Here is a 40,930-nt window from a genome sequence, read left to right on the forward strand (position 1 = left end):
GGCTGCAGGCGCCCGCGCAGGTCACCCAGAACAGCGCCCGCATGGTCGACATGCTGGCCAAGGCCGGCGTCGACCTGACCGCCAACCTCACCAACCTCGCCTCCGGCGCCACCGCCACGGCCTCCACCACGGCCTCGGGCAGCACCACCGCGGGCGCGGTGGACGGCTTCCCGATCAACGAGCCGTTCTGGGGCGGCACGACCGCCGGGCAGGACTGGTACGAGCTGAACTTCGGCTCCGCCAAGACGGTCAACGAGGTGCGGCTCTACTTCAAGGACAGCCGCCCGGCCAGCGCCACCTACCGGGCGCCGGCGTCGTACGACATCCAGTACTACAACGGCAGCGCCTGGGTGAGCGTGCCCGGCCAGGCCAAGACACCGTCCGCGCCGCGGGCCAACTACAACGTGGTGCAGTTCTCCGCGGTCAGCACGCAGCGCCTGCGGGTGCTGGCCACGGCCGCCTCCGGGGCCAGGACGGGGCTCACCGAGATCAAGGTGTTCAACCGGGGCGGGACGCAGCAGCCGAATCCCACCAACCTGGCGTCGTCGGCCACGCCGTCGGCGTCGAACACCTCGTCGTGGGAGAGCGTGGCCGCGATCAACGACGGGATCGACCCGCCGTCGTCCAACGACACCGTCAACCCGCGCTGGGGCTGCTGGCCGGAGACCGGGCAGCAGTGGGTGGACCTGACCTGGGGCTCGGCCCAGAACCTGAACCGGGCCGAGGTGTACTTCTTCGACGACGACGAGGGGATCGACATGCCCGCGTCGTGGAAGCTGCAGTACTGGAACGGCAGCGCGTACGTGGACGTGCCGGGCGCCTCGGCGTACACGCTGACCAAGAACGCCTACAACAGCGTCACCTTCAACGCCACGAGCACGACCCGCCTGCGGGTCCTGCTCACCGGTAACGGCAGCAACTCCGTGGGCCTCCTGGAGGTCAAGGCCTACGGTCCGTGACGCCGCGTGGGGGCGCGCCTCGGCGCGCCCCCACCCCGTCCCGCCCCGTCAGCGCTGCCTGGCCGGGCGGATGATCATCTCGTTCACGTCCACCTCCACAGGCTGGCCGATCGCGTACGCGATGGCGTCGGCGATGGCCTCCGGCGGAATCGAAGCCGCCCGGTATACGCGCATCGCCTCTTGCGCTCCCGGCTCGGTGATCGTGTCGGCCAGCTCCGACTCCACGACGCCCGGGGAGACCGTGGTGACCCGGATGCTCGGGTCCAGCTCCTGGCGCAGCCCCTCGGTGATCGCCCAGGCGGCGTACTTGGTGGCGCAGTAGACCGCGGCCGTCGGCACCACCTGGTGCGCGCCGATCGAGGCCACGGTGACGAAGTGGCCGCCGCCCTGCCGCTGGAAGTGGGGCAGCGCCGCGGCGATGCCGTGCAGCAGGCCGCGCACGTTCACGTCGATCATCCGCTCCCACTCGTCCACCAGGAGCGAGTCCAGCCGGGACAGCGGCATCACCCCTGCGTTGTTGACGATCACGTCCATCCGGCCGTGCTGCTTCGCGGCCGTGTCGACGAACCTCGTGACGTCCGCGGGGTCCGTCACATCGAGGCGACGCACCTCCACGCTGCCGCCCTCGTTCCTGATGCTCTCGGCGACGGCGGCCAGCCGGTCCTCGCGGCGGGCGCCGATGACCAGGTGGTGGCCCTCGCGGGCGAGGCGCACCGCGGTGGCCTGACCGATGCCGCTGCTGGCGCCGGTGACCAGGACGATCTTCGTCATATCAGTCAGTTCCCTTGGTAGTCGGTGCTGAGCGTGACGTGGCGCCACGCCTCGAATTCGGTCCTGAGCGTGTCGAGCCGCGCGGAGGCGATCTCGTACGCGGCCCGGCCGAGCAGCAGGCGCAGCGGCGGCTCGGCCGCCCCGACCGCGGTGATGATCGCCTCGGCCGCGCGCACCGGATCGCCGGGCTGGTGGCCGTAGGTGGCCAGGGTGGAGGCGCGGCGCGTGCCCGCGCTCTCCGCGTAGTCGTCGATGCGGACGGGAGACTGCCGCATGGAGGGGCCGGACCAGTTCGTACGGAACGCCGCGGGCTCGACGATCGTGACCTTGATGCCCAGCGGCGCGACCTCCGCCGCCAGCGACTCCGACAGGCCTTCCACGGCGAACTTCGTCGCGTGGTAGTAACCGGTCGCCCCGAACGCGGCCAGCCCGCCGAGCGAGGAGACGTTGACGATGTGGCCGCTCCCGCGGGCGCGCATGCCCGGCAGGACGGCCTTGGTGACGTCGACCAGCCCGAACACGTTCGCGTCGAACAGCGCCCGGACCTCGTCGTCCCGGCCCTCCTCGACGGCGGCCAGGTAACCGTACCCGGCGTTGTTGACCAGGACGTCGATGCGGCCGAAGGCGGACTCCGCCCGCTCGACCGCCGCCGCGATCTGGGCCTTGTCGGTGACGTCGAGCGGCAGGGCCACGGCCCGGTCGCCGTGCTCGGCGACGAGGTCGGCCACCTGCAGGGGGTCGCGGGCGGTGACGGCCGCGCTCCCGCCGCTTTCCAGCACGGCGGTGGCCAGCGCGCGGCCCAGGCCGGTGGAACAGCCGGTGATGAACCAGACGGACATGGTGGTATATCTCCAGGTAGATAGGCATGGCGAAATGGCGCCCCGGCCGGGCGCGGTCGGTGAAGGGTTGTTCAGCCGGCGGTCAGGGAGCCCAGCAGGGACAGCGACTCTTCCGACGGGCTGCCCGGGTCGGCCTGATAGACGACGAGTTGTTGCCCGGGAGCGCTGTTCACGGTCAGCGACTCGTAGTGCAGGGTCAGTTCGCCCACCAAGGGGTGGCGGAAGCGCTTGGTCTCGTGGGTCTTCTGGCGGATGTCGTGGCGGGCCCACAGCCTGCGGAAGGCCTCGCTCTTGACCGACAGCTCGCCGACCACCTCGATCAGCAGCGGGTCGTCCTGGTCGGCGCCCACGCCGGCGCGGAGCCCGGCGACGGTGTTGACCGCCACCCGGTCCCAGTCGGGATAGAACTCCCGCGCGTCCGGGTCGAGGAACACCAGCCGGACCAGGTCCCCGCTGTAGGCGTGGCCGTCGAACAAGGCTCTGCCGAGCGCGTTGGCGGCCAGCACGTTCAGGCAGCGGCCCAGGACCACCGCGGGGGTGTGCGGCCAGCCCTCCATCATGCGCAGCAGGTTCGGGCTGACCCGCTCCCGCCTGGCCGACGCGCGCTTGCGCCGGACCGGTTGGGCCAGCCGGTGCAGGTGCGCGACCGCGTCCTCCTCCAGGGCCAGGGCGTGGGCGAGCGCGTCGACCACCTGTGCGGAGGGGTGGCGCTCGCGGCCCTGCTCCAGCCGTACGTAGTAGTCGGTGCTCACGCCCGCGAGCCGGGCGACCTCCTCGCGGCGCAGCCCCGCCACGCGGCGCCGGGTCGTGACCGGCACGCCGGCCTCCTCCGGCTGGAGCAGCTCGCGGCGGGCCCGCAGGAACTGGCCGAGTGGGTTCTCCCTGTCCATGTCTTCGAGACTAGGCGAGGCCCGGGGGGCCATGGGGGGCTGAAGGTGGCCGCGCCACTCCCACCTTCGGCCCCGTCGTAGGCGTTCTCGAAGGTGAGGTTGCGGGCGGTGAAGTCGGGGGCGCTGATCGTGCACGAGGCGCTGCCGGAGGTGCCGTACGGTCCCGAGCCGTCCGGCTTCTGCGCGGCCGCCGAGGCGTCGAACGTGAGCACCACCTCGCGCGGGTCCCGCGTGGCGCCGACCAGGGAGATGTGCGGTTTGTCGGCCGGGATCACCACCTGCTGCCGGTAGGTGCCCTTGCGGACCAGGATGGTGACCGGGCGGGTGTTGCCGGCGGGGACGGCGTCGACCGCGGCCTGCACGGTCGTGTGGTCGCCCGAACCGTCCGCCGCGACCACGATGGCGGCGGGCGCCGGGGCCGCTGTCACAGGAGGCAAGGCGAGGAGGGGGAGAAGTAACTTGACCACGGGAGCGCGCCGATCTACAGTCCGCCTGATATTTATCGGCGCTTCGCTGAAACTTTCATCGGGAGCATCGTGCGCACCCTTCGAGCCCTGGTGGCCGCCGCCCTGTTATGCCTCGTTCCCGCGCTCTCCGCGCACGCGGCGGCGGACCTCGCCTACGACTTCGAGAACGGCACCACCGAGGGATGGGGGCCACGGGGCGGTGGCGTCTCCGTCACGGTGACGCCGGACGCCGCCCACGGGGGCACGAGCAGCCTCCTGACCACCGGCCGGACCGCCACGTGGCACGGCGCGTCCATCTCCGCGCCGTTCGTCCGAGGTGTCGGCTACACCGTGACCGCGTACGCGCGGCAGGTGAGCGGCCGGCCCGCCGCCACGATCGCGCTGACCGTCCAGCGCACCCCGACCGGGGGCAGCACCACGTACGAGCGGGTCGCGGCGGCCACCGTGACCGACGGCGGGTGGACGCGGCTGTCGGGCAACTACCTGTTCACCGCCGAGTCCGCCGACGTGCAGCTCTACGCCGAGAGCTCCGACGCCACCGGCGAGTTCTACCTGGACGACATCGTCGTCACCCCGCTGGGCGACCCCACGCGCGAGCCCGTCAGCAGCGACTTCGAGGACGGCACCGCGCAGGACTGGGCGCCCAGGGCCGCCGCCACCCTCCAGCCGAGCGCGGAGGCCGCCCACGCGGGCAGCCGCTCGCTGGCCGTGGGCGGCCGCTCTGCCTCCTGGGACGGTCCCGCCCTCAACGTGTTCGGCCGGATGGCCAAGGGCGACAAATACGCCCTGTCGGTGTGGGTGCGGCTCGGACCGGAGGCCACGGCGGGCCGGCTCGGCCTGTCGATCGAGCGCAGGACCGGCGGCACCCCCAGCTACGAGCGCGTCGTCTCGCCGAAGGACGTGCCGGCGGGGGAGTGGGTGCAGCTGTCCGGCACGTACACGCTCGCGTACGACGTCGACTTCCTCAGCGTCTATGTCGAGTCCGACACCGGCACGTTCCCCTTCTACCTGGACGACTTCTCCATGAAGTACATCCAGCCCAAGCCGATCCAGACCGACATCCCCGCGCTCAAGGACAAGGTGCCGTTCGTCATGGGCTCGGCGCTCACCAGGCCCGACGCGCTCGGCGTACACGGCGAGCTGCTGGCCAGGCACTTCAGCGGCGTCACCCCCGGCAACGAGCTCAAATGGGACGCCACCGAGCCCCGTGAGGGCGAGTTCACCTTCGCCGACGGCGACTTCCTGGTGGACTTCGCCACCCGGCACGGCATGACGATCCGCGGCCACACGCTCGCCTGGCACAGCCAGACCCCCGACTGGGTTTTCCAGAACGCCGACAAGGAGCTGCTGCTCAAGCGCCTGGAGACGCACGTGCGCACGCTCGTGACCAGGTACAAGGGCAAGATCGCGGCCTGGGACGTGGTCAACGAGGTCGTGGACGAGAACCAGCCCGACGGCCTGCGCCGCTCCAAGTGGTACGAGATCGCCGGCCTCGACTTCATCCGCACCGCCTTCCGCGTCGCCCACGAGGCCGACCCGGACGCCAAGCTCTTCATCAACGACTACAACACCGAGTTCCCGCGCAAGCGCGAGGCCCTGTACGCGCTGGTCAAGCGGCTCAAGGCGGAAGGGGTGCCGATCGACGGCGTCGGCCACCAGCTCCACCTGAACATCGAGCACCCGCCCGCCTCCTCCGTCGAGGCCACGATCGAGCGCTTCGCCACGCTGGGGGTGGACCAGCAGATCACCGAGCTGGACGTCAGCGTCTACACGGACTTCGTGTCGTCGTACGACACGATCCCGCCCGAGCTGCTCGTCCAGCAGGGCCACCGCTACAAGGAGCTGTTCGACGTCTTCCGGCGGCAGGCCGCCAAGCTCAGCTCCGTGACCGTCTGGGGCGAGTCCGACGACGTGAGCTGGCTGCGGTCGTGGCCGATCCCGCGGCTGAACGCGCCGCTGCTGTTCGACGACGACCTGCAGGCCAAGCCCGCCTACTGGGGCGTCGTGGACCCGTCGCGGCTGGCCCCGCCAGTGCGCCGGCTGGAGGCACCGGCCGGGACACCCAAGGTGGACGGCAGGCGGGACCTCGAGTGGGACCTGCTGCCGGACTCGCCGATCGCGCGGGTGGGCGACGTGTCGGCCGGGTTCCAGGCGCGCTCGTCGGGCAAGGGGCTGTACGTGCTCGCCGAGGTCACGGATCCGACGGCGGGCAAGGACGATCGGGTGACGTTCACGGTCGACGGCACCTCGTACGTCGTCAAACGAACCGGCGGCCCCAAGGCGGCGGTGCGGCCGACGCCGACCGGCTACCGCGTCGAGGCCCTGATCGCGACCGGCACCAACACAGACGTGACCGTGAGCGACTCCGCCGGCGCGAGCACCTCCTGGACGGGGAAGGTGACCGCCGTGCCCGCCGTCAAGCTCACCTCCGCCGCCCACCGCACGCCCGTGCTCGACGGCGCCGTGGACCGGGCCTGGTCGGCCGCGCCGGAGATCCGCACCGCGACCTGGATCCAGGGCACGTCCGGCGCGACCGCCAAGGTGCGCTCGCTGTGGAGCGGATCCACGCTGTACGTGCTCGCCCAGGTCGCCGATCCGACGCTGAGCGAGGAGTCCCCGAACCCGTGGGAGCAGGACTCCGTCGAGATCTTCGTGGACCCGGGCAACGGCAAGACCAAGGGCTACGAGGACGACGACGGCCAGTACCGGATCAGCTTCTCGGGCCGGATCACGGTCGGCGGGACGTTCGACGCGGGCGGGGTGAAGGACCACGTGAAGGCGGTGACCAGGACGGTGTCCGGCGGGTACGTCGTCGAGGCGGCCATCGAGCTGCCCACGATCACACTCGCACCGGGGACGCTGCTGGGCTTCGACGCCCAGGTCAACGACGCCACGGGCACCGCCCGTACCAGCGCCGTGACCTGGAACGACAACACCGGCCGAAGCTACCTGGACACCAGCCACTGGGGCGTCCTCCGGCTCACCCAGGGGTAGGTGGGCCGGCTTCCACCCTCCCGTTGCCCGACTGGACGGTGGGCCTGCCGACACCCACCCCAGGCCAAAGGGCCTTGCTCCGCTCGGACTGCCCTTCCGCTCGGCCGACCCGGACTCAGCGGTCGCACATGGCGGCGACGAAGGCGTCGATCAGGTGCTGCCGCTTCTCGGGGACGCCCGTGACGTAGACGGTGGCCGCGCGCCCGGCCCGGTCGCGGCCGCTGAACACCGCGGCCCCCGGCATGTCGCCGGCGCCGAAGTAGGCATAGCCGCAGCCCGACTCCATCCGGGCCAACCCGTAGCCGTAGCGGGCGCCTTCGGGCCAGCCTTCCTGCTCTACCGGCACCGTGCTGGCCATCATTTTGCCCAGCGGGGCCTTGCGCCAGAACCGGTTGAGGTCCTCCGGGCTGGAGACCAGACCGCCGCTGGGCCCGAACTCGTACGTGGGCAGCCGGTCGGTCAGATCCACCTCGCCGTCCTGCGGGCGGCCGGGGTGCACCCCGTAGGTGTGGGCATGCGGGCCACGGATGCCGTAGTCGCCCTTGGCCGGCCAGTACGTGTCCCGCATCCCGTACGGCTTCAAGATCAGCTCTCGGCTCGCCTGCCGGAAGTCCTTGCCGGTCACCTCGGTCACGATCATGCCGAGGACCAGGTAGTTGGTGTTGGCGTAGGCGAACGAGCCGCGGGGCGTGGGCTTGAGCGCGAGTGCCACCTGCAGGAAGTCCGGGAACGGCTCCTTCCACTCGATCGCGTTGAGGAACTCGGGCAGGCCACTGGTCTGCTGCAGCAGCATCCGGACGGTGATCTTCCGTCCATCGATCGCCGCACCGTCGCCCCTGCCGCGCAGCACGCCGGGCAGATAATGCTCCACCGGCGCGTCCAGGTCGATCTTCTTCTGGTCGGCCAGTCGCAGCACGGTGGCGGCGATGATCGGCTTGCTCGCGCTGGCGATCCGGAACCGGCCCTCGGGGCCGATCATCGGCCGGCCGGTGCCCCGCTCCGCGGTGCCGGAATGCAGGGTCACGGTCATGCCGCCCGGGGTCCGCACCTGGCTCAACGCGCCCGCCAGGCCGTCCTCGGTGGTGAGCAGGTCAAGGCGGGACTGCGGCGAGGGCGTTGCGGCGGCAGCGAAGGCGGGAGCTACAGGGGCGATGACCAGACAGCCGGCGACAGCGGCGGCGAGCAATCTCTTCATGCTTCTAATGTGGCGAGAAGATCACTCATGTTCAGTCATGCCTACCTGCCTGTTGGGGTGGAGGTCTTCCCTACCTTGTCCGCCCCGAGCCGAGGCCGAGCACCCGCTGACATTGACCATCACGCTCGGCTCCGCAGACGCCTACAAGCTGATGCTCCTGGCCTCGTCCACACTGACACCTACGGAGCCGACCGGCCTGACCCGCTCGCAAGAAGGCCGGGATCCGGCTGCCCGACGTCGGTGACCTCCACCCGCCGGCTGAGCTCACCTGCGGGAGGAGCCCCTTTCACCGCAGGCGCAGGTTGGGGCTCCGCTTGAGCCCGAGGAGGCCGAGCAGGTCGTCGATCATGTGCTCGAACAACGGCTGCAGGTCGTCGAAGGCGAACTTGTGGTGCCCGTACACGGCCATGCAGAGCAGCCCGTAGATCTGCCGCCAGCAGACGACCATGAGGAACACCACGCCGATGGGGAACTCCAGGCCGACTTCCGAGCGGTAGGTGCGCAACTGGGCTGCCAGGACGGGGTCGATCTCCTCGTCCGCCGGGCAGGTCAGCCGCCCCTCGTTCCACAGGCGGGCGAACAGCTGCCCGAACAGGCCGCCCAGCTCGCGCGCGATGACCACCGGGATGCCCTCCTCCGACTCGGCGATCTTGGCGAAGCCGGCTCCCATGAGCAGGTCGAACTCGACCTTGTTGGCCAGCGACCAGTCGAGCACGGCCTGGGTGGCGGCGTGCAGCTGGGCGCTGACGTCGTCAGGGTCCTGGCGCCGCGCGGCCCGGTCCACGGTGTCGATGAACTCCGCGGTGATGTCGTCGTAGATGGCGCGGATGAGGCCCGCCCTGCCGTTGAAGTAGCGGTAGAGGGCCGGGGGTGTCACGCCGACGCCGCGGGCCACGGCGGCGAGGGTGAGACCCTCGATGCCCTCCTCCGCGGCGATCCTGCGGGCGGCGGCCTTGGCGTCGCGTTCGAGCTCGGCCCGCAGTCGTTCCCGTCGCGTCAACGCTGTCACCCGACCATCTTGTCTGGTCTCGCCTGCCGCGGCCACTTGCGGTGAATGGGCGACACATGGTTAATGGTATTCACTCTTTTAAGGATCATCATTGAAGGCGTGAAGGAGATCTTGGATGAGTTCCCGTAGCGGTGGCTGGCCGGCGACGGCGGTCGCGCTCCTCCTGGCGGCAACCGGCTGTTCGGTGGCCTCCGGCCCCGTCGCCCTGTCCCAGCCGAGCCCGCGCGCCTCCACCCCCACTCCGGACGCCAGGAAGACGGCACTGGCCGAGGCGGCGAAGAGCCTTCCGGCCGTGCTCGCCGCCCAGGGGCCGGTCGCCTGCTCGTGGAATGACGACGGGTGGCGGGCCACGGCCTACGACGACGCCTTCCGTACCGGTGTCGCGAGCTTCTCCAGCGTGACGCTCGCGCCGCTCCTGACCGAGATCGCCGCGACGGCGGGCGGAGCGAAGGCCGTCGTGCGCAGCCTGTGCGGTGAGGAGGGAGATCCCGGCGTCAGCCCGGTCTCGCCGGACGGCCGCCGGGTCGCCGTCCAGGTGGACTTCCCGTCCAGTGGCGACCCGACGCACGTCGGCTGGCTCGACCTCGGCACCGGGACGTTCACGGACCTCACCGACAGGTCGAACAAGAAGGGATACGTCAAGGAGACGTTCTCCGACAAGTACCCCGGATTCGCGCCCGACGGGTCGTTCTGGTTCCTGCGCGACTCCCAGCAGTACTTCTCGGCGGACCCGAACGGCCGGCTGACTCCGCGCAAGATCAGCCTGGCCTGTTTCACCAACAGCAACGACGACACCTTCTACCGCGTCGTGGGATCGGTCGCCGTCATGTGCCCGGGCACCGTCCATCCCTCCGGGAGGTTCGCGGCGAACCCCAGCCGGGCGGCCGTGGGGATCAACCTGGTCCAAGGGGCCGAACTGGATATCCTCGGGAACACGGTGGACCGCTATGAGGACGCTCCGCTCCAACTGCCGTTCGGCATGAAGATCGTCGTACGTGACGGCGGCCTGCGCCACTGCGACCCGCTCGCCTGGATCAACGCCACCGACCTGCTCTGCGCGGGCGGGAGCAACGACTTCTACACCGCACGGATCAACCCTCGGCTCGCCCGGAACGACATCGATTATGTGCAGCACACCGAGGTGAAGGTGAAGAACGAGATCGCCCCGGCGACCGAGTCGTCGATCATTACGGTGGCCGTCTCCCGGGACCGCCGCTCCCTGATCATCGCGGCCAACGAGAACGACGACCCCGCCACGGCCAAGCTCTACCGCGCCGACCTGATCTCCCCCTCCGCTCCCGTGGAGATCGGCCCGATCCCGGCGGAGTCGAGGGAGCACTTCACCCTCCTGAACAACTACCAGCAGCCCGTACGAGCCGACTGACCGGCACTTCCGGGGACCTGGAGCTTCGGGAACCGCTCCCGACCTCCGCTCCTGGGCCCGACTACCATGTGACCGTGACCACGAGCCCCCGACATGTCCGTAAAGGGGCCGTCCCGAGCATCCGCGACGTCGCCGCCGCGGCCGGCGTCTCGCATCAGACCGTCTCCCGCGTGCTGAACGACTCACCCCGGGTGCGGCCCGACACCCGGGCCGCGGTGCTGGCCGCGATCGACCGGCTGGGGTTCCGCCCCAACCGGGCCGCCCGGGCGCTCGGCCTCGGCCGCGCCAGCGGCGTCACCGTCGTGACCTCCAACACCATGCTGTACGGGTACGCCTCCACCCTCCAGGGCATCGAGGAGGCCGCCAGGACCGAGGGTGTGGCGCTGGGGATCAGGGTCGTGGAGTCGGCCGAGGTCCGGCAGACGGTCGACTACGTCAGCGATCCGAGCGCGGGCGGCCTGGTGGTGATCGCGTTCGACCCGCTGGGTACGGCGGTGGCGCAGGCGCTGCCGCCGCACATCCCGGCCGTGGTGGCCGCCGAGCCGGTCGCACCCGATCTGGGGCGGGTGGCGATCGCGCTGGACGAGCGCCGGGCCGCCGCCGACGCCACCCAGCACCTGCTCGACCTGGGGCACCGTACCGTCCACCACGTGGCCATCCCGTCCGAGGGCCGGGCCGGCGGGCGGCACGCGGGGTGGCGCGACGCGCTGCGGCAGGCGGGAGCGGAGATCCCCTCGGTGCTGGGGTGCGGGTGGGACATCGAGTCGGCGTACGCGGCGGGGGAGCGGCTGGCCAGCTCGCCCGGGGTGACGGCGATCCTGTGCGGCAACGACGACATCGCGCAGGGGGTACGGCGGGCGCTCTACGACGTCGGCAAGGACGTTCCCGGGGACGTCAGCATCGTGGGCTTCGACGACATCCCTGGCTCGGCCTTCTGGACCCCGGCGCTGACGACCGTACGCATGGACTTCGTGGGGCTGGGCCGGGCATGCTTCCACGCGGCACTCGCCGAACTGAGCGGCCAGCCGCAACCGGACATCTCCCTGGTCCCACCCCGCCTGATCATCCGCGAGTCCACCGCCCCACCACGGCAGTAGGTGGGCCTGGGCTCGCCCGCCCGTTGCCCGTCTGGGTGGTCGGCCTGCTGGACCCCGCCCCGGACCGGAATGCCACCGGCACCGTCGTTGACCGAGGCACGCCGAACAGTTCATGATCGACACGGAAAGGCGGACCCCGTCATACATGCAGGCCGCAGCCTTCTCGGCTGGTGAGACTTAAGTGAGCGGGACCGACCGGTGGAGGGCCTTGCCACCGGATGGCTATGGAGCAGTGACTACGCGCGACATGATCAAGAGGGGATCCGGATCGCACCAAAGCCTGCAAGGATCTCGCCGTGCCGATCTTCCGTTTACTCCTGGTCGCACTCGCGGCGCTGACCGCGACCGTCATCGCCTTCCCCCGATCCGTGCCGAATGGGATCGGTCACCTCGGCAGCCTGGCCGAGACGTTTCTACCGTGGCTCGCGCTGGCCGTCCCGGTGCTGCTCGGCCTGGCCTGGTGGCGGCGCTCCATGGCGGGCGTGCTGGCCGCGCTGGTGCCGATGGTCGCCTGGCTTACCCAGTTCGGCGGGCATTTGTTGCCCCGTGGGGACCAGCCGCATCACCTGGTCGCGGTACAGCACAACGTCAGTGACGAGAACGCCGACCCGGCCGGCACCGCCCGCAAGCTGATCGCGGCCCGGCCGGACGTCATCGGCCTGGAGGAGCTCGTGCCGGCGGCGCGCCCGGCCTGGGATGCTGCGTTGGGCGTCGAGTACCCGTATCGGACGGTGCAAGGCACGGTCGGCCTCTGGTCCCGCTACCCCCTCGCCGAGGCGGCTCTGGTGGACATCCGTCCGCACGGCGTCGGCCCAGACTGGAACCGCGGCCTGCGCGCGGTAGCCCGAACCCCGCAGGGTGACATCGCGATCTACGTCGCTCACCTGCCGTCGGTGCGAATCGGTCTGGGAGGCTTCGACTCCGTACGCCGAGACGAGAGCGCCCACCGGCTCGGCGCCGTGCTGGCAGCCGAGCCGGTCGATCGCATCCTTCTGCTCGGCGACCTCAACAGCACCGTGGACGACCGGGGGTTGCGCCCGGTCGCCACGCTGATGGCAGCCCCACCTCGCGATTTCGCCTTCAGCTGGCCGGCGCGTGCCCCGCTGGCGCGCATCGACCAAATCCTGAGCCGCGGAATGACCGTGACCAAGATCCGATCGCTACCCAGGACGGGCAGCGATCACCTACCGATCGCCGCCGACATCCGCCTCTGATCCAGGACGCGGCGCGTTACCCAAAGATCAGGTGGCCCGCGCGACTTCGCCCGCGAGCGTCCCGTGCCGTGGCCGACTCGCGACGCACTGTGGCCACACGGCCGCGCTCAGCCGCGTCCAAGAGTGCATTGAGATGCGCACGGGCCTCGGCGTAGCTGCCGAAATGAACGGCAGTCATTGTGACACCTCCGCTGAACGTGCCTCTACGAGGCCTTCCTTGGTCAAGTACGTCGTACGCTACGTGCCTGTGACGACGTCTCGGATGACGTTCCGAACTTTGGCTCGCTAGTGCTCTTATCCGTTCGCGGGTTGCGCGGACATGAGACCGACTCTTTCCCCGGATCGGGATTGGCGTCTGGACATGCTTCGGCGACTCGGCCGCCGACTACGCCATTGCCCATCGGTCAACGACGGTGCCGGGGTGGGCATCAGTCGGTCAACCACCCAGACGGTCAAGGGGCGGGCGAGCCCCGGCCCACCTACTGCCCTCGCAGCGGGGGACGGACGGAGTTGCGGACGACGATGTGGGTGCCGAGGACCACGTGCTGGCGTTCCTCGCGGTTCAGCGCGAGCCGGACCGCCGTCCGCCCCAGCTCCTCCGTCGGGATGTGCACCGTCGTCAGCCCCGGCTCCAGGTCGGCGGCGAACGGGATGTCGTCGTAACCGACGAGCGACACGTCGTCGGGCACCCGCAGCCCCGCCTCCCGCAGTGCCGCCAGCACCCCGATGGCCACCATGTCGGTGGCCGCGAACACCGCGGTGAACCGCGTCCCGAGCGCGATCAGCCGGCGCGTGCTCTCGTAGCCGTCGGCCCGGCCGAACCCCGCCGGGATGACCAGGTCGGGGTCGTACGGCACCCCGAAGGACTCGTGCGCCCGCACGAACCCGCGTTCCCGGTCGACCTTCGTGGTGCTGCGGTCGGCAGGGGACGAGGCGCCGAGCAGGGCGATGTGCCGGTGGCCCTGCGACAGCAGGTGGCTGGTCATGGCGTAGGCGCCGCCCTCGTTGTCATACTCGACGACGGTCGTGGGCACGTCGTCCCCGAGCGGCGGCCGCCCGCACAGCACCAGCCGGGAGCCCGCCTTGTCGAGGGCGTGGGCGAAGTGGGACATGCGCTCGCGGTACGTGTCGTCCAGCGAGCCGCCCCCCACCAGGATCACCGCGTCGGCCCGCTGCTCGCGCATCGCCTCCACGACGGCCAGCTCCCTGGCCGGGTCGCCGTGGGTGGTGCACACCATGCACAGCCGCCCCTCGGCGGTGGCCTGCTGCTCGACGCCCTTGGCCACGTACGCGAAGGACGGCCCCGTGACGTCGTCCAGCACGAACGCCACCGTCTTCGTGCTCGCCCCCGACAGGGCGCGGGCGTGCACGTTGAGCACGTAGTCGAGGTCGCGCATCGCCCGCAGCACCCGCGTCCTGGTGGCCTGGGCGACCGGGTAGTCACCCTTGATCACCCTGGAGACCGTGGTGGCCGACACGCCTGCCCGGGCGGCCACATCGCGGATCGTGACACGCTCGTCGTCGGTGAGCACGCCTTTTGTGCTTACTTTTCGCGACAAGGTCGGCCCTTCACGGTTTTCGGCAGACGGAGCAGTGCGGGTGGATCATGGGAGATTTACGCCATCTCACCGAAGTCTATGGCCAGGGAGATCCGCGGGCGCAAGACGCGCGATCTCCACGGCCGGCGTCACCCGGCCTGGCAGGGCGGGCTGTACGGGAGCCCGGGCACGTACTGGGCCCACTCGCTCCGGGTGATGGTCATTCCGGACACCTCGCAGACGTGCTGCCGCGCCTGCTCCACGTCCATGCTCCAGAGCTGCGCCGTCCCGTTGCCCGACGCGCTGGCCAGCACGTTCCCGTCCGGCGTGAACGCCACGCCGTTGACCCAGTTGGACCCGGCGAGCACCGCCCACGTGACCGGCCGGGTCCGGTCGGCGAGGTTCCAGATCCGGATGGTGCCGTCACGCGCCCCCGTGGCCAGCCTGCGCCCGTCGGCGGCGAAGGCCACGCTGCCCACCGCGCCCGTGTGCCCCAGCAGGACCGCGACCTGCGTCGGCCGCTCGGGGTGGGTGAGGTCCCAGAGCCGGGCCGTCCCGTCGGAGCCCACCGACGCCAGCGTCCTGCCGTCCCGGCTGTACGTGAGCCCCAGCACGCTGTTGGTGTGCGCGGGGTAGTTGGCCAGCAGCCGCGGAGCGGCGGGCTTGGACACCTCCCAGAGCCGGATGGCCCCGGTCCCCGAGCCGATCGCGAGCATGCGGCCGTCGGGGCTGAACATGGCGGCGTTCAGCCAGTTGTCGGCGTCGCCCGGCGAGGAGACCAGCTTGGGAGCCTGGGGATCGGCCAGGTCCCACAGGTAGGTGCGGCCGTCCCGCGACGTCGTCACCACCGTCCGCCCGTCCGGGCTGAAGGCGCCGGACTCCACGACGTTCACGTGCTTCCTGATCGTCGCCAGCAGCTTCGGGGCGGCCGGCCGGGAGACGTCCCACAGCTTGGCCGTCTGGTCGGAGGAGCCGCTGACGAGCATGCGGCCGTCCGCGCTGAAACGGACCGTCTGGACGATGTCCGTGTGACCGGACAGCGTGGACAGCGACCTGGCCAGGCCCGGGTCGGAGACGTCCCAGAGCTTGACGGTCTTGTCGCCGGACGCGGTGGCCATGATCCGGCCGTCCGGGGAGATCGAGAGCGCGTTGACGGGGCCGGTGTGCTCGCCGAGGCCGGCGCGGTAGGAGACGCGGGCGGGGTCGGAGACGTTCCACAGCCTGGTCATGGTGTCCGCCGACGACGTGGCGAGCGTCCGGCCGTCCGGGCTGAACGCGGCGGCGGTCACCGTGTTCGCGAACCCGGTCAGGGCGGTCGTGCGCCGCGGCTCGGCCGGGTTCGAGACGTCCCACAGGGTGACGGAGGCGTCGGTGGCGGCGCTGGCCAGCAGCTTGCCGTCGGGGCTGAACGTGACGTCGTACACGAAGGAGCCCTGGCCCCGCGCGGTGCCGACGCGCTTGGCCGCGGTGACGTCCCAGAGGTACAGCGTGCCGGTGGTGGAGGCGGTGGCGAGCCGGCGGCCGGCGGGGTCGAAGGTCACGCTCCAGGTGCTGCCGCCGTCCGGCGCGCTCAGCACCGTCGGGTCGCCGGGCCGCGCCGGGTCCAGCACGTCCCAGATCGTGGTGCTTCCGTCGCCCGCCGCGGTCGCCAGCAGTCGCCCGTCGGGGCTGAAGGCGACGTCGTTGAGCACGTACTTCTGCCGCAGGAGGGCGATCTGGGCGGGCCGGGCGGGGTCGGCGATGTTCCACAGCCGGGTGGTGCCGTCGAAGGAGACGGTGGCCAGGACGCCTCCCTTGGGGCTGAACGCGACCGAGCTCACCTTGTTCGTGTGGCCCTTGAGCGTGGCGAGGACCCGTGGTCTGGCCGGGTCGGAGACGTCCCAGAGCCGGGCGGTCCGGTCCACGGACGCGGTCGCGAGCACCCGCCCGTCCGGGCTGAACACCGCTCGCACCACGCTCGCGGCGTGGCCCTTGAGCTCGCTCACGGCCTTGGGGCGGGCGAGGTCGGAGACGTTCCAGAGCCGGGCGGTGGCGTCGCTGGAGGCGGTGGCGATCATGCGGCCGTCGGGGCGGTAGGACACCCACTCGACCGGGCCCCGGTGCCCGATCAGGCGGGCGCCGACCGGGTGCGCCAGCGTGCCGAGCAGCGCGCCGCGGGCTTCCGGGGTGTCGGCGATGCGGTAGGAGACCAGGGAGAGCTGGGCGCCGAGCGAGGCGTCGGCGGCGCCGTTGGCGGAGTCGGCGACCTGCGTGGAGACGGCCTGGTCACGTTGCCTGGTCACCTCGGCGGTCTGCCGCAGGGCCAGGACGCCGGCGGTCACGGCGGCGAGGAGGAGGACCGTGAGCGCGGCGATCACCTGGCGGACGATCCAGGTCCGCCGTCTGCGCCGCCGCAGCGCCGCGTCGAGGAACGCCCGCTCGGTCGCCGATCGCGCGCCCTGCGCAACAGCCTGTGCCGCCGCCAGGCGGCTGTCCGCGTACAGGTACGCCGGGTCCCGGCCCTGCCGCTGCCACGTCTCCGCGTCCTCGGCCAGGCGCTGGCGGACGAGCAGGTCGACCCGGTTGGTCTCGATCCAGTTCCGGAGCCTGGGCCAGGCGCGGATGAGGGCCTCGTGGGCGATCTCCGCCTCGTCCTCGTTCACCGTGAGGAGCCGCGTGCGCACGAACTCGTCCAGGACCCGCCGCGGGACGCCCGCGGGAGCCAGGTCGGCCAGGGCCACCCGCTTCCTCGTGTCGTCGGTCTGCTCGTCGAGGTGCACCAGCCGTACCAGCAGGTCTCGTGCGATCGGCTCCACGCCCGCGCCGAGGTGCCGCAGCGTCTCCTCGGCGCTCGTGGCCAGCGCCCGCGCGATGCCGCCCGAGGCCCGGTACGCGGCCATCGTCAGCGTTCGCTCCGTACGGCGCTGCCAGGTGGCCAGCAGCGCGTGGGACAGCAGCGGCAGCACGCCGCCGGAGCGCTCCACGTCACCGGCTCCGACGTCTTCGAGCAGCAGGTCGGTGAGCCCTGGCTCCAGCGAGAGCCCCGCCCGCGCGGCCGGGCCCTCGATCGCGGCGCGCAGCTGCGTCACGGTCATGGGCCCGACGATCGCGGGCCGCTGCATCGCCTCCAGCAGCCCCGGGTACGACGCGCAGTGCCCGAAGAAGTCGGCCCGGACGGAGGCCACCACGGCCGCGGTCCTGGAGAGCGCGACCAGCTCCTCGACGAAGCGCCGCCTGGCCGGCTCGTCCGCGCACGCGGTGAAGACCTCCTCGAACTGGTCCACCACCAGCAGTAACCGCCGGTCGCCCGGGGCCACCCGGCGGGCCAGCTCCGCCGACGGATCCGCGCCCGGGGCCAGCACGACGCACGACAGCTCCTCCGCCATCTGGTGCCGCAGCGCCGGGATCAGCCCGGCCCGCAGCACCGACGACTTCCCCGCCCCCGAAGGACCCGTCACGATCAGCGGGCATCCGCTCCCGAACGTCTCCCGCACCCGCGCCACCAGCGACCTGGTCAGCTCCTGCCGCCCGAAGAACACCTCCGCGTCCTCGGGTCCGTACACGGCCAGTCCCCGGTACGGGCCGGCCTCGTCGCCGGGCTCCGCGACCGGCGGGACCGGCCGGGAGCGCGGGGCCACGTAGGCCGGGTTGACCGCGAACGCGCGGCGATCGCCCAGGTCGGTGGCCTGGCGGCGGGGCCGGGGGAAACCGGCGTCGGGGAGCCTGCGGGCGAGGCTGTGGTAGACGTGATCCAAGGTGAACACCGAGGGCCCCGCCGGGTCACCCGAGTTCAGCAGCCGCAGCAGCGCGCCGCTGAAGGCCGTGTGCCGGACGCCGGGCAGCGCCCAGGAGTTCTCGTCCCTGCTCGACGACGTGAGCAGGTACGCCCCCTGCCACATCGAGTCGAACACCCGCTCCACCGCCTGCGACGACGCCCCGCGGGCGCGGCCGGCGAAGCAGCAGTCCAGGACCACGACGACGAGCTCGGCCCGCGACGCGGACAGGATCTGGCGCACGACCCCGTACGGCAGCGCCTGGTATCCGGGCGCGCCGCGGCCTAGGTCCACGGTGGCGCGGGTGGCCAGGTGCAGCTCGTTGTCCGGGCCGACCAGGCCGTGGCCGACGTAGTAGAACATCAGGACGGACGTCGCCTCCTGGGCCAGCCGGTCCAGCGCCTGCCCCAGGTCGGCGGGGGTCGCCGGGTCCAGCCGTACGGTCAGGTGGGCCGGCGCCAGCCCGCCGCGCTCGACCAGGCAGCGCCCGACGTCCGCGACCGTCGCCGGCACGGCGGGCACCGCCGGCAGCGGCGACCCGGGCCGATGCGTCCCCGTGCCCGCCACCAGGACGCGGGCGCCGCCGGACGACAGCAGGAGAGGTGGACCGTTCCAGCGCGGTCTAGGCCTCTCGACGGTTGCGGATTCGTCGTCGGTCATCCGGCGCTCCACGGCGAGGAAGGTCGGCGGGCGGCACGAACTAGGAGGCGCCACTCCGAGCGCGCCTCGTGATCCCCCGACAACTCCCGGTTGCCAGAGTACGCACCTTTCCGACCTTCCGTCGAGATCCCGTGCCGGGGATCACCAGTTGGCGGGCAGCCCCGGCGTCGTGGCGGGCAGAGCGTGGCCGGGCGGGTGGATGATGTACGTGACCCCGCCGCTGCTGGAGCTCCGCAGCCACACGTTCTCGAAGTCCGCCCGGGGATAGACGTGCCGCACGGCGGCGTTGCCGGACGACGCCGGGTCGTTGGCGATCACGTCACCCGACGAGGTGAAGCCCACGATTGCCATGAGGTGCCCGTTGGTGCCGTAGCCGGCGCCGGGCAGCTCGCCCTTCTTGAACGACTGCGAGGTGATGACCGGGATGCCCGCCTTGATCAGCTGCTCCAGCTCGGTCAGCGACCGCAGCCGCGTGACGAACCCGTCCATTCCGTAGCGTCCGGCGTAGGCGGTGTTGAACGGCCAGTTGCCGGCGCCCTGGTAGGCGTGGTCGTAGGTGTAGCGGGCGGCGTAGTCGACCTCGGGGTTCGGGTCGGAGGGGTCGACCCAGGAGGTGTCCTGCGCGCTCGGCCACCTGTCCCAGTAGCCGAGGACCATGGTGGTCGAGGTCGGGCTGCACCAGGCCTCGCCGCCGCCGTCCCATTCGGGGTAGTGGCCCTGGTGCACGTTCTGGGAGCGGCGCGGCACGGCGAGCTCCGTCCCCCAGGCGCCCCCGCCCGGGCTGACCGGCACGGTCTTGCGCTCGGGCACGTTGGAGGCCATGACGCCGGAGGTGCGCACGCGCGGCGTGATCGCGGAGCCGGGCGCGCGGTAGAGGGTGAGGCGCAGCTGGTAGGCGGTGATGGGCTTGCCCGCCGCCGCGACCAGCGTGTCCACCGAGACGTTCGCGTCGGCGTCGCCCTGTCCCGAAACGGAGGTGCGGCGGATGTCGCCCTCCGCGTACGCCCAGCGGCCGAGCGAGAACCACTTGGTCAGCCCTTCGGCGTTCCTGGCCCGGGCCTCGACCTGCATCCAGCTGCCCTGGGGCACGTCCGCGGTCCAGGAGGCGATCAGCTCGGTGGCGTCGAACCCGATGGTCCGCTCGGGGCCGGTCCAGCGGGCGTACTCCCAGCTCTTGGTGCCGAGCGCGTCGGTGTAGGAGACGGTGCCGGCGGCCGTGCCGAACGACAGGCCGTCGTCGGCCGTGGTGCCCTCGTACGTGCCGGTGGCGAAGTCGGCCCGCTGGAAGACGACCTCGGACGTCAGGGCGAGCGGTTTCGCCCCGGCGGGTGCGGAGAGCGTCGTGGCGAGGAGCAGGCTGGACAGGAACACGGTCAGCGCGCGCATGAACCCCACCTTCCGGCACAACCGCTGTGTGAAGCATCCGGAAATCTACGTATCAACTCACGCTGCGCAAGTTTCACGAGTGCCGAAATATTTCGGCGAGAGTTTCCCCAAGTAATAGCAGATTATTACGGTTGGCACCGGCCTCCAGGGCCGATAGCTTTCTATGATTCATTGACACATTTCGGAAATTTCCGCAAACTGGCAGTTCACCCCCTCGGTGATGGACGTGTGTGGTGTGGTGTGCTCCGGGTGCCGCCACACCACACACCTTCCCGACCATGATCCCGCTGGGTCGGTTGTGGGAACGTGGGGCATATGCGCAAATACGTGATCCTCGGCGTCCAGGGCAGCGGCAAGGGCACCCAGAGCGCCATGCTCGCCGGCGACCTCGACCTCGTGCACATCAGCGTCGGCGACATCTTCCGCTGGCACGTCAAGAACCACACCAAGCTGGGCGCCCAGGTCCGCCGCCTGGTCGCGGCCGGCGAACTGGTGGGGGACGACCTGGTGGAGGCCGTGGTCAGGGACCGGCTCCAGCAGCACGACTGGAACTACGGCTTCATCATCGACGGCTTCCCCCGCAACCGCCGCCAGGCGGAGTTCTTCCTGGAGAGCTACGACATCGACGGGGTGATCCACCTGGACCTGCCGGACGAGGAGGTGCGCCGCCGCGTCCTGGCCCGCCGCCTGTGCTCGCGCTGCGGCATGGACTACAACCTGATCGCCCACCGGCCGGCGGAGGAGGGCCGCTGCGACGTGTGCGGCGGCGAGCTGGTCTCGCGCGCCGACGACACCCCGGACGCCCTGGCCAGACGCCTGCGCGAGTATCACAGCAAGATCGACCCGGTGGTGGAGCTGTTCAGGGGCAAGGAGTACGTGATGACCGTCGACGCCCGGTCGGACAAGGCGACGGTCCAGCGGACCATCCGCACCCGCTTCAACCTCCCGCCCTACACGCCGCCTCAGTGAGTGATCAGCATGGTGAACCGGTAGAGGTCGACGGCGAGGAAGAGGGAGAAGACGACGAACGCCGACGTGCTCCGCCACACGAAGCCCATCGCCGCCAGGGTCAGGAGGACGGCGGAACCCGACGCCGCGGTCGCCAGCGTCATCATGTCCGGATCGCTGTAATCCGGCATCTCCGGGTCCCAGTCGTAGTTGGTCGGCATGAAGCTCGCGAGCATCGCGAACGCTCCCAGGGTGCCGGTGAAGGCGCTCATGCTGATCCACGCGACCCTGTACGTCCTGTGCGCCGCCAACTGAGCCGCGGTCTCCGGATTTCTCACGACAACGCCCCCGTTTCCCGTAATTCCTTGACGCACTTTATGACGAGGAACACGGGGAAGCGGGCCGCTTCCGGTCGATTCGCCGCCCATTCGGGAGCCGGCTCGGGCTCGGCGAACTCGTCCACCCACAGGCCGTGGCGGCGGAAGGTGTTGACGTACGTCGAGAGCGTACGGTGGTTGGCGCCCACCTGGCGGCGCAGCGCGGAAAGCTCCCCGTCGGCGCGCCACCAGCCCTCGGCGTGGTAGCGCGCGTCCCCCGGCCAGGAGCCGGACACCCCCGGGCCGCCGGGAAAGCACGGGTGCAGGATCGAGCAGGCGAAGACCCCTCCGGGCCGCAACGCGCCGGCGGCGGCCGTGACGGCGCCCTCGAGGTCGTCGATGTCGGAGAGGCCGAAGTTGCAGACCACCGCGTCGAACGCATCGGGCAGACCGGGCCGGGAGGCGTCCGCGTGGAGGTAGCGGATGCCCAGCGGCGCGTCGCGCTCGGCGGCCCTCGCCTTCGCGATCAGGGCCTGTGAGACGTCCACGCCCACGACGGCGGCGCCCCGGCGGGCCAGCTCGCGGCTGATCCGGCCGTGGCCGCAGGCGATCTCCAGCACCCGCGTGCCCGCGACCGGCCCCAGCAGGTCGAGCAGGCGCGCGGAGGCCGGGTCGTCGATGACGTCGGTCCAGCCGGAGGCGTAGAAGTCGGCGATCTCGTCGTAGCGCGCGACATCGGGCATGACCCCGACGGTACGCGTCCTCGATCCGCGGCGGGCGGGTGTTCATCGAGCGCGGAACGCCTGCCGGGCGGGCAAAGGGTTTGCCATGGCGGCGCATGGTTCCGGTCGGGCCGCCCCGTGGGCGGGGCGGGTGAGAGGAGGATCGTCCCCGGTCGAGCGGCACGGCGCGGTCAGGCGGGGGGACGACATGGGCATGCCCGGGATCGCGGCGGTCATCGCGCTCCTCGCCGTAGGCGGGTGGACCGGAGTGTACGGCTCCGCCCCGCCGCCGCTGTCCGGCGCGGTTCCGGCCGCGTTCCACGTGCCCGGGAGCCCGGACCTGCGGATCATCGGGACCGTCAGCCCGGAGCCGATGGTCATCGGCGGGGAGTCGGTCTACTCGGTCACCGTCACGAACGCGGGAGACCGGGCCGCCGAGAACGTGACGGTCATCGACACGCTGGACCGCAACGCGATCCCGGGCCCGATCCCCGACGACTGCGCCCTCATCAGGCACGGCGGCGCCGTCGCCTGCGGCGGACCCGGGCTGACGCTCCCCGCGGGGCAGAGCGTGAGCTACGAGATCCCGGTCACGATCGACCCGGGAGTCCCGGAGGGTGCGCACGTCCTCAACCGCGCCGAGGTCACGGCCTGGGGGATGGGCAGCGGCACGACGCGGATGGTCAGCCCGACCCGGGCGCGGGTCGGGGGCCGTCCGGAGGCCGCGGGCCCGGACGGCGCCGTCGACGACTGCGCCCCCGGCAACACGGGCGGTTCCGAGGACGCGCCGGTGGAGGGTCCCGCCGGGGGTGGCGGCTGCGCGTCCGCCGTACCCGATCCGGCCCCGGCTCCGCGGCCGACGCCGAGCCCCGACACCCCCAAGGAACCGGACCCCGCGCCCACGGCCGATCCGGTGCCGTCCGCCACGGCGGAGCCGGGCCCCGTTCCGGGCCCCACGTCGGGTGACGACGCCGGGCCTGCGCAGCCCGTCCCCGGTGAGGGTTACGTTCCGCCTCTGCCCGGCCAGGATCCGCTCCAGCCCGTCCCCGGCCAGGGGCCGGTCCAGCCGGGTCCCGGCCAGCCCGGCCCCGGTGAGAAGGCCGGGCCCGGCCAGGTGCCGTACCCGGAAGGTCTCCATGAGGGTGGATATCAGGTGGGGGTCGGCGGGGGACCCGCCCATCGCGGGTCCCGGCCGGCGTCCGGCGGCGAGGAACCGGAGACGGAGGCCGACGACCTCCCCCTGGCCGGCGTGTCAGGCTGGGGGCTCGGCCTGGGCTTCGCCGTCCTCCTGGCGATCAGCCTGCTCGTGTGGCACTTCTCCCGCCGCGAGCAGGCCCGGGACCGTACCCGCAACCGGGCTCCCGTCGAAGCGGGCAAGAAGCGGTGAGGCTCAGCGGGCGCGAGGGGACAGCGCCTCGCGGGTCCACGAGCCGAGCACCAGCAGCGTCTTGGTCCCGGTCACGTCCCCGGCCCGCCGCAGCCGGTCGATGACCTGCTGCAGGTGCCCGAGGTCGCGTACCCGCACGTGGATCAGGGCGTCCGGATCGCCCGCGATCGTGAACACCGCCTGCACCTCGGGCACGTCCGTGGCGGTGCGGACGATCTCGCTCACGGGAGTCGTGCCCGGATAACGTAGCTCCGTGAACGCCTCGATCCCCCACCCCAGCTTGCCGTAGTCGATCTGCACCGTGAACCCCGTGATCACGCCGAGATCCCTGAGCCGGTCGACCCGCCGCTTCACCGCCGCGACCGACAGCCCCACCAGCTCCGCCATCTCCGAGAACGTCCTGCGCCCGTCCTCCCGCAGCAGCCGGAGGATGCGGTGGTCGACGTCGTCCACATCAGGCATGCGAGAACCCCTTCGTCCGGCGCAAAGAACCTCAGCCGCCAAGCCCAAGTGTTCACATAGTTTGCGTCTTCCGGGCACTTTCTCATCTAATACTTGCGCATATCATCCCGCATTGCTGTGCTTGGCACACAAGTACGAGGCCAGGAGGTTCGAGCGTGAGCGAGCCAACAGTGTCGCTCGACGACAAGTACACGGCACATGACGGCCGGGTCCTCATCTCTGGCATCCAGGCCCTGGTGCGCCTGACGCTGGAGCAGCGCAGGCTGGACGAGGAACACGGGCTGGACACGCGTGTGTTCGTCACCGGCTATCAGGGTTCGCCGCTGGGAGGCGTGGACCTGGAGATGAAGCGGGCGGCGCGGTTCCTGGAGCCGGCCGGCGTGGTCTTCCAGGCGGGCCTGAACGAGGAGCTGGCCGCCACGGCGGTGGCCGGCACCCAGCTGCTCGACCAGGTGCCGGGCCGCCGGCACGACGGCGTCACCGGATTCTGGTACGGCAAGAACCCCGGCCTCGACCGCGCCGCCGACGCCATCCGGCACGCCAACACTGCCGGCACGGCGCCCCTGGGCGGCGCGGTGGCCTGGATCGGCGACGACCCCGGCTGCAAGTCCTCCACGCTGCCCAGCACGTGCGAGCCCATGTGCCAGAGCCTGTCCATGCCGCTGCTCGCGCCCGGGTCGATCGCGGAGATCGTCGAGTTCGGGCTGCACGCGGTGGCCCTGTCGCGCGCCACCGGGCTCTGGGCCGGGCTGAAGATCGTCGCGGACATCGCCGACGCGTCCGCCACGGTGGACCTCGGCCGGCTCCGCGCCGGTATCCCGATGCCCGACAAGAGAGATCGCGGCGCGGCCCCTCTCCTGCTCGGCGCCGCCGCGCTGGACGCCGAGCACGACATGCTCACCCGCCGCCTCGACCTGGCCCGCGAGTACGCCCGCGAGCACGGCCTCAACCGGGTGACGGCGGGAGCGGGCAACACCGCCCTGGGCGTCCTGGCCTCCGGCACCACGTACGCGGTGGTTCTGCGCGCCCTGGCCGACCTCGGCCTGGACGAGGCGGCGCTGGACGAGCGCGGGATCCGGCTGATCAAGCTCGGAATGCCGTTCCCGCTGGCCTACGACGACCTGGCCGCCATGACCGCCGACCTGGACAAGGTGCTGGTGGTCGAGGACAAGGTGCCGTTCCTGGAGGGGCAGCTCAAGCAGGCCCTGTACGGGCGGGAACGCATGCCGGCGGTCGTGGGCCGGGACCTGCTGACCGCCCGCGGCACCCTGGGCGCCGAGGACGTGGCCAAGGCCGTCGCCACCTGCCTGGGCATCGACCTGGCCCCGCGTGCGAAGGTCCGGCCGAGGCGCATGCTGCCCCTGGTGGCCGCGCGCACCCCGTACTTCTGCTCCGGCTGCCCCCACAACACCTCCACCCGCACCTCCGACGGCACGCTGGTCGGCGTCGGCATCGGCTGCCACGCCATGATCGCCCTGGACGGCCACGGCCGCGGCACCCAGGTGGGCCTCACGCAGATGGGCGGCGAGGGCGCGCAGTGGTTCGGGCTGGCGCCGTTCACCGAGGACCGGCACTTCGTGCAGAACCTCGGCGACGGCACCTTCCACCACTCCGGCTCCCTGGCGATCAGGGCCGCCGTCGCCGCCGGGGTGACGATGACGTACAAGCTGCTCTACAACGACGCCGTGGCCATGACCGGCGGCCAGCGCGCCGAGGGCCGGCTGGACGTGCCGGCGCTGACGCACGAGCTGGCCATCGAGGGCGTGCGCCGGATCGTGGTCACCTCGCCGGAGCCGGAGACGTACCGGGGGGTGCGGCTGGCGGGGATCGCGTCGGTGCGGCACCGCGACGACCTGCCCGAGGTGGAGAAGGAGCTGGCCGTCCTCGACGGCGTGACCGTGCTGATCCACGACGACCGGTGCGCGGCCGAGGAGCGGCGGCTGCGCAAGCGCGGCAAGCTGCCCACGCCCGCGGAGAAGGTCGTGATCAACGAGCGGGTCTGCGAGGGCTGCGGCGACTGCGGAGAGGTGTCGACCTGCCTGTCCGTGCAGCCGATCGAGACCGAGTACGGCCGCAAGACCCGCATCCACCAGGCCTCCTGCAACTCCGACCTGAGCTGCCTCAAGGGCGACTGCCCGTCGTTCCTCCTGGTGGAGCCGGGCACCGTACGCCGTCGCCAGGCTCCGCCGCCGCCCGCCGAGGTGCCGGAGCCCGCGAGCCGGCCCGTCGAGGCCCTGATCCGGATGCCCGGCATCGGCGGCACCGGCGTCGTCACCGTCTCGCAGATCCTGCAGATGGCGGCCCACCTCGACGGCCTGTACGCGTCCGGGCTCGACCAGACCGGGCTGGCGCAGAAGGGCGGGCCCGTGGTCAGCGATGTGCGGATCTCGGCGCGGCCCCTGGAGGGCTCCGTGCGGGCCACGCCGGGGACCGCGGACGTGCTGATCGGGTTCGACCTGCTGGGCGCGGCTGCCGAGTCGAACCTGGCCACGGCCTCGCCCGAACGCACCATCGCCATCCTGAACACCGCCGTCGTCCCCACCGCCGCCATGGTGACCGGGCGCGCGGCCGTGCCGGGGCACGCGGACGCGGTCGCCCGCGTCGAGTCCGCCGCCAGGCGCGTCGAGTGCCTGGACGCCCAGGGGCTGTCGGAGCGCCTGTTCGGCGACCACATGCCGGTGAACCTGCTCCTCCTCGGCGCCGCCTACCAGCACGGCTGCCTGCCGGTCTCCGCCGCCGCCGTCGAGCGGGCCATCACGCTCAACGGGGCCGCCGTCGAGCAGAACCTCGCCGCCTTCCGCTGGGGCCGCGCCACCGTTGTGGCTGCGGAGCCCGCTCCGTCGCCGGCCGCCGAGGGGCTGGACGAGGTGGTGGCCACCCGCGTCGCCGACCTGACCGGCTACCAGAACGCCGCCTACGCCCGTTCGTACGAGGAGGACGTGCGGCAGGTGGCGGACACTGCGGTCAAGCTGGCGGGCGAGGAGGCGGGTGCCCGGATCGGGCTCGCGTACGCCCGGGCCCTGCACAAGCTCATGGCCTACAAGGACGAGTACGAGGTCGCCCGCCTGCACCTCGACCCCGTGGAGAAGGAGCGGAGGGAGCGCGAGTACGGCCCGGACGCGGTCGTGTCGGTGCTGCTGCACCCGCCGCTGCTGCGGGCGATGGGGCTCAAGCGTAAGATCAAGGTACGCCGTTCCGCCGGGGTCCTGTTCCGCGGGCTGCGGGCCGCCAGGGTGCTGCGCGGCACGACGTTCGACGTCTTCGGCCACGCCCGCGTACGGCGCGTCGAACGCGAGCTGGTCGTCGAATACCGCGACCTGGTGCGGACCGCGCTGGACAAGCTCACGCCCGGCAGCGCCGAGACGGTCGCGGAGATCGCGGGCCTGCCCGACCTGATCCGGGGGTACGAGGACATCAAGCTCGCCCGGGTCGCCGAGTTCCGCGACCGCGCCAAGGCCGCGCTCGCGCGGCTGGACGAGCCCGTTACGAGCCAGGAGAGACCGTGACCGTTGACCGGCTGCTGCCCGACCAGGACGCCCGGGATCTCATCGAGCTGACCCGCGAGATCGCCGACAAGGAGCTCGCGCGCCGGGTCGACGAGCACGAGCGCGCCGAGACCTACCCGGAGGGGCTGTTCGCCACGCTGGGCGCGGCGGGGCTGCTCGGGCTGCCGTACCCGGAGGAGCTCGGTGGTGGCGGGCAGTCGTACGAGGTCTACCTGCAGGTGATCGAGGAGCTGGCGATGCGGTGGGCGGCCGTCGCGGTCGCCACCAGCGTGCACACCCTGGCCTGCTTCCCCGTCGCCGCCTACGGCACCCCCGAGCAGCGCGAGCGGTGGCTGCCCGACATGCTGGCCGGGCGCCTGATCGGCGGCTACAGCCTGTCGGAGCCCCAGGCCGGCTCCGACGCCGGGGCGCTGACCTGCAAGGCGGAGCGGGTGGAGACCGGCTACCGGATCATCGGCAACAAGGCGTGGATCACCCACGGTGGCCTCGCCGACTTCTACGCGCTCTTCGTCCGGACCGGGGAGGGGTCGCGGGGCATCTCCTGCTTCCTCGCACCGGGGGCCGCCGACGGGCTGACGTTCGGACGGCCCGAGGAGAAGATGGGGCTGCACGCCGTACCGACCACCAGCGCCCACTGGGACGGGGCGATCCTGGACGAGGAGCGGCTGATCGGCGAGGAGGGCCAGGGGCTGCAGATCGCCTTCAGCGCGCTCGACTCGGGGCGGCTCGGCATCGCCGCCTGCGCCACCGGCCTCGCACAGGCCGCCCTCGACGAGGCCGTGGCCTACGCCAAGGAACGCCAGACGTTCGGCAAGCGGATCATCGACCACCAGGGACTCGGGTTCCTGCTGGCGGACATGGCGGCGGGGGTGGAGAGCGCCCGGGCCACCTACCTCGACGCGGCTCGGCGCCGCGACGCGGGCCTGCCGTACAGCAAGCAGGCCAGCATCGCCAAGCTGGTCGCGACGGACGCGGCGATGAAGGTTACGACGGATGCGGTGCAGGTGTTCGGGGGGTACGGGTATACGCGCGAGTTCCGCGTCGAGCGCTACATGCGCGAAGCCAAGATCATGCAGATCTTCGAAGGCACCAACCAGATCCAGCGCCTGGTGATCAGCCGCCACCTTGCCAAGTGAGCTCCAGACGGTCATCGATGGCCTTGGCGGGTGCGAAGGCCACTCCCATGATCGGGACTGCCACCACGATGTCCATCTCGGTGGCCGCGGCCGGATGAGGCAGAAAGGTCTTGCTCGTAGACCTTGACCCGCGCGGCGTCGCAACGAAATGCATCGGAGTCGCACCCGTAGGTCCAGGGATTCACGTCGGTACCGCCCGGCTGCGAGACGGGCGTCACATGGATCCCCCGGGAGACCCGAGGTCGTAGTCCCGGGCGTCCCAGCCGCCTTGCCCCTGCCCTCGGAGCGGGCCCGCCTTGGCCGCGCCGAACTGCCGTTTGATCGAGTCGTCGGAGATCCCGGCCAGGCCGTGGAGCGCGACCGCGATCGCCTGTCCTCTCCCCTTGACCGTTCTGGCCTCCTCGACCATTCGCATGCCCTCCGGCGTGGGACGCCGGAACCGGCCCAGCAATCCGCGCGTGACGAGCCCGCGGCGCAACAGGTCCTCCTCCACCGCGCGCACGCTCTCGTGCTCGGCCAGCGCGGCGAGCGACTCCTTCAGGGTGGCCCGCTGCGCCAGCGCCGCCTCCAGCACGGGATCGCCCGCCTCGGCGCCCGCGACCGGATAGAGCTTGCCCGCGTGGGACAACCGCATCCGCCCCTCCAGCAGCAGGGTCGCCAGAGCCGCCAGAGCGACCCTGCGGCGGCCGTCACTGAGATAGGCCAACTCATCACGATCCACAGCGCATCCCCCGTGTGGCTCGGCCGTTTGACCGATCACGCTAATGAGTGCATGTCACGCCTGCAAGGGCCGACCATAGGTCACGAGGAGCGTTCGGACGGGGCATTGGCAGCGGGCGAAGGTGTACGCCGGGTGTGCGCGTCGCGCGAGAGAACAGCCGCCTGAGCGCTGCGCCATGGGCGGGCATCAAGGGCTGTCGCTTAGATCTTGTTGTCAGTGTCGGCACGTCGAGTGGGTGAGGGGCCGAGCTGTCTGATCTGGCTGATGAGGAGTGGCGCGGTTGGATGTCCTGCGGCTGCTCCCCGTGTGCCGCAGTGTGGCGGTGGCGGGGTAGAACCGATGGCGGACGCTCCTTGGTCGACCGCGTGATCCCGCTCGGGAGTCAGGCGTCGCGGAGATCGCCTGCTCCGTCCTGCTCGGTCAGGAAATAGACGGAGTGGGAGACAACCTGCCGCGCGGATGTGGGTAGGTCGTCCGGCCCGTAGTAGTCGTTCAGCCGGCGCCAGAACTCTTCTTCCGTAGAGGCTGCGCCGATGATCGGATCATCATCGGTCACCATCTCCCACACCAACATTTCTCTCAGGCCCGGGCCGTCGAGTTCTTCAGAAATGGCCTCGTGAAAGACGTTCATCAGCCGGGACTCGTGTTCACGGCGGCAGTCACGGGGCAGCAGCCAGCGCTGCCACCAGGTCCGAAGGTGATTGGCCGCGGAATCCGCGAAAGCCTCAGCCGCGTCTTCGGCCGACTGATCGTAGTTCGGGTAGCTTGGCCGATTCACCCGGATCAGCAATTTGTGCTGACATTCTTCGGCGCACGTGTACCGATATAAACGAAACTGCGTGCGCTGGATACCCATGGCCTGATCGTAGTGGGCGTCTTCGAACCCAGGTTCCGAGGGAACCAACTCGCGTTGACCTTGACGGGCATGTCCGGGTCGTCGACATCGGGAACCCCGTCCGGACGAGAGTCGGATCGGCCACCCTCGTGTCGAGCAGCCCCAGCCGGCGCGCTAAATCAAGGCTGGTTCAGTGAAGCTTCTTCATCCAGGCCGCAGGGTCAGCCTCCTTCATTTACTGACCCACCGTGGCCGTGTGACCGGGACCACGGCGAGCAGGTGGTCCAGGCCTTTGAAATCCTTGGGATTGCAGGTGTAAAGGGGGAGGCGGTTCGCGATAGCCACGCAGGCGATCATCAGGTCTGCTGCTCGGGGGCGGGATTTGCGTTCTGAGGCGATGATGGCGGTCCACAACTGGCCGTACTCGCGGGCGGCGGTGTCGTCGAAGGGAAGGGGGTCGAACTCGGCCTCGGCGGTCTGAAGGATCTTCATTCGCTGCGCGAGTTCCTGTGCCCCAGCGGCCACCAGTACGCCGGCTGACAGCTCGGCGGTGGTGATGGCGCTGATCATCATCTCGTCGGGCAGTTCGTCAGGGTCGATTCCGGCACGCAGGATGAGAATGTTGGTGTCGAGGAGCCCTTGAGCGAGAGTCATTCCCCGTCCTCTGCGAACTCGCCTCTGCCGTAGGCGCGATCGTAAGGGTCGTAGAGGTCGTCGTCGACGTGGCGGTTCATGTCCTCGAGGTATTTCTGGTCGTCCAGTCGCGGCATGCCGCGGGACACGGCGGCGAACTCGGCGCGCGAGACGGCCCGGCGCCGACGGCGGATGGGGACCAGGTCGCCGATGTGATGACCGTTGCGTGTGACGGCGTACCGCTCGCCGCGTTCCAGGCCGTCCATGATCTCCGCTGACCGGTTTCGTAGGTCGCGTTGGGAGATCTGATGGGAGTGGTCGGGCTCAGGAGTGCTCACTCGTCAACTCCATCTCAGCGTGCTGTCTGGTGCTACAGGGTGGCACTCTCGGCGTCGTTCGTGGCCCTTCACATCGGCGTGATCGGGACCGCTATCGGCGCTGGGATCGGAAGTTCGGTCGCGATGGCCAGCCCGCCGGCGGTGCGAGTTTCCTCGCGTACCCGCTCAGATCGGTCATCGGCGCACCCGATAGCGGAGGTGGAGCACCCGGTTGCCCTGGATCACCACGTCAGGATCCTCCAGCAGGTGCTGTGCGTCGACTGACCCGAAGTAGCGCTTGCCAGATCCGAACACCACGGGCGCGACGTCCATGGCGACCTCGTCGACGAGCCCTGCGGCCAGCACCTGGCCGCCGACGTCGCCGGCGGCGACCTCGACCGTGCGGTCGCCCGCAAGTTCCTGTGCCTTGGCCATGGCGGCCTTGACACCGTCGACGAAGTGGAACGGCGCCTCGGGGTTCCAGCCCTTGGGCATCGGCCGGTGGGACACGACGACCACGTGGGCGATCCCGCCCGGAGGCTTGCCGCCCCAGCCGTCCGTCAGGTCGAAGACGTGGCGGCCGACGATCGTCACTCCGATCTGGTCCCAGTACGGCCGGGTGTAGTCGTAGGACGCCTGCGACACCTTCGCCTCCCCGGTCTCGCCCAAGGGGACGTCACCGCTGGACATCCAGTCGAACAGCGGTCCGACCTGGTCGTTCTCGTCCGCGATGAAGCCGTCCACCGACACCGTGCTGTACATGACCACCTTGCCCATGGGGCTCTCTCCTCCGCTCGGGAAGTGCCCATTCTGGCGTGTCGGGAGTTGCCGGCTCTTGTAAGAAATCAAACGGCCGGCAGCGGCCCGACGTCGAGCGCATGGCCGGGATGTTCGTGCAGGAACCGCCGCCGGACTTCGACGTACCGGGTCGGCGTTAGCCCCGTGAACGCCCGGAACTCGTGTCCGAAGTGGGCCTGGTCGAAATAGCCGGCGCGCCCGGCGAGGTCGACCCAGTTGACCGGTTCGGCGGGGTCGATCGCGAGCACGGTGGCGGCGAAGCGGTAGGTGCGGGCGAGCCGTTTCGGCGTGACGCCGATGAGCTCCTTGAACCGCTGTGTCAGATGGGTGCTGCTGACGCCGGCCGCCACGCTCAGGTCGCCGATCGCCACTGCTCCCATGGCCGCCGCGATGACGCTGCTCGTGTGGCGGACCAGCCCCAGGCCGGCGGTCTCGCAGAGCCGTCGCATCAGCTCGTCCTCGAGCAGCGTCAGCATCTCGTGCGGCCCGGCCGCCATGGCCAGCCGGTCTCGCAGCTCAGCAATGGCAGGACGGCCCCAGACCTGTTCCACTGTCACCGGCCGGTCACACAGCTCGGCCGCAGGCATCGGCAGGAACGGCGCCAGCCCCCACGGCTTGAAGTGCACGCCGACTGACCGAGTCCCCGGTGGGTAGCCGAACTCGAAGGCGCGGGTGGGTGTGGTGACCACGCAGCCGTCGGCGTACTCGGCCGTCTTGATGTCGGTGCCGGCGCGGATGTGGAACGGCGCCCCGAGGTTGAGGATGAGCACCGCCGACGGCATCGGCGGCAGCGTCAGCCGGGGGTACGGCGGCGCGCCCTCCAGGTAGTAGAGGTCGTCGATCAGCCCGTCCAGCGGCGGTCGCGGCACTCTGGACACGTACTCCACGCGTCACAGCATCGCCGATGCACGGGCGGGCCGCCAGGTCCTCGTACGCCGTCAGTCGCGGAACTGCGGCGGGCGCTTCTCCTTGCGCCCGGCCGCGGCCTCCTCGAAATACCGGTCAGCAGCCGCACCATCAGCCGGCCCACGCCCTCGCTGGGCATGTGCTGCTCCAGGCTCGCGGCGTCCGTAGGTCGGCTTGTGGCGGACGCGCCAGCGGAAGACAGTGCCGTCGACGGTGATGAGCGGCGAGCCCTTCTTCGGTATCGCCACGGCCGCCTCCGAGCTCCGCTCTTGTTCCGTCGCTGTTCCCTGGGAGCATCGGAACCAGGGAGAAGCGACGCGAGACGCCCGCAAGCGTTTCGCCGGTGACCGGATCGCGCATCGGAGAACATGCAGATCCAGCGCCTGGTCATCAGCCGTCACCTTGCCAAGTGACCTCTGACCTGCTCAAAACCCCGCCTGCCGGTCCTCGGAGGCGGGGGTCCCAGGGCTTAAATGATCAGGCCGTTGGTGAATCCGCGCAGGGGGGCAGGTCAGCAGCTCGGCGCGTGGTGATCCAGGTGGTGAGCTTGCTGTCGTTGCCTTCGGCTGGAGTGAGGAGTTCGGCGTAGCTGCGGACGTGGCGGGCTCCTACGGTGAGACTTCCACCCTCGATCCCCTACGTGCTGCCGCCGAAGGGTTGGCAGAACCAGCTCCGGACGGGTCATCAGCTCCGGAGGCTAGGCCGGTTCGGCGTCGGCGGCGAGCTCCGACGATGCGGTTGGCGAGCCGGTTGAGTCGTCGCGCTGCTGATAGTCGGTGAGATCGCGCAGGTGCCGGATCGGTGATGCCAGCAGGACCAACGGCATGCAGGCGGCCGCGACGACGAAAATCATCAAGGTGACGCGGCCGCTGAGGACCCCGGCAACGGCGCCGGCGATCAACCCGCCGATCGGGATCGCACCCCAGGAGACGAAGCGGACCGTCGCCATCACCCGGGGCAGCAGGTCGGGCGGGCTGGCGATCTGCCGGTAGGTTCGGGTCACCACGCTGAACACCACCACGCCGGCGGAGAAGACCACATTGCCGACGGCGAAGGCGACGAAGGCCTGCCAGCCGGTGCCGAGGGGCACGACAAGCGCCCCGGCGAGCGAGACGAATCCGGCGACGATCAGGGCGCGGGCGGTCCCGAGCCTGGCTGTGATGTGGTTCGTCAAAGCCGCGCCGATCAGCGTGCCGACGCCGTCGGCCGCCAGCAGCAGGCCGACGAGGCCGGGCTCGGCGTGCAACTCGCGCACGAGGTACAACGCGTAGAGCGCGTGCTGCGCCCCGCAGACTGTGTTTGCCGCGGTGGCGGCCCACATGCACGGCCTCATCACCGGGTGGTGCACGACGAAACGCCAGCCTTCCCGGATCATCGCGCGTACCGGTGGCCAGCGCTCGGGGGTCTCTGAGCGGCGTTCGGGCAGGGTCCGCAGCAGCAGGGCTGAGACAAGGTAGCTGACCGCGTCGACGAGGAGGGTAGGCACAGCCCCGAGCACCTGGACGATGAGACCGCCGACGGATGGTCCGCCGAGCTGAGTTGTGGCCTGGGTGCCGGAGGTCAGGCTGTTACGGGACTGCAACTGCTCCTTGCTCACGATCGACGGCAGGAAGGTCGAGTTGGCGACGTCGAAGATGACGTCCGCGAAGCTGATCGCGAGGGCCACGATCACCAACTGGGCGACCGTCAGACGGTCCAGCCACCACGCCAGAGGAATGGAGATGACCGCCGCCGCGCGTGCCAGGTCAGCGCCGACCTGAACCCTTCGCATGGGTAGTCGCTGCACCATCACCCCGGCGGGTAGGCCGATCACGGTCCAGGCGACGTAACCGGCAGCGGCGATCATGCCCATCTGTAACGCGGAGGCGTCGAGCACCGTCAACGCCGTCAGTGGCAACGCCACTGCGCCCATCGCCGAACCGACCGCGCTGGTCGTGCCGGCCGTCCACCACCGCCAGAAGACGCTCGCGCCGCGCGCACTGTCGACTGCCATCTCGACATCTCCCCAGTAAGTTCCAGAATGGAATGCACTATATACTGGGGCATGTGAAGCGTGCTGATCTACCCGACGCCGACTGCGGCATCGCGCAGGCGCTTGGAGTGATCGGTGACTGGTGGACGTTCCTGGTGGTGCGGGACATCGCCGGCGGCACCACCCGCTTCGACGGCCTTCAGCGCGAGCTCGGTGTCAGCCGCCGAGCTCTGGCCGAGCGCCTGGCCGGGCTCGTCGAACACGGGGTACTGGAGAAGCGGCCCTACTCGGATCGCCCGCCGCGTTACGACTACCTGCTGACCGCGAAAGGCGAGGGCCTGCTGCCGGCGCTCATCGCGCTACAGGATTGGGGCACCAGACATGTGATGGGCGATGGCGCGCTGACCGCGACCAGCGAGGACGGCTCCGCCGAGACCCGCCGGGTGCATGAACTGGTCGATCGGAAAATGCCAGATGTCGTTCTGGAACGACACGACGGCGAACGGGCCGCGCCCAACGCACCCGGTGCCTGGACGGTGCTCTACTTCTTCCCCGGCGCCTTCGCGCCCGGCGCCCAGGGCCACCCGCCTGGTTGGGCCGACATCCCGGGTGCTCAGGGTTGCACTCTGGAGTCCCTCACCTACGCGTCACGGCATGCCGACTTCGAGGCGGCGGGTGCCGTGATCCGAGGCGTCAGCACCCAGCGACCCGACCAGCTGTCCGACTTCGTCGCGCACGCGAGGTTGCCCTACCCGCTTCTGTCCGACCAGGACAGCAAGCTCGCGGCCGGGCTGCTGCTGCCGACCTTCCGGGCGGCCGGCGTCGACCGCTTCAAGCGCCTCACCTTGCTGGTCGACCCCAACGCGATCATCCGCGCGGTGCAGTTTCCGATCAGCGACCCGGCCGGCTCGGTGGAAGACATGCTCGCCCTCGTCCGCGCTCAATAACAAAGACCCCCGATCCGCGTCGAAGATCTCGTCCGGGGCCTGTTGCAGCTTCGCCGGATCCATGAATCGCCCTGGCCCGCACCGACCCTGACCGCACCGTCATCGCTGAGCGGCTGTTTCGCTTCTACGACCGCTGCGCCGTCTCCGGCCTGCCCGAACTCGAACGCCTGGCCACCGCCATTGAGACCCGGTGGCCCAAGATCCTGGCCTTCCTTCAGACCGGCATCACCAACGCCGGCTCGGAAGGCACCAACCGCGTCATCAAGACCACCGTCCGAGACGCCTACAGCTTCCGTAATCCCGAGAATCAGCGTCTACGCACCCGATGCGCCACTACCCGACGCGGACGCGCTTAACTTGCGCCTACCATCGAAGAGCCCTCACGTTCCGCTCGATCCCTGGCGGCTGCGTGCCGGGCCACCGCGGCGGCGCCCGTGCCGGCCAGGACGAAGAGGGCGGCCAGGCCGACCCAGCCCGCGGTGCCGTGTTCGACGGCGGTGGTGGCGAGGATCGGGGAGAACATGGCGGCGATCGCGTAGCCGGTCTGGCTGAGGCCTTGGTAGGCGCCGGCGCTGCGCTGGTCGGCCAGTTCGAAGGCCATGCCCCAGCCACCCGCCTCGCCCAGGATCTCACCCATGGTGTGGGCGAACGCGGCCAGGACGAACAGGACGCAGGCGACGATCATGTTTCCGTAGCCGGCCAGAGCGTACAGACCGCATGCCATCGCGAGCAGCCACGACGCACGCCTGACCGTGCGCCCGGCCTTGCGAACGTCGTCGGTGCCGCGCGAGGCGCGCACCTGGAGTGCGGCCACGACCACGGTGTTGAGGACGAGTAGCACGGAGACGATGGCGGTGGGCGCGTCGGTGGTGGCCACCCAGAGCGGCATGCCGACGGTCAGCAGGCCGAACTGCGTGGCCACCACGGCGTTGCACGCCACGCTCGCGATGTACGTACGGTCCCTGAGCGGCGAAGGCCCGGCGGACGCGGCGCGCTCCCTGACGGCGGTCATCCTGGCGGCGAGCTCCGGCACCTGGCGCCCGAGCCCGGCCAGCGGCATGGTGGCCGCCAGCAGCAAGATGCCGGCGACGACCACCGCCACACGGTACGCCGACGCGGTGCCGATCAGGAGCGCCGCCGCGGCGGCCACCGTGCCCAGGCCGATGAAGACGTTCGTGACCACGCGCATCCGGGCCCGGACCTCGACCCGCTCCGGGCCGGTGTACCACCGCGCCAGCATCGCCTGCTTCGACGTGGAGCCCACCGAACGCGCGATCACGGCCAGGCAGGCGATCAGGGTGAACACGACGGCGTCGGAGACGAACGTGTAGGCGAGCAGCGCAACCCCGTTGAGCCCTGTCGCCACCGTCTGGACGTGGTGCGCGCCGACCCGGTCAGCCAGCCACCCTCCAGCGTACGAGGCCAGCACCCCGGTGCCGCCCGCGATGCCCAGCCCGAGACCCACCGTCGTCGCGCTGAGCCCGATGACGAGCGTGAAGTACAGCGTGCTGACGGTGTAGAAGACGCCGCTGGAGAGCGCGAACGCCATCGTGCTGACGGTCAGCGAGCGGGCGACGCGGTCCTGAGGGAAGAAGGTCTGGATCACGGGGGCCTTTATCCCGTAATAGGGCCTTTGTCGCCAATTGATGTAGCGTATGGCTTCATGGCAGGGCTGATCGAGTACGAGCTCGCGGGGATGGACGTGGCCGACGTCCGCTTCGCCATCTCGCCGCTCAACGAGCTCACGTTGTCGTTGCGCACGTTCCGCGACCCTGGCCGCTATCCCGTGCACCTGCCCTGGCTGCGCCGCACGGAGCAGGCCCGATCCACGCTGGACGTGCCCCTGCTGCAGGCGCTCACCAACGACGACATGTGGACGCCGGACTACCTGTCGCCCCGCCCCCATGCCCCGCTCACCCGCATCGACGACGAACTCGCCGCGGTCGCCCGCGTGCCCGTGGACCGGGTGATCGACGACCTGCGCGCCATCCACCCCCGGCTCCCCGAGCCGCTGCGCGGTGACCCGTCGGCCCGCATCCTGGACGCGCTGCGGGACTACTGGCGCACCTGCTTCGCACCCTGGTGGCCCAGGATGCGCGCGGTCCTGCAGGCCGACGTGGTCCACCGCGGCCAGGTCATCTCGGCCCACGGCCTGGCCGCGATGTTCGCCGACCTCAGCGAGCGCGTTCAGCTGAAGGACGGCGTCGTATCCATGCGGCTGATCAGCGACGCCCGCTACCGGCGCTCCACCAGCGGCGAGGGCCTCACCCTGGTCCCGACCCTCTTCAGCCGGGCCGCTACCGTCCCCATCTCCCCGTCCGAGCCCCCTTTGATCATGTACGGCACTCGGGGCGTCGGCACGCTCTGGCAAGCGGAGCCCCGTCACTCCCCAGGGGTGCTCACCGACCTTCTGGGCGCCACCCGGGCCGGGCTGCTCACCATGCTTGAGACCCCCGCCTCATCTACCGAACTCTCCGGCCGCCTGGGCGTCACCCCCTCGGCCGTCAACCAGCACCTCCGCACCCTCCGCGCCGCCGGCCTCCTCGCCAGCGCCCGCCACGGTCGCTCGGTCCTCTATCTACGCTCGGAACTCGGCGACGCCCTCGTCGCCGGATCAGGGCTTCGGGCCGTCGGTGTCGACCGCGCAGCGGAGGACGCTGCCCACCCCGGTCCCGGTCAGTTCGGCCAGGAGGCCTGAGACGGTGGTGCGGTCGGTGCCGTTGACGGAGACCGTGCGCAGGGTCCTAAAGCAGTCAGTTACGCCGGGTGCCGACTAGATCGGCCAGAATTTCGATGTACGTGTACTCGTCGTCCGACGTGTCCGCGTTGAACAGCGCGATGATGAGGCCCTGCTCAACCAGGGCACAGCCAATGCCGTCACCGTCACTTTCGTCCAGGCCTCTGACCACGAACTGTGGGACTGTATATGTCAGCAGGTTCTCGCCTTCCGACAACTCGTACGGGACGCCTTCAAAGTAGAGATAGTTGTCGTTCCACAGGAGAGTGACGTCATTGACCGCGCTGACGATCGCTTGAAACTCCTCGGGCTGGACACTGAAATCATCGGGACTGACGGCCCAGAGTTGGCCGTCCAGTCCGTAGACAGCTATTTTGGTGTACCCGGCGAGCTGCACCGCCTGTTCCAGCGCGGTTTGCAAGTCGCTTTTCGACACGTTCAACCCCTCCCGTGTGGCCCTGCTGGGTGCGGGACCGGTCGCGGGGGCCACCACCTGCTCGTTGCTCGCGAGGATCCTCTTCGCCATCGTCGATCAACATGAGCCCCTGATCAAGGGGCGCTCCCTTCGGCCGTGACCTCCATCGCCTCCGCCCGACGGGTGCGTTGCCCCGCAGTCCTGCCATGAGAGCTGGTGATCTGCCCACAGGAGGACACCACGAGTCACCTGGCGCTTGGTGAAGGCAGGCCGGCATGACGTGCAGACGGTGGATGTGCTCGTAACGGATCTGGTCGATGATGCGCGAGGGCCGCCGGGAGGGTGGCGGGTAACCGACGGCCCTTTCGCTCTTGTATTTCCTCGCGGACCGGCAAGGGGTCAGGCGGTGACGCCGCCGTCCACTGCTATGGAGGCGCCCGTGATGTATCGGCCTCCCTCGCCGGCCAGGTGCGCGACGGTCGCGGCGATGTCCGCGGGCTCCCCGTAGTGCCCGAGGGCGGTGTAGGCGCTCTGAGCGTCGGCGCCCGGCCCGTCGGCGGGGTTCATGTCGGTGTCGATCGGGCCGGGATGGATGACGTTGGCGGTGATGCCCCTCGGACCGAGGTCGCGTGCAAGGCCCTTGGTCAGTCCGGTGAGGGCGGTCTTGCTCAATGCGTACAGGGTGATGCCGGGGAAAGGCGTGCGGCCGGACAGGCAGCTGCCGATGTTGATGATCCGTCCGCCTTCGGTCATGTGCGCGGCCGCGATCTGAGCGGCGATGAACGGCGCACGCACGTTGATGGCGAGGACTCGGTCGAAGTCCTCCGGACGCACGTCCTGCAGTGGCCCGAAGGGGAACACTCCGGCGTTGTTGACCAGGACGTCCAACCGGCCGAACTCGCCGGCCGCCCGCTGAACGGCGTCCGTGACCGCCCCGGGGTCACCGGCGTCTGCCTGGAGGGCCATGGCCCGGCGTCCCATCGCCTTCACCTGCTCCATCACGGCGCGGGCCTGGTCGGTGCCGTGCTGGCAGGTCACCGCCACATCCGCCCCGTCAGCGGCGAGCCGGAGCGCGATCGCCTTGCCGATGCCGCGGCTGCCGCCGGTCACCAGCGCTGCCTTGCCGTCCAGAACTGCAGACATATCGGACTCCCATCGTGAGCGAGATCTCAGGAGCCAGGGGCGGTTCACCGTCCCTGATGCGCCCCTTGAACCCCGTGCTGCCTCCCCTGGTTGCACCGGGACGCCACGACCCCTGGAACTACATGCTTGCGACGGGTGTGTGGTCGGGCCGACAGCACGTCCTGCCGTCGGCGAGTGAAGATCTCATGGGCTGTGCGGCAGGAAGTCGGCGGGCGGGCCTTCCGGTTGGTGACGGGGGCTGGGATGACCACCGTTGCCAACCGGAAGGCCCGCCCTCAGGGACGGATCCGTGTCACCTCATCAGCGCTGCAGGGTCAGCAGGCCCGGCCGGTAGGGCAGGAGGCCGTAGTCGCCGCCGGAGCTGGGGTTGCGTCCTTGGTAGAGCAACTGCAGGTTGCAGGGATCGACGGTCATGGTCTGATCGGGGTTGCTGCGGACCAGATCGCCGTGGCTGATGTCGTTGGTCCAGGTGGCGCCGCTGTTGGCCTTGCCGGCGAAGGGGTTGCTCTCGGTCGCGGCCTGAGGTGTCCACGAGCCGTCCAGGCTGGTGGCCGTGAACGAGCGGAAGTAGCGGCCCTGCGAGCCGATCGCCTCGACGAGCATGAGGTATTTGTTCTGGCCCTGGAGCTTGTAGACCTGAACGGCCTCGAACAGGTTGTTCGTCGTGTCGCTCATGATCACCGTCGAGGTCGAGCCGAAACTGCCCGGGAAGTTCCCGATGGGCATGCCGGCCCGGTAGATCTTGCCGTTGTCCCCGGCGAAGAACAGGTACATGTTCGTGCTGTCACCGATGAGTGTCTGGTCGATGGGGCCTGTTCCGGAGCCGGAGATGCTTCCGGAGAAGAGCACCTGCTGCGATGACCAGCCGTTCGG

36 protein-coding genes (1 of these 36 cut by a window edge) are annotated in these 40,930 nt (G+C 70.5%); 12 read left to right on the plus strand and 24 right to left on the minus strand.

What is annotated here, in order from left to right; genetic code table 11:
• Nucleotides 1–959, plus strand: partial view of an MGH1-like glycoside hydrolase domain-containing protein gene (locus ACIHFD_RS14120; RefSeq protein ID WP_350725248.1) — the 3' end only. It extends 2,281 nt beyond the left edge of the window; the window shows 959 of its 3,240 coding nt (coding positions 2,282–3,240); its start codon lies off the left edge, out of view; the stop codon is at nt 957–959.
• A gap of 48 nt (nt 960–1,007) precedes the next feature.
• Here the strand turns inward: ACIHFD_RS14120 and ACIHFD_RS14125 are convergent, their stop codons facing one another.
• The 4 genes from ACIHFD_RS14125 to ACIHFD_RS14140 form a co-directional block, all read right to left on the minus strand.
• A complete protein-coding gene (locus ACIHFD_RS14125) occupies nt 1,008–1,730 on the minus strand; it encodes an SDR family oxidoreductase (RefSeq protein ID WP_397367179.1) in 723 nt (240 codons plus the stop codon).
• Between the two features lie 5 nt (nt 1,731–1,735).
• The gene (locus tag ACIHFD_RS14130) at nt 1,736–2,569 is read right to left on the minus strand and encodes an oxidoreductase (RefSeq protein WP_397367181.1); all 834 of its coding nucleotides are present in this window, start codon (nt 2,567–2,569) and stop codon (nt 1,736–1,738) included.
• A gap of 71 nt (nt 2,570–2,640) precedes the next feature.
• Nucleotides 2,641–3,429, minus strand: coding sequence for a helix-turn-helix transcriptional regulator (locus ACIHFD_RS14135; RefSeq protein WP_397367214.1), 789 nt, complete (start codon nt 3,427–3,429; stop codon nt 2,641–2,643).
• A complete protein-coding gene (locus ACIHFD_RS14140; RefSeq protein WP_397367183.1) occupies nt 3,318–3,887 on the minus strand; it encodes a pectinesterase family protein in 570 nt (189 codons plus the stop codon). Before ACIHFD_RS14140 ends, ACIHFD_RS14135 begins: the two co-directional genes overlap by 112 nt.
• Nucleotides 3,888–3,995: 108 nt before the next feature.
• Between ACIHFD_RS14140 and ACIHFD_RS14145 the strand changes: the two genes are divergently transcribed.
• Nucleotides 3,996–6,920, plus strand: a complete 2,925-nt coding sequence (locus tag ACIHFD_RS14145) for an endo-1,4-beta-xylanase (protein WP_397367185.1) — start codon at nt 3,996–3,998, stop codon at nt 6,918–6,920.
• A 115-nt stretch (nt 6,921–7,035) separates the two neighbouring features.
• On the opposite strand, the gene ACIHFD_RS14150 is transcribed toward ACIHFD_RS14145, so the two are convergent.
• Nucleotides 7,036–8,115, minus strand: a complete 1,080-nt coding sequence (locus tag ACIHFD_RS14150) for a serine hydrolase domain-containing protein (protein ID WP_397367186.1) — start codon at nt 8,113–8,115, stop codon at nt 7,036–7,038.
• Between the two features lie 286 nt (nt 8,116–8,401).
• A complete protein-coding gene (locus ACIHFD_RS14155) occupies nt 8,402–9,124 on the minus strand; it encodes a TetR/AcrR family transcriptional regulator (RefSeq protein WP_397367187.1) in 723 nt (240 codons plus the stop codon).
• 115 nt (nt 9,125–9,239) lie between these two features.
• Here ACIHFD_RS14155 and ACIHFD_RS14160 point away from each other — a divergent pair, with 115 nt between their 5' ends.
• The 3 genes from ACIHFD_RS14160 (at nt 9,240) to ACIHFD_RS14170 (ending at nt 12,819) form a co-directional block, all read left to right on the plus strand.
• A complete protein-coding gene (locus ACIHFD_RS14160) occupies nt 9,240–10,508 on the plus strand; it encodes a hypothetical protein (protein WP_397367188.1) in 1,269 nt (422 codons plus the stop codon).
• A 74-nt stretch (nt 10,509–10,582) separates the two neighbouring features.
• Nucleotides 10,583–11,605 (plus strand): LacI family DNA-binding transcriptional regulator, encoded by a 1,023-nt coding sequence (locus ACIHFD_RS14165; protein WP_397367189.1) that lies wholly within the window; start codon nt 10,583–10,585, stop codon nt 11,603–11,605.
• A 296-nt stretch (nt 11,606–11,901) separates the two neighbouring features.
• Complete coding sequence (locus tag ACIHFD_RS14170) at nt 11,902–12,819, plus strand: endonuclease/exonuclease/phosphatase family protein (RefSeq protein WP_397367190.1); 918 nt, start codon at nt 11,902–11,904, stop codon at nt 12,817–12,819.
• A 479-nt stretch (nt 12,820–13,298) separates the two neighbouring features.
• Here ACIHFD_RS14170 and ACIHFD_RS14175 read toward each other — a convergent pair whose 3' ends face one another.
• From ACIHFD_RS14175 to ACIHFD_RS14185, 3 genes are all read right to left on the minus strand, one after another.
• On the minus strand, nt 13,299–14,351 hold the full coding sequence (locus tag ACIHFD_RS14175; protein WP_350725276.1) for a LacI family DNA-binding transcriptional regulator: 1,053 nt from the start codon (nt 14,349–14,351) through the stop codon (nt 13,299–13,301).
• Between the two features lie 155 nt (nt 14,352–14,506).
• The gene (locus ACIHFD_RS14180; RefSeq protein ID WP_397367191.1) at nt 14,507–18,769 is read right to left on the minus strand and encodes a hypothetical protein; all 4,263 of its coding nucleotides are present in this window, start codon (nt 18,767–18,769) and stop codon (nt 14,507–14,509) included.
• Between the two features lie 141 nt (nt 18,770–18,910).
• Entirely contained in the window at nt 18,911–20,155 is a 1,245-nt protein-coding gene (locus ACIHFD_RS14185) for a C39 family peptidase (protein ID WP_397367192.1), read from the minus strand.
• A gap of 315 nt (nt 20,156–20,470) precedes the next feature.
• Here ACIHFD_RS14185 and ACIHFD_RS14190 point away from each other — a divergent pair, with 315 nt between their 5' ends.
• Nucleotides 20,471–21,124, plus strand: a complete 654-nt coding sequence (locus ACIHFD_RS14190) for a nucleoside monophosphate kinase (protein WP_350725282.1) — start codon at nt 20,471–20,473, stop codon at nt 21,122–21,124.
• Here ACIHFD_RS14190 and ACIHFD_RS14195 read toward each other — a convergent pair.
• Both ACIHFD_RS14195 and ACIHFD_RS14200 read right to left on the minus strand, forming a co-directional pair.
• Nucleotides 21,118–21,375 (minus strand): hypothetical protein, encoded by a 258-nt coding sequence (locus ACIHFD_RS14195; protein ID WP_397367193.1) that lies wholly within the window; start codon nt 21,373–21,375, stop codon nt 21,118–21,120. The genes ACIHFD_RS14190 and ACIHFD_RS14195 overlap by 7 nt on opposite strands.
• 62 nt (nt 21,376–21,437) lie before the next feature.
• Nucleotides 21,438–22,163, minus strand: a complete 726-nt coding sequence (locus ACIHFD_RS14200; protein WP_397367194.1) for a class I SAM-dependent methyltransferase — start codon at nt 22,161–22,163, stop codon at nt 21,438–21,440.
• A gap of 130 nt (nt 22,164–22,293) precedes the next feature.
• Here ACIHFD_RS14200 and ACIHFD_RS14205 point away from each other — a divergent pair, with 130 nt between their 5' ends.
• Entirely contained in the window at nt 22,294–23,529 is a 1,236-nt protein-coding gene (locus ACIHFD_RS14205) for a hypothetical protein (RefSeq protein WP_397367195.1), read from the plus strand.
• Nucleotides 23,530–23,532: 3 nt separating this feature from the next.
• Here the strand turns inward: ACIHFD_RS14205 and ACIHFD_RS14210 are convergent, their stop codons facing one another.
• Entirely contained in the window at nt 23,533–23,991 is a 459-nt protein-coding gene (locus ACIHFD_RS14210) for an Lrp/AsnC family transcriptional regulator (protein ID WP_397367196.1), read from the minus strand.
• 155 nt (nt 23,992–24,146) lie between these two features.
• On the opposite strand from ACIHFD_RS14210, the gene ACIHFD_RS14215 reads away from it, so the two are divergent.
• Nucleotides 24,147–27,497, plus strand: a complete 3,351-nt coding sequence (locus tag ACIHFD_RS14215) for an indolepyruvate ferredoxin oxidoreductase family protein (RefSeq protein ID WP_397367197.1) — start codon at nt 24,147–24,149, stop codon at nt 27,495–27,497.
• Nucleotides 27,494–28,633 (plus strand): acyl-CoA dehydrogenase family protein, encoded by a 1,140-nt coding sequence (locus ACIHFD_RS14220; RefSeq protein WP_397367198.1) that lies wholly within the window; start codon nt 27,494–27,496, stop codon nt 28,631–28,633. The genes ACIHFD_RS14215 and ACIHFD_RS14220 overlap by 4 nt, the downstream gene beginning before the upstream one ends.
• A 214-nt stretch (nt 28,634–28,847) precedes the next feature.
• On the opposite strand, the gene ACIHFD_RS14225 is transcribed toward ACIHFD_RS14220, so the two are convergent.
• The 8 genes from ACIHFD_RS14225 to ACIHFD_RS14260 all read right to left on the minus strand — a co-directional run bounded on the left by ACIHFD_RS14225 (nt 28,848) and on the right by ACIHFD_RS14260 (nt 34,836).
• Nucleotides 28,848–29,393, minus strand: coding sequence for a TIGR04222 domain-containing membrane protein (locus ACIHFD_RS14225; RefSeq protein ID WP_397367199.1), 546 nt, complete (start codon nt 29,391–29,393; stop codon nt 28,848–28,850).
• A 343-nt stretch (nt 29,394–29,736) separates the two neighbouring features.
• Complete coding sequence (locus ACIHFD_RS14230; RefSeq protein WP_397367200.1) at nt 29,737–30,210, minus strand: hypothetical protein; 474 nt, start codon at nt 30,208–30,210, stop codon at nt 29,737–29,739.
• A gap of 210 nt (nt 30,211–30,420) precedes the next feature.
• Nucleotides 30,421–30,843, minus strand: a complete 423-nt coding sequence (locus ACIHFD_RS14235; protein ID WP_397367201.1) for a type II toxin-antitoxin system VapC family toxin — start codon at nt 30,841–30,843, stop codon at nt 30,421–30,423.
• Entirely contained in the window at nt 30,840–31,160 is a 321-nt protein-coding gene (locus ACIHFD_RS14240; RefSeq protein WP_350725299.1) for a prevent-host-death protein, read from the minus strand. Before ACIHFD_RS14240 ends, ACIHFD_RS14235 begins: the two co-directional genes overlap by 4 nt.
• Before the next feature lie 174 nt (nt 31,161–31,334).
• A complete protein-coding gene (locus tag ACIHFD_RS14245; protein WP_397367202.1) occupies nt 31,335–31,916 on the minus strand; it encodes a dihydrofolate reductase family protein in 582 nt (193 codons plus the stop codon).
• Between the two features lie 68 nt (nt 31,917–31,984).
• A complete protein-coding gene (locus tag ACIHFD_RS14250; protein WP_397367203.1) occupies nt 31,985–32,824 on the minus strand; it encodes a helix-turn-helix domain-containing protein in 840 nt (279 codons plus the stop codon).
• Between the two features lie 51 nt (nt 32,825–32,875).
• Complete coding sequence (locus tag ACIHFD_RS14255; protein WP_397367204.1) at nt 32,876–33,091, minus strand: hypothetical protein; 216 nt, start codon at nt 33,089–33,091, stop codon at nt 32,876–32,878.
• Nucleotides 33,092–33,540: 449 nt separating this feature from the next.
• Complete coding sequence (locus ACIHFD_RS14260; protein WP_397367205.1) at nt 33,541–34,836, minus strand: MFS transporter; 1,296 nt, start codon at nt 34,834–34,836, stop codon at nt 33,541–33,543.
• 53 nt (nt 34,837–34,889) lie between these two features.
• On the opposite strand from ACIHFD_RS14260, the gene ACIHFD_RS14265 reads away from it, so the two are divergent.
• Complete coding sequence (locus ACIHFD_RS14265) at nt 34,890–35,762, plus strand: winged helix-turn-helix transcriptional regulator (protein WP_397367206.1); 873 nt, start codon at nt 34,890–34,892, stop codon at nt 35,760–35,762.
• 101 nt (nt 35,763–35,863) lie between these two features.
• Entirely contained in the window at nt 35,864–36,118 is a 255-nt protein-coding gene (locus ACIHFD_RS14270) for a transposase (protein WP_397367215.1), read from the plus strand.
• On the opposite strand, the gene ACIHFD_RS14275 is transcribed toward ACIHFD_RS14270, so the two are convergent.
• Nucleotides 36,115–37,368 carry an MFS transporter gene (locus ACIHFD_RS14275; RefSeq protein WP_397367207.1) on the minus strand — a complete coding sequence of 418 codons (1,254 nt, stop codon included), beginning with the start codon at nt 37,366–37,368 and terminating at the stop codon, nt 36,115–36,117. The two genes, ACIHFD_RS14270 and ACIHFD_RS14275, sit on opposite strands and share 4 nt — an antisense overlap.
• 57 nt (nt 37,369–37,425) lie before the next feature.
• Here ACIHFD_RS14275 and ACIHFD_RS14280 point away from each other — a divergent pair, with 57 nt between their 5' ends.
• On the plus strand, nt 37,426–38,460 hold the full coding sequence (locus tag ACIHFD_RS14280; protein WP_397367208.1) for a DUF5937 family protein: 1,035 nt from the start codon (nt 37,426–37,428) through the stop codon (nt 38,458–38,460).
• A gap of 55 nt (nt 38,461–38,515) precedes the next feature.
• Here ACIHFD_RS14280 and ACIHFD_RS14285 read toward each other — a convergent pair whose 3' ends face one another.
• From ACIHFD_RS14285 to ACIHFD_RS14295, 3 genes are all read right to left on the minus strand, one after another.
• On the minus strand, nt 38,516–39,025 hold the full coding sequence (locus ACIHFD_RS14285) for a profilin (RefSeq protein WP_397367209.1): 510 nt from the start codon (nt 39,023–39,025) through the stop codon (nt 38,516–38,518).
• A gap of 288 nt (nt 39,026–39,313) precedes the next feature.
• Complete coding sequence (locus ACIHFD_RS14290; RefSeq protein WP_397367210.1) at nt 39,314–40,057, minus strand: SDR family NAD(P)-dependent oxidoreductase; 744 nt, start codon at nt 40,055–40,057, stop codon at nt 39,314–39,316.
• A 300-nt stretch (nt 40,058–40,357) separates the two neighbouring features.
• On the minus strand, nt 40,358–40,930 hold a 573-nt coding region (locus ACIHFD_RS14295), incomplete at its 5' end, for a non-reducing end alpha-L-arabinofuranosidase family hydrolase (protein WP_397367211.1).

Source organism: Nonomuraea sp. NPDC051941 (assembly GCF_044593615.1).

Bases quoted from the DNA above. Each gene is read 5' to 3' on its own strand.
- ACIHFD_RS14125 (WP_397367179.1), bottom strand. From the start codon at position 1,730: ATGACGAAGATCGTCCTGGTCACCGGCGCCAGCAGCGGCATCGGTCAG.
- ACIHFD_RS14130 (WP_397367181.1), bottom strand. From the start codon at position 2,569: ATGTCCGTCTGGTTCATCACCGGCTGTTCCACCGGCCTGGGCCGCGCG.
- ACIHFD_RS14150 (WP_397367186.1), bottom strand. From the start codon at position 8,115: ATGAAGAGATTGCTCGCCGCCGCTGTCGCCGGCTGTCTGGTCATCGCC.
- ACIHFD_RS14160 (WP_397367188.1), top strand. From the start codon at position 9,240: ATGAGTTCCCGTAGCGGTGGCTGGCCGGCGACGGCGGTCGCGCTCCTC.
- ACIHFD_RS14180 (WP_397367191.1), bottom strand. From the start codon at position 18,769: ATGACCGACGACGAATCCGCAACCGTCGAGAGGCCTAGACCGCGCTGG.
- ACIHFD_RS14185 (WP_397367192.1), bottom strand. From the start codon at position 20,155: ATGCGCGCGCTGACCGTGTTCCTGTCCAGCCTGCTCCTCGCCACGACG.
- ACIHFD_RS14190 (WP_350725282.1), top strand. From the start codon at position 20,471: ATGCGCAAATACGTGATCCTCGGCGTCCAGGGCAGCGGCAAGGGCACC.
- ACIHFD_RS14195 (WP_397367193.1), bottom strand. From the start codon at position 21,375: ATGAGCGCCTTCACCGGCACCCTGGGAGCGTTCGCGATGCTCGCGAGC.
- ACIHFD_RS14200 (WP_397367194.1), bottom strand. From the start codon at position 22,163: ATGCCCGATGTCGCGCGCTACGACGAGATCGCCGACTTCTACGCCTCC.
- ACIHFD_RS14210 (WP_397367196.1), bottom strand. From the start codon at position 23,991: ATGCCTGATGTGGACGACGTCGACCACCGCATCCTCCGGCTGCTGCGG.
- ACIHFD_RS14230 (WP_397367200.1), bottom strand. From the start codon at position 30,210: ATGGGTATCCAGCGCACGCAGTTTCGTTTATATCGGTACACGTGCGCC.
- ACIHFD_RS14235 (WP_397367201.1), bottom strand. From the start codon at position 30,843: ATGACTCTCGCTCAAGGGCTCCTCGACACCAACATTCTCATCCTGCGT.
- ACIHFD_RS14245 (WP_397367202.1), bottom strand. From the start codon at position 31,916: ATGGGCAAGGTGGTCATGTACAGCACGGTGTCGGTGGACGGCTTCATC.
- ACIHFD_RS14260 (WP_397367205.1), bottom strand. From the start codon at position 34,836: ATGGCAGTCGACAGTGCGCGCGGCGCGAGCGTCTTCTGGCGGTGGTGG.
- ACIHFD_RS14280 (WP_397367208.1), top strand. From the start codon at position 37,426: ATGGCAGGGCTGATCGAGTACGAGCTCGCGGGGATGGACGTGGCCGAC.
- ACIHFD_RS14285 (WP_397367209.1), bottom strand. From the start codon at position 39,025: ATGGCGAAGAGGATCCTCGCGAGCAACGAGCAGGTGGTGGCCCCCGCG.
- ACIHFD_RS14290 (WP_397367210.1), bottom strand. From the start codon at position 40,057: ATGTCTGCAGTTCTGGACGGCAAGGCAGCGCTGGTGACCGGCGGCAGC.